Raw genomic sequence first — 57,671 nt, 5'->3', positions numbered from 1 at the left:
TATATTCTAACTAATTGGGATTTAGAAATGGACAATGACGATAGCTGTTTGTTCGTTATTTAGTCCATACAGCAGTGCATCCTAGAGTTACAAATTTACATAATTTTTTAAAAAGTTACAAATATTTTCATGTTTATTTAACAAGATCTATATTGTATGTGTGTGAAATATTTTACGCCAAATTATAAAAGGAGGAGAGGTAAATAATGTTGCATATTAACATTGATATTCCTTGTGGAATCAAGGATGAGAATTTAGACGAAATATTAGATATCATCGAACAAATATATGATAGAAAAGGAGAATGAATAAATGTTGCATATTACTATTGATATTCCTTGGGTAATGAAGGAAGAAAAAATAGCTGAAGTAGTTGATATTATCGATCAAATTTATGATGGGAAGGAGAATGATTAAAATGGAAAAAGTATTTAAAAATCAATTAGCGAAAATGATTCATGAAAAGGAATTAGCTCAACTTGAAGAGGAAAGTACTTATAGTTTCTTTAGTGATTTCGTATACAAAAATAATCTAGAAGAGAAGTTTGTTGAGTTTTTAAGAAAAGAGCAAAAGGAATATGAGGAGAATAATATCACTGAACGAGTGGACTACGATCATATTGCTATGGACTTTGTATGAGTAAACTCTTTTTAATTATACCTTTTACTAAAAAAGTTTAGAAATAACCTATAATACTAACTTTGACTCTATAATACTTATTATATGGACATTAAGCTGATATGTCAAATTTAAATTGAAAGGAGGTGAGCAATTGAAAGAATCATATTTAATTAAAATGGAGAATGATCGTGTATTTGCAATTGATAAGCTTGGGGAAGAGGTGTTCAGTAGTGGCTTAGGAAGCTTTGAAAGTGATTGGGATAGTGTGATAGATTACTTGTCTCTGTTGCAACGGAAGCAGCCATGTGAGGTTTTAAGACAGTCTAACGTGCATGAATATTTATATCAAATTAATAAATGAGGGAGATTAAAAAGAAATGTATGTTATCAGATCAATGAAATTAGCGGGTTTTTTAATGCAAAAGGGATTCGTAATATTGAAATTGCAGAATGATAGAAATGGAACAGGGAGAAATGTGTTTTTATTCAACGAGTCAACTGATTTAACTAATGCGATAAAGGAGTATAGGGAAGGAGCGTAATTTAACAAATGGAATATTTAACGAATGATATTGTCCAAAAAGATGAATTGTTTAATTATCCAACTGGAACTAACCAATTTAAAGTGTTGGGTCTAGAAGCTGGTGTAGGTAAAAGTCGATATACTGATTCAATCATAAAGTCATACATAGAAGATAATGCTTTTAATCCTAATTCAAAGAAATTTCTTGTTGTTAAAAAGTTTAATTCAGAAGCTAAACACTCAGCAGATTTTATAAATAATACCAACTGGTTTTGTGGAAATGAAGCAGTTGCTGTTGATCGGGATAATTGGAAAGAATACTGGCAAAGTCACTTAGAAGAATTAAAGAATGTTCAGGCTATTTTTATATCACATGCAAGATACATAAATTTAAGCAGCAATGAACTATCACGAAAACAATTTACCGAAGGGAGAGAAATTTTAATCATTGATGAAAAAATACAATTCCAACCTTTGATTTATCGTGACAGTCTATATTCTAAAGTTAGAGAAATTATTGATATTGATTATAGGAAACTGTTAGACAGTGTTTGTGAACCATTAACTCAATACATAAATGAAATGAACAAAGAAAAGAAATATAGGCAAGTAGCCAAGATTAGGTTTGATTGTAGTCAGCAAGTAGAAGAGTTGATTGAATATCTAAATGGCTTTATAAAAATTAACACATTAACCACAAAAGATCGTAATTTAATTGAAGCATTGTGCAATGGTTTACCGAATTGGTATGAAAATATGAATATCTATAACTACCATAACATAGCAACCAATAATTCAGGACAAGGTTACTGGGGATTAGAAGGTAATAACATTATCTTAGATGCTTCAGCTAATTTAGATGGTGTGTACAAGGTGAATAAATCAAAATTTAAGATTATTAACATGGAAAAGATTATCAATCACAGTCAATCAGAATTTCACATGTATAAGTTTAATACCTCCAAAACTAATGTAAAAAAAGATAAGGATGTTTACCTAAAAGAAATCATTGAAAAGGCTGTGTCTGCTTCAGGTGATGGTCAAAAGACATTGCTTATAGGCTACAGAGATTTAGCTGATGATGTTGCACTCATGCTACATGAACACGTCTCAGAGGATTGTGTGTGGACTGATAAAAAGGATAAGGATAAAGATCTTGACTATAATGATCAATCATTTGCAATTAGCTGGTATGGAAATTTAGTTGGACGGAATGAGTTTAGAGTTTTCGATAATATATGGCTCTTAACTACTCCGAATTTACCTATGAATCATTACCCTATTCATTACATGCAGTATAAAAGTCAATCAATTGGACAACGGAAATTAAATATCAAGAATGGAAGGTTTAAAAATAGCGTATTCAATGATTTACACAGAGGTTATGTCAGGTCAGAGGTATATCAGTCACTTAAACGTATTCAACGTACTGCAAAGCCTTTAGGTACGTTCCACATAGTAGTTAGTGACGAAGAGTTAATACATACTGTTTTACAAGAAATGAATGGTGCTATTTTGCCGCAAGAGAATCTCCATACTCTTAAATTTGTTGAAGAAAAGAAGAAGAAACAAGAAGAAAATAAAATTGTAAGCAAAGGTGAACTTGTATCAGAATACTTATTAATCTGCAATGAAAAAGAAGTCACGAAGTCAGATTTAAAGAAAGAGTTTGCTATCACCAATTGGCATAAACAAGTAGCGATGAATCCTAGTTTTATAAATTTAAAGAATACATATCAAATAAAAGAATCAAGCAATAAACGCTCAATTATCATTATTTAGAAAAAGTGTAACCATCACGAAGAGTAAATAAGGTTTAGTAAACTACACCTTTCTTCTTTAACCAGTTAAATAAGTATTCTGTAAAAGTATAACCTAAATTACATCTTACATTTATATAATAAGGCTGGGTTACACTTATTGCTGTAACAGTTGGTAGAGTAAGGTTACATAAGTTGTCTGACAATTAGTTTCTTTTTGATAATTGGTTAAAAGGTGTAAAGAGTTATAATTTGTTACTTGCTGGCAAGGAACAGAAGGTGATAAACGTCGATAGACTTTATGACCTTACTTTGTCTCAGGGAGCATTACAGTTTGTTTAAAATTAAAAACAAAGGAGATTAACAAATGAAAAATCAAAAACAGATTTATTTATATTCTATAAGCACAGATGCATTTCACAATGAAGAGGAACAAGTCGTACATAATGAATTAATGGATTTACATACTGAAAAGAATCGATTGAAAGAATTAGAAGAAACTTCTATTGAAGAAAAGAGAAATGTCAGCGACAGTATTAATAAGTTGAAGGTAAAATTAAATAAATTGTTAGGCGCACATGAAGGTAATCGAACACTTAGTAGTAAAATGCTTACCAATACCAATAAAATTTCACAGTTCGATTCAAGTTTGACTCGGACTTTAAATATAAAAGAAAAGGAAACAACGACTGATATTATAATGGTGAGAGCATATCACTACACTATCTTTAAAAGTTTAATTGAAAATGGTTTTGTTAATGAAGATGGAGAACATTATCAGTATTTCACCTCAAGTGCTGGGATGATTCGCAATAAAAAATCAATATTTGTTAAAACGAGTGTAGTAGATGGAGTAGAAGGTGACGAAGAAGAAACAGAATTTAAAAAGAAGATTTGGTGTGGATTAGATAAGGATAAAATTAATAATAGAAAATTCGAAAAAAGTGATGGCAATATCGAGTATGGTATTAATATTAATAAATTTAACGCATATTTAGCGCTTTGCATGACAAGTAGTATTCCTTTTGAAGGTTTTGATATTGATAAGGCAATTGTAGTAAAGGATTTTGCCACAACATTGAAGGATATAGAAGTGGATCACATTGACAAGAAAACATTTAAAGTTGATCGCATTAAAGATGGTATTGAAATTGAACATTTAGATGGTGCTGGTATCGTGTTACCTAGTGTAATGGATAAAGCCACTCAATTTAGGATGCCACATTTCAAAGGGTTACTTATTCCTTTTAACTATGTTGATTTTATAAATAGCCATGAAGATGCGAGTCCTATTGTAATGGATATATACAAAAAAGAATGGAATGTAATTAAAGAAGATATTCAATATATATTCACCGAATCACAATTCAAACTTGCCAAATATTATTCTAGTTGGGATGAGTATAAGGAAGCATTCAAAAAAGGTTGCGAGTTTGTGATCTGTAAGGAAGAGGAGACTAATTTCATTGATAAGCCTGTCAACTATCAGACGATCCAAACGCTCACCGATGCGACAACCGATGAAATGAAAATACTAGCAGCGCGAACAAATAAAGATATAGCTAAAGTTGGTCAGGACAAGGATATAATGTTAAGGATTTTAGGAGTAAATAAAGATGAATCGAAAAAAGACAACTTCCAAAAAGCATTAACTATTTATCCAGAATTGTTAAATGATCAATATAGTAAAGAATCAATCAGAAATACCCGTGATAGTATGTTTAAGGATGCTAAAGCTGGTAAATTGTTACTAGATAAAAGCAAAAGAACATTTATTGCACCTGATTTATATGCCTTTTGTGAGTGGCTGTTTATGAATATAGAAAAACCAAAAGGATTATTAAAAAATGGTGAAGTTAGTTGTAAATTATATAATGAGGAAAGTCTTGACGTGCTAAGGAGCCCACATTTATTTAAAGAGCATTGTGTGAGACAAAACAAGCGTAATGATAAAACTAATAAATGGTTTGTCACTAACTGCATTTACACCAGCATACATGATCCTATCAGCAAGCAATTGATGTTCGATGTAGATGGAGATGAGGCTCATATCATAAGTAGTCCAGCTTTTAAATTTATGGCTAAAAGAAACATGAAGGGTATCGTACCTTTGGATTATGAATTGGCTACCGCTAAGAAAGAAACGATTGAACCTATAAATATTTATAACTCTTTGGTGGCAGCTTACTCAAAAAATATAGGGGAGGTAAGTAACTCAATCAGTAAAATCTGGAACTTACCTAAAGATAAGATTGACGAGGAAACGATTAAGCAGCTTTGTTTCGTAAACAATGCAATTATAGACTTCTGCAAGACTCTTTGGATGCCGACCGTTCCACCTGATGTTAAGGTGAAGATCAGGGAATTGACAAACGGTAAGCTGGCTCATTTCTTTAAATATGCAAAAGATAAAAGTGATAAACAAATTAATCCTGTTAAAGATATTAAGTTAATAGAAGAAATGAGCTTGGAAGAAAAGAAAGTATATATGGATAATCTTAGTACAGTAGATAAACTGGAATACATAATAGAAAAGAAAAAAATACATTTCTCAAAAATCGCAGACAATTTTGACTATAGATTTCTTATAAAGAAGAAAAAAGTTATGAAAATTGATCAAAAAGTCATTGATAAGTATGATGAGTTGAATGGTAAGAAGAAACAGAAACTTGATAAGCAGTTAAAACTACAGGGAGACACAACTAACATGACAAACTTGGCTGTATTTGATGAAATAAGATTAGCATTGTTGGAGATTAACAATGATGAAGATGCAGTAGTTGATATGTTGGTAGAACACTTGTACACTAAGAAGCCAAATAGTAAAAAAACAACATTGTGGAAATCATTTGGTGATGTGTTGTTACGCAACTTAGAGTTTAATCTAGCTGATCAAACCGATCAATGTACAAAATGTGAGACTAGATTCAGAAAAGTGAATAAGACCAAGGTTTTGTGTGATGAATGCAAAGTGAAGGAAGATAGAAAAGTAGATAACAAGAGAAAAAAGAAGGAAAGAGAAAAACAAACTTCGGACACAAAATAACAGACTGTCAGATAATGTTGTTATAACGGTGTTATTAAAGAAATCCATAAAAAATAGATAAGTCGCTATAAGGGGAGAAGCAAAAGGTCATAGGGTCAAAAGGACTGAGTAGCTTTTCTTTTTATATTTTTATTAAAATTTGAATATATTTACCCTCAATAATATCATAACATAACCATAAAAGTAAAGCAACTGATAAATGTAAAATAATTAAAAAGTTTGATTTAAGCACCTTTTCGAGGGTTTTTAAATGGAGCTTTTTAGTTCCTATGCATCGTGTTTCATGTTTATTTTTATTCAGTTTTAATTTAAACATTTAATTTTACTAATTGGTTCATTGTCCCGACAGGTTCTCCTGCCTAGTCGGGCTATCTCGGTCAGTATTGACCAAAAGGAAATGGTGCGGTAATCCTGCACTGTTTCCTTTTCTCTTTTAAGCTCTTAAATTGATTAAAAGTTTAAAAGAGGTTTAACCTTCATTGTATTTAATTTAGCATATCAAGTGTTATTTTAAATGCATTTGCGATTTTCTTCTTAAAGTGATCGTCTAACCCATAGGCTGATCACTACTTTTTTTAACTTAAAAAATTAACTTGAAATAAAATAATAAATAAAAAGGATGGTGGGTGATTGTGGAAATATCAGAAAGAGAGTTAATGAAAATAAAACGAGAACGAAAGAAATTAACGCTGACTAAAATTGCGAAAGTAATGGATATATCAGTGTCTTATTTGAGTCAAATTGAGCATGGGTTAGTTAATCCTGCTCCAGCAAGATTGGATGAATATAGAAAAATAATTGAGGATTATAAGGAAGTGGGAAAATTTAATGTTAACCAATAAGGATTTTTTGTTAAATTGAGACGTAAATTCGCAGCATAAAGGGATGTTGACCAATGAAAATAAATGATATTAGAAAGATGTTAGAAGAAGAAGTTGAGCAAGAAAGATTAAAATTAAATGAGTATGTGCAGAATTTGTTTCAGCATTTTTCATCTGGTATAGCAGAGAAGGAAGCTACAGTAGAGTTGATGGTGGAATACTTGCAAATGAAGATTGATGTGCTGTTGGAGCAGAAAGAGATAATTTTAAGAGATGAAGTTATTAGGAGAAATGAGATAAAATAAGGGAGATTAAAAGAAGATGAAATTATATGTAGGAATTGAAGAGGATAATGTAGAAAATGTGTTTGCTGTATGTGCTGATTCTAAGTAAGAGGCTAGAGCTGCTATAATTATTGAATATGCAAGTAAAGAATGTCTTAATCCAGACTTCAGAGAGTATGTGAATGATGACTCAACCAATTTTAGTATAAATGAAAACTTTTGGGACTTTAAAAGTGACTTAGATAACTACGAGTTGCAGCAGAAGTATGATCAAAACATACGAGAATTTTATGGTGAAGAATATTCGGAGTATGCAGATGAATTTATTAAAAGTGCTAATGCTGGAGATCATTATTTTACAGATCATTTTTATCAAATAACATGTGAAAAATTGTGTACATTAGAATCTATAAAGTGGACTGATTTCTACATACAAGAGATAGATGTCTCTATAAAAGCAGAGTATAAGAATGAAAAGGTTATAAGTCATGGTGGTTTTTGGTGTAGCGTTTGCAAAGATTATCTAGAGCGTGATAATGTCTTAGATCCAGAGTTTGGTTGTGGAAGATGCTCAACAGATAACTGGGATAATGCAAGAATCGTTGTTCAAGTGGTAGCTGATGATAATGATTGACTTCACAATGGCAGAGTTTTACTTAGAGGATTATCGTAGTCAATTTGAGATAGTTGATAGAAAAAAAGTTAATGAGTTGGTTGGTCATGAAGACGTGTTAGAAAAATATGAGATTCATTTATTTATTGACGGTTATGCGAACGTATTCGATATGTTAAAGAACAGATATTTAAAACCTTGCATAAACAGTCAAAAGGATAAGTATTATCGTTATAATTTAGTTACTGATAATGGCACGTTAAAATGTTACATGCATCGTTTAATTGGACTTGCTTTTATTGATGGTTATAAAGAAGGTTACATAGTGAATCATCGAAATTTAATTAAGCAAAAAAGTCATATCGATAATCTTGAGTGGATAACAAATAAAGAAAATACACAACACGCACAAAAAAACGGAGCAAAGGTCGGCAAATCTAAAACTCCATTACATTTAAAGCCTATAAAGAAAGACTTATCCAAATTAAATATATCACAATCACACTCAAATGGCAAGGGTAAAAGTGGATTAGATTATCATGATATTACAAAGATATTTGATTTAGCCGAAGCAGGATATAAGCACACAGGAATAGCAGAGATAATGGGAGTCAGTCAGCCAGCAATTAGCCAAATAATTAATGGTAAGCGATGGGTAACGCATCCTAGATCAATTGAATACAACAAGATTAAAGCTGTTAAGAAGACTGTAGAGTGTATTAACCTTACGTCTATTAATGATGCTTTAGATAGTCAATTCGGCTTCAGAGGGAATTGTTTAGTGGATGGTGAGAAGAAAAAGTTTCATGTTATTTTGAGAGCGAAGGATGGCATCGTTGATAAGAATTTAGAGCAGATAATAGATATCATGGAAGAGAAAGTTAAGTTTTTAATGGGATAATAATATAAAATAAAAGGAGAAGATAAAAATGAATTATATGATAGAAAGAGAAAAAACGATTGTTATAATTGAAGATGTTTCTAGTGTTTATGTATCGAATGAATCAATAACATTTTATGATGAAGAGGGTAAATATTTAGGCTATTTTGCATTGAGTGATGTTCAAAGTTTTTATACATATTCTTCAGTTGACCCTGAGTTTCATTCTAAATCATTAGTATTTGCTTAAATACATAGCGACCTCATAGCATTAAACTGGACATATACGGTTCCTGTTATGGGAACGACATTCTCGGTTCGAATCCGAGTGAGGTCATCATATTACTAAAGTACCATTTTGGATACCCCATAGATGAATAAAAAAATTAAATGAACAATGTTAGAAATAAAGGAATATCCTCTGATTATGTCGAATTGAGTAAGAGTGATTGGGGGATTACTTAATGTCTGACAGATATCATTTATACTTAGATGAAAGTGAAACACATACAAATGGTAAAAATAAAATCTTTTGTATTGCTGGAATAATTGTTAAAGAAGATGTTCATAACAATGTTCTAGCAAAAGAAATTAACAGTATGAAAGAACAAATATGGGGGTCTGTTGCAATAAATAATAATAAATATATTCTTCACGAAAAGGATATAAGATTTGCGCAAAATAGAAATAATAAGTTTAAATTAAATGAAATAGATCCTATTTATCATATATTTAAACATAACCGAACATCAAATGTTTTGTACAATGGGTTAGAAAATATAGTTGGAAAGCATGAGGTTACTGTAATTGGTGGTTGTATAGTTGAGAAGGAAATTTATAAACACTATGATGATTATATCCTACCAGATAAGCAATTAATAATTATGCAGGTAATATTAGAAAATTTCTGTCATTTCTTAAGGTCAAGAAAAGCAGAAGGTGTTATCTTTTATGAAGCTGTAGAAGAAAAGGCTAACAATATTATGAGAAGACGGTTTAATCATATTGAACTAATGGGTACAATGTATATAAGTCCTGAAGCAATTCAAAAACATATAATTGATTTGAGGTTTCCAAACAAAAGTGAAAATGTTGCTGGTCTTCAAATAGCTGATTTCATACCGAATAATATTGTTAGAAAAGTAGGAAATAAGAAAAAACATCGATTTAACTTGTATGAACCTATAAGAGTTTCGCGGTATGATGGAAGTATAATGAAAAGAGAAAAATTTGGGGTTAAAGTAATACCTAAATTGGAAAAATAGAAATAAAAATATTCACATAATTTTGTTGACTAAGTATAATATATAATGGTATTATTATAGTTGCGTAAGGGATTGAGGGCGATACCTACGGGTACATGATTAACGTCATGAAAGTTGCTAATATTGAACTTTGTAGCTAAGAATTATCTAACTAACCCATTATGCAACTAATATAATGATACTTAGCAAGACCTCACATTAAATTGTGGGGTCTTTTACATTTCTAATAAATTTACATGAATCAGGTGTAATATCGTGTGGTACAATTAGGCCTGAGGTGATTAACTATGGATTTTAAAATTATTAGTATTTTGATATCAGCGTCAGTTGCATTGTTTATTGCAGTTCTAAATCATTTTGTTGTTACACCTGTTAAAGAGAGTAGAAATAGAAAAAGAGAACAACTTAAAACGTTATATGCTCCAATGTATAGTCTCATTTGTATAAGAATAAGTTTAGTCAAGGAATTTTCTTTGTCAAGTAAAAAACTGTTACTAGGGAGTGTTGATAAAGAATATCAAAGTCGGGAATATATGGAGACGTTTTTCCTTAACCATTCTGGGTATAGTTCTAATGAATTAATTGATGCATGGGTAAATTATGCTGCTCAATTTGCTGATTACGAAAAAGAAAATACTGAAAATTTTGTTGTAACTTTAGTGAAGGAATACAATTTGTTAAAGAAAAAACTAGGTTTACCATATGATAAAGACGAACTTAAAACGGGTATTCCGGAATGTATAAAAGAATATAGAGAATTTCTTTAACATCCAATCAGGGTGTCTTTTTGTATATAGTAATTTTAAAAGATAGTGACAAGTATTCTTATGGTAAAATTATCATTGAGGTGATAGTTTTGGAAGATATCGGTCAATTTCTTATAGATATTGGTTTAAAAATATTGCCATTTTCTTTTTTTGCATATATACCTTTTAGATGGCTAACGTATTTGTGGAAAAGAAGAGGTTATAAACTAGTAAAAGGTATATGGTATTTTACTTTAGGTATGGGTTATGTAACGAACTTATACGATGTTAATTATGTGGTAATGTTTATCTGTTTTATTGAAGCGTGGGATTTACTGTTAGAACATTTTGAACAAAAACAAACCAACTAAAGACAATGATTTAGTAGACATCCGTTTTGGGGTGTCTTTTTATTTGGATAAATTTCCATTGAAATAACCTTCCTGATCATGCGTTAATAGTGAGTAGGAGGGGTTTAAGATGGAGAATAAACAGCTATATTTCTATGATCGTTGGTATGATGTTCATGAAGGAGAATATGGAGAGTCACACCTCATAGATATTTCTAATAATGAGATAAAGGTGCACATAACATTCACCAATAAAAATCAAGATAAGGTTGAAAAAGCACTAGTAGAGTTTTGGTCGAGGGAGATTTATTGATTTTCACCTTTTCTGAATTTTTATAGGGTACAAGGGGGGTATAATTATGACTAACACCAAGAAAAAAATTAATGTAATACATACCATCTCTGAAGAAAAAGTGGATAGGATAGCTTTTTTAACTGAAATAGCGGAACGAGAAATGTTAAAACCATTTATTGAAGAATATCAAAGACTGTCATCTGAGCGACAGGAATAGATAATGTTGAAATATTATATGTGAAAATTTAGTCACCTTTTTAGGTGGCTTTTTGTATGGAAAAAATTAAGAGGAGGATGAAAAATGAAAATTATATGGTATCTGAAGCAATTAATACCGCTAACTTATCGAACGAAATATACAGAGGATGGAGTAAAGTATTTCACAGTTTGGAAAATGTGGTTAGGGAAGTGTTATGAAGTTGATTCATATGAGGTCAAAAATAGCAATCATGAGACAATTGACGCGATGATTGCTTGCATTATTAAAAAAACAGGTAAGACAAAAGAAGTAGTAAAGAACATGTCTGTCGATGATTTTTTCGAGTTCTATAGAAGCCTGGAAAATCCACGTAAACAAGCCGATTTAGAAGCAATTAGAAACAGTCGCTTTTATGTTAAGGAGAGTGATTGATATTTTATTAGCATTTCAAATCATATTGGGAATATTAATATTTATCTGTGGTACATCTGTATCAAGCGTGGAAAATAAGGAACATAGAATACATAATTTATCTTTAACAATTGCAAGTATTGCAGCTATGACCGTGACGTTTCTATGAGTTTATGCTTAGCGACTTTAACAACGTCTGGACTTCTGGTGAGCGTAGATGGTAGAGGAGTAACTCAAGATAAGAATAATAACGTTCATGTTGTAACAGATACAGCGAAAAAAATATATAAAATTGATAATGAAACAATTATTTTTATAAGTGGATTCATGGAATCTAATATGTTGGTATTGGATGAAATTATCAAAAGTGGTGATTCGTCACTAGCTAATATTTCAAAAGTATGTAAAGAAAAATACAAGCAGCTAAAGCAACATGACTTTGTTGTTAAATGGGAACATGAAATCAATAACATAGATCAAGAGTTAATTGAAGGATCAATTCCTATCTGCTTAAACGTGTTCCAGTTCAAAAACAATACATATACAGTTACTAAATTTTTACCTCAAAATAATTTCAAGCCAGAAACCAAAACATTAAATATGGGTCAAATACTTTTTAATGGTATCTATTGTAATGAAGCGGTAGAGATCCTGAAAAATAAGAAGAGTCTTGTTAAATCTTTGAAAAGCGAGATAGATAGATTCAATTTTACATATGGTGAGTTGGGAAAAAAACATAAAGAGGTTGGTGGAGAGATTTACCACTATTTAATTAAAAATGGAACAGTAGAGGAGATAAAAAACATTGAATCAATCAGGTGATACAGTTGTTCTAGATGAAAGTGGCATTATGCAGACCGATACAATTCAAGAAGCTGATAATGTTGACGGTAACAACCCACTTAAATTAAAGTTTTATATCGATGATAAAACAATACGAGTAGATAAAATTAATCTGAATTTTAGTTTGGAAAAGTTTAGAGCATATTCAAAAGGTACGGAATCAGGTGGAGGTAGCACACAAACATCATCCAGTGGCGGTGGAACAAATACGTCCACAAATAGCGGTGGTGGAACATCTAAGAGTACAAACAGCGGTGGTGGTTCAACTAATACTAGTAGCACCATAAGCCTGACTTCAATTAGTGAAGACGTGGAACCAATTGGAGAGTTAACTGTGCCTGTTTCGAACAATTCAATCACCTTGCATGGTAGTACATTTCGCCATCATCACGCCGTAGATATTGGTTCTCATGGACACTCAGTATCTATACCAGCTCATAGTCATAGTTTTAGCATACCTAATCACAGTCATGATTTTAGTGTTTCAAACCATAGTCATTCCGTTACAGTACCATCACACAGTCATCCAATTACATATGGGATATACACTAGTACAACAGCTACAGGTGTAAAAATAATGGTGAATGGTAGTTTGGTAGATTCATCGGCTTATACGAGTGATCAATCAAATATAGATTTAACGCAGCATGTAAATAATACAGGGTGGAATACGATTGAATTAACATCGACAAGATTAGGCAGGATTAATGCAAGCTTATTTGTAAAATCATTTGCTGGAACATAAAAATAAAAGGTAGGGTGAAAAAAATAATGGATAATATTATCGAGATTAATGGAAAAGAATATACAGAAGATGAGTTGCGAGAAGAGGTTGAACATTTTGTAGTGGTAGTTAAAAAAGCGTGGGATACAATTGTAACATTCTTTGAAAATGCAATAGAGACGATATGGGAAATGGCTATGGAATATGTGGAATATTTAGTGAACCATACACCTGTGGGATATAAGCGATATTTTAAAATGGACAAACTAAAATATTATGAATCTATCTCTATTGGGAAAAGTAACAATTGGCGAAAAGCGCATGGATTAAGTTTGAAGAGAAAGCTGATAGATAACTAATAAACATTTTGGAGGTGGATATTAAATGAAATATAAATTAAAACTTAATGATGTTGAGCATATTATTGCTGGGGTTGATGAAATGAAAAATATGGTTTGCAGGAATACTGAATTAACAATTTTTGAAGTTGATGATATGTATTACGATGAATTCATTAGTATTTATGAACGTATTATAAAGTATATTGTATCAGAACTTCAAAAATAAAGAAAAATATATGTGTGAAATTATAATGGAGTAAATATATTACTCTATCTTTTTTGGAATGTGCATCGTGCTGAGAATAAGTGCAAGTCTTATACGTTCCATGATATTAATATAAAATTTTACATCTTCTATGATAGAATAGTATTAATAAAGTTCTATCAGGGGTGAATATATGGAGAAAAAATTACAAGTATTTGTTTCCTCAACATTTACAGATCTACAAGAGGAAAGACAAGCAGCAGTAGAATCAATACTAAATGCAGGTCATATTCCAGCAGGAATGGAATTATTCAAAGCTGGAGATGAATCACAGAAAGAAATAATTAAAAGATGGATACAAGAATCAGATGTTTATATGCTGATATTAGGTGGTAGATATGGTTCAATTGATGAAGAATCGGGTAAAAGTTATACTCAATGGGAATATGAATATGCAGGTGAGTTAGGTAAGCCACGATTTGCAATAGTAATTAATGAGGATACTTTAGAAGAAAAATCTAAAGTTATTGGATCTCAAGTAATGGAAAGAGAATACTATAAAGAGCACCAAGAGTTTAGAGGCGAAGTATTAGGTAAAATTTCTAAATTTTTCTCTGATTTAAAAGATATCAAATTAACTGTATTAGAATCATTAAAAGAGTATGAACGAGATAGTAGTTTATATGGCTGGGTGTCAGGTAAAGATATAGGGAATTATGAAGAAATATTAAAAGAAAACCACGATTTATTACATGAGGTGACCAAGTTAAGAAAAGTTAGTGATAAGTTAGAAGAAAAACTCAAAAAGGAAAATGAAATTAATGGGTTTTCTTACAAAATGATAAGAAAGTATTTAATTGATACACCTATTGATGTACCCGAAAATTTTCCTGTAGATTCGGTTGCTGGGAAATCTGAAGCATTATTGACAATGTTCATGGCTTTTAGGGATGATTTTTCAATTGGTATTACAAATGAAATGGGAATGGACACTGATCGTAAGTTTGCTTTTTTTCGATTAGCACCAAAACTTATGAATTTTAATTTGGTCGAAAAAGTAAAGGTTGCAAATAGAGAATACCAAAGAATTCAATTATCAAAAGATGGATTAAAGTTCTTTTCATTCTACGAGATGGAAAACGGTTAATGATAAATAATTTATTTTAAACCAATTAATTAATTAACACTACTATATGTGGTGTTTTTATTTCGATTAAAATAAGTATATAATGTAAAATTAACGTTAAAGTGTAAAGGAGGTTTACTTGACAGATGTTAGATAATAAAAAACTATTAGCGATTGAACTATTAGCAGACGGACAACTTACAAAGACTGATATTGCTAAAAAAATAGGATCAAGTCGTCAAATTATATACAATTGGTTAGAAAATGAAGAGTTTAGGGCTGAGCTAGACAAGCGGCTACACAATCGTAAAGTTTCAGTGCAAAAGACTATTGATGGTAAATTGGAATTTGTAATGGATAAACTGTATGAATTGGCTAATGATGATAGCAATAAACGTGTTCAGGCTCAAGTATTACAATATCTTGCTGATCGGTCATTAGGTAAAGCGACGAGCAAGGTTGAATTGTCAACCAATATTAATAACAATAGTATTAATGATGATATATTAGAAGTTGAATATGATCAATTGATAGAAGGTAATCAAGAAGATTAATTTTTGTCCAATGTAAGTTATTGCTTATTTTCTTACATTCAAATCATTGAAATAACTATCTTTATTGGGTTTGTCGTGATATACTTAGTTTAACTAAAAAACTTACATTCAATTCCTTGATTTATAAGGGTTGAAGAGGAGGTATATCATGACAACGACTAATCAAATTAAAGACGTGCAACCTATTAGAGACAAGGAATTATTAGATGATATGAAACAATCATTAAAAAGATGGTGTGGACAGCGTGACTATATCCTATTCCTTATAGGTATCAATACAGGCTTACGCATAGGTGATTTGTTAAAGCTAAAGGGTAATGACCTATATAAGAAGAGACGTATTATTATCAAGGAAGGTAAGACTGATAAGCCTAGAACATTAAACCTTAGTAATATATATGATGAGATACAAGACTATATCCAGCAGAATGAAAGTGTATGGATGTTCCCAAGTCGTAAAGGTGATAAGCCTATCACTACTACTCAAGCATACAGACAGTTTAATAAGGCAGCTGACATGTGTGATATAGATGAGGGAATAGGTACACATACAATGCGTAAGACGTTTGGCTATTGGTTCTATAAACAAACTAAAGATGTTGCTAAGCTTCAAACAATTCTTAATCATAGTCATCCTAATATAACTTTAAAATACATTGGTATAACTGATGAAGAGATAGAAAAAGAATTGAATAATTTTGTATTATAGATCATCAATCGATGGTCTATTTTTATTGGATAAATAAGGGGTGGGGGGGGGTACCTTTCTGTTTTGGAATTGGTGAAAAACCCTACAACTAGCTATACAATTTTTATTATAAATTTACAAGTCTGGATAATAGTAATTCCATCTTAGAGTTTAATGAGAATTTTATCTGCTACTTTATTAACATCTAAAATGTATTAATTTGTAAAAAACGCCAATATCATAGTGAAAATTATAAAAGTCCATCCATAAGGATGGAGGAAAATTGCAGTAAGAATTTGTAAGTTAGGGGAGTTCATTTCTTTTTGATTACAGTTATATATAACTCTGTTTAATATAGAAAGATTACTATACTTTGGTTGATCTGTGAGACCGTTTTGCTCTAAGTAATCGTATAAGAAAAACGCTATTATTCCCCATATTGCTAAAAAAGCTAAAATTATCATAGTTTTTAAATGCTCCTCGATTTATGTATTGGTTATATATTAATATTCGACACTAAGTTACTAAATCCTTCAAAAACTTTACAAAAATATTTTATTAATCACGTAATTGCAAATGAATTTTAAAAACAAAATTTACAAGTTTGGAGGTGAACACTATAACAGACATTATTAATACTAAAGAAAATGTTAAATTGTTAAAACAATATTTATATAAAGATGCAATCAATCGCAACATGTCACATAATCAAGCAGTCGAATTTGTAGATAGGTTGGTAAAGGAACATAAGAATAACTTATTTGGTAAGAATTCATTAGCCTATTCACTAGGTAAGCGGTCAATTGTCTTCTATTGTTTATTTTACTTACAGGATTTCTTTATTCCAAAAGAAAATAACCAAGCTAGACCATTGGCATCTGTCCATTATCAAGTATGGCAAGAGTTAGAAGATATCTTTATACATAATAAGATTGATAAAATTGAATTTATACTTCCCAGAGGTTGTGCTAAAACAACTATCATCGATATGGCTTTAAGTTGCTGGCTGCATTGTTATCAAATAAGTTATTTTTCTATTATTTTAGCAAATAGGGAACTCGATGCTACAAATTTTGTTGATCAAACTAAGAAAGCATTAAGAAATCCTTATATTGTAAATACATTTGGTGAATTAATCAATCCTCGAAAAAGAACAGTGAATAAGTTGGAATTAGAATTAGATAACGATACAAAAATAGCAGCATATAGTTCTGGATCATCTGTTCGTGGTGCTTCTTATATTTCTCCAAAAGGGATATTCCGACCTATGGTTTATTTAGCCGATGATTACATTTCCGAAGCGGATATATTAACCGATGATAGTAAACAAAAGAAATATCAAAAGTGGTTAAAGGAAGTTGAGGAAGGTGGAGACTCAGCAGTCATACGTGATGGTAAATTAATTAAACCTGCTACAAAGTTTCTAGTTTTAGGCACCCCATTAGCTACTGGTGACTTCATAGATCAAATTAGAAATAATCCTGAATACAAATTGTTTCATAAGTCTGTAGTGGACTTTGATATAGATGAGTATTTTGATAATAATACATATTGGCAAGAGTTTAAAGCGATTTACTTTGATGATAAGAGAGAAGATGCTTTAGCTGATGCAAAACAATACTATTTAGATAATCAATCTCATATGGAATTTAAAACAATATGGAATAGGTACGACTGCTTTAATTTAGGTATCAAGTATTTTGGTAAACGTTTAGCATTCATGCAGGAATTAATGTGCAATGTTGAGAATATTGGTGATAAGTGGTTTAAGTCTAATGTCGTTAAGCCTAAAGAAGAAATAGAAGATCATTTATTCACTAAAACGATGCTCGCTATTGATACGGCTGGTGTTAAAAATAAAGACAAGAAGCGATCAGATAGTTTTTCATTTGTTGTTGGATCTCTTTCGGATAACAACTTTAAATATGTACGTAGCGCTCAATTAAGAAAATTCAATGAGTTTAATGAATATATCAATCATGTTATCGATTTGTTAAAAGGGCATGATGATATTACTCACGTCTATATTGAGAAAAATACATATAACGGTTTAGATGTAGATTCAATTGAAACAGAAATACAAAAGGATGCAACTTTATCTAATCGTAAGATTACTTTCATTAACGAGATGCAAAGGAAGAATAAAGATGACAAGATTTCTACTATTGTATCTGATGTAAATAATGGACGTATTATATTTTGTGATGAAAGAGTAGAAAAGCCGTTTCTTGAACAAGTTATGGATTTCTCAGGACAACAATTCAGTTTACATGATGATGCAGCAGACGTATTAAGTGAATTTGCTAATCGAATTGATGAAATAGAAATAATAAAAAATATTAAGACCGTCCCTAGAGGATGGCTTTTTTAATGGGGTGAAAGTTTGGTAAAAGATGAACTTATATTAAAATTATTAAAAGAATTAGATAAGCAAAGACCAAAGTATACTAAGTTGCTCAATTACTATGAGGGTAAGCATAAAATTTTATATGACAAGGCTAAAGTTGATGAAACAAGAGCAGATGAACGTGCTTTCTTTAATTATTGCAGGAAAACGGTACAAAACTATACTGGTTATTTATTAGGCAAAGCAATTAATTATACTTCTAGAAGTAACGATAAAGAATTCCTTAATACGATTGAATTATATTTTAGCCACTGGGAGAAAAGTCATAATATAAGCTTGAAACAGCAAACTGAAATATTCGGTCACGCTTTTGAAGTTTCATTTGTTAATACAGATGGACAGTTTCAAAGTACATATTTTAATCCTCTTGAAATGATCGCTCTACATGATGGATCAATTGATCGTAATATTAGTGTTGGTGTAAGGAAGTACAAAGTTGAATACGATGATACCGAATATGTTGATGTATGGGATAGCGATGAATATTGTAGATATACTTTAAATGGGCAAGTATTAAAGTTAATCGAACAGAAAACACACTTCTTTTCTAATTGTCCAGTAACTGAGGTTGCTAATAATGACAGTAAGAAGAGCGCATTTGAAGATATTATCCCAATTGTAGACATCTATAATAGAATACAATCGACAGCAGCAAATGAAATTGAGGATCATAGACAAGCCTATCTTGTTATTGAAAATGCTGATTTAACACAAGAAGCAGCACAAAAAATGAAAGAGAATGGTATCATTTTAACTCCTGCTGGTGCAAAAGTTTATTGGGCAACTAAAACTGGGAACGGTTCATTCGTTAAGGATATGTTAAAGGATTGGCAAGATGAGATATACATACAAACTAATCAAGTAAATTTAAATGAAAACTTTTCTAGTAACACAAGTGGTGTAAGTATTCGTTTGAAGTTACAAGAATTAGAGAATATTAGTGCCATTAAAGAATCTATATTTGAAAAAACATTAAAGAAACGCCTTAAATTGTTCTGTGAATGGCTAGATAAAGCTAAGAATAAGCAGTACGATTGGCGCGATATTCAAGTGTCATTTACGAGAAATGTGCCAGTCGATGAGGCATCTATTGTTACTATGGTTAAAGAATTACAGGGAATCCTGCCTAATGAAGAATTAATTTCATGGTTGCCTAGGGTTACAAATCCACCTGTATCTATTGAGAGATTAAAAGAGGAAAAAGACTCCTATGGTTTAGACAATACTGGCCAAGGATTATTAGATGATGAATAAAGAGCAGAAAGAGTTTCTTAAACTTATAGAAGATACATTTAATGTCTCTGAAAAAGATCACAAAGGAATTCTTAAAAAGTACCGTCAATCTAGGAATAATGTCAAACAATTCATAGCTAATTTATACATGGATTATGGTGTTGATGGCTCAATTGATTATGCAGAATTACAAAAGTATAATCGCATGAATAAGTTAGAAGAAATGTTGAAAGAACAGGGTAGGGAAATTGTAAAGGAAGAAAGAAAAATACTCCCTGCTGTTTTAGCAACTGCATATGCAGCAACTTACTATAAATCGGCTTATCAAATAGAACAAACTATACAGGTAGGTATTAATTTTAAACTATTAAAACCTGAGTTTGTAAAAGAGGCGGTAAACTTTGATTGGTCTGGTGTGCCATTTAGTCAGCGTATTTGGGATAACCAAGATAAACTAGTTAAGTCGTTGCGTACTGAAATCGTGAGAGGTATTCGTGACGGGGAATCTATAGATAAGGTAAGTAGGCGAATTAATAAGCAGTTTAATGCAAAGGCTTATGAATCACAAAGATTAGCAAGAACAGAGACCGCTAGGGTAATTCAACAAGCACAGGATAAGATTTACAAGGATAGTGGAGTACTAGAACAAGTTCAATATTTGGCTACTTTAGAGGAGAACACTTGTGAAGAATGTGAGGATTTAGATCAAGAGGTTTATGGGATCGATGAAAATAAACCTTCCATACCAAGACACCCAAATTGTCGTTGTACATATATTCCATACTTTGGAAACTATCAAAATGAAAAGCGTAAGGACAATGAGACAAAAGAAATCATAGCCAATGTTAGTTATTCAAAATGGGCAAAAGATAAAGGAATTAACTAAGTCACTGTTTTAGTGGCTTTTTTATTTGTCCTAAATATGACGGTAAACTATTTAAACACAAAATATAAGCACATTATGGCTCGTACATGATGGACTTTGGAGGTAGAGTAAATGAATTTAGAAGAAATTAAGCAATATCTAGAAAGTAACAAAGAAAACGAGGAAGTTAAAGCATACATTGAGGGGTTATCTAGTGTGACACCTGATGGAGTAACTAACTATCTTGAAACTGAAGAAGGTAAAAAACTTCTACAACCTAAATTAGACTCTTATTTTAACAAAGGCTTAGAAACGTTTAAGCAAAAATCTATGCCTAAGTTAATTGATGAGGAAATTAAGACTCGTTTTCCAGAAAAAGATGAGAAGGATATTGAATTGGAAAAGATTCGTTCTGAGTTACAAACGATTCGATCAGAAAAGCAACGTGAATCTTTGACAAACAAGGCTATTAAACTAGCTAATGAACAGAAACTTCCAATTGATTTAGTAGACTATTTCATCGGTGAAGATGAGGACAAAACTACTCAAAATTTAACTAAGTTAAAAGAGGTATTTGATACACATCTTCAATCGGCAGTAGATGAGAAATTAAAAGCTGGTGGTACTAATCTCCAAGGTGGTACTCAACCAAAAACATTTACAAGAGAGCAAATTAGTAGTATGTCACATCAAGAAGTTTCAGAAAATTGGGAAGCTGTCCAAGAGTCGTTAAAAAGCAGTAAATAGGTAACAAAAAACTAAAATATGAAAAGGTTAAGGTGATTATTAATGTCAGTAAACACATTTATTAAAACGGTTTGGGAAGCACGTCTATTAGCGAATTATTCTAAAGCATCAATTGCGGAAGTTATTACAACTCCTCCAACGACAATTGAAGGTAAGACAATGAAATTTAATAAAGCTGGTGCAGTTGATGTGAAAGACTACACAGGTACAGTAGTTTGGGATGAAATTGACACAACAGATGTTGATTTAAATATGGATCAACAAAAATACTTTGCTTTCACATTGAATGATGTAGATGCAGTTCAAGCAGCAGGTGATCTAGTTGATGCTCATGTTACGAATGCTTCTAGTGGCGTCCAAGTGGAAACGGATTCGTATGTATTGGGACTATATACTGATGCGCATGCTGATAACACAATCGGTACCGATGCAGCACCAGAAACAATAAGTAAGACTAACGTATATGATTATATCGTTGACTTAGGGACTAAGTTAAATAAAAAGAAAGCACCTAAAACTGATCGATATGTAACTATCAACTCAGATGTATTAGGATTACTTTCTAAAGATGATCGTTTTACCCGTCAGCCTATTGTTCTTGAAAATGGTATTGTTGAAGGACAGAAGATTAATGGCTTACAAGTTGTTGTCTCGGAGGAATTAAGTGAAGTAGACGGCAAGTTACATATTGTTGCTAACCACAAAGGTGCTATTGGTTTTGGAAAGCAGATTGATCAAATGGAAGCCTTACGCTTAGAGTCAAAAATGGCTGATGGTGTTCGTGGATTAACTGTATTCGGCGGTAGCGTAATTCGCCCTGAAGGTGTAGCAGTATTAGTCGCTACAATTGGACAATAAAACTATTTAAAAGGGGTAGGGTATTATCTCTACCCCTTCTTTTTCAGAATGAGGTGAATTATAATTGTATGGAAAAATAGTATCTTCTAACGGTTTCATAACAATGCCAGAGAATGAAGATGAAATAGAAATAAAGCTAGATAAAACAGTTCATTTCTTCTCTTTCATTTCTGATCTTACATGTTTAATTTATTTAAATGGCGATTCAGATGGAATTGTGGTGTTTGGCAACATTGAATCACCTATAACATTAAAAGATATCCCAGTTTGGAAATTAAAGGTGAAAAGAGATCAGATAGGTGGAGAAATGCACTTTAATTATTATGGTATGTATTAAAAGGAGTGATTGAATGTTATATAAAAATATTGAGACAGGTATTGTTTGGGAAATTAAAAGCGATGCGCATATTACTAGGTGTGAGAAGGATTCAAATTATGAAAAAGTTGAAGTAAAAAAAGAAACGCCTAAGAAAACAAATCCAACTAAAACGTCTCCTAAAAAGGCTACTACTTCAACAGAAAAGTAGGTGAAACAAATGGCAGAATTAGAAAATATAAAAGCTTTGCTTGGAATCGATGAATCAGATACCAGTAAAGATGGTGTAATCAATTTGTATATCTCGAGAGCTACAAATTATACGAAAAATTATTTGAAAGTTGAGGAAATACCACCTGCGTTAACAGATGTAATTGAAGATATTGCAATTTTTAAATACAAGCAAAAAGGTATTGAAAATATCAAATCTGAGGGTAAAGGTTCATTATCTGAAACATATATGGAATCCATTTCCGATGATATTATTAATCAATTAAACTCACATCGAAAGGTTAGAGTTTTATGAGATTAACTAAAATGATGTATGTAATTGATGAGAGTGAAACTGAAATAATCGATTGGACTCCATTAGGTCAGCCTATCTATGGTGATATGGTAATTCTTTATCATCCTATTCCATGCGAAATAGAACCGTTTTCAGCTGGTTTAGCGGAGTATCGGTATGGAGTATTTGCTGATATAACACATAGAGCATTTACTGAACCAAGTGATTATTTAACACTACTTGAATCAGTTAGATATGATGGTGAAGATAATTATAAAATCACTCAGGTTATGAGATATGATAAGCACTTTGAAGTTTTAATTAAAAAGGGTTGATTATAGATGGCAAAGTCCAAATTTAAACAAGCAAAAAAAGAAATGAGAAAAAGACGTGAGACAGTCGCTAAAACTGTAGCACTATTTGCTGAAGCTGAATCTAAGATAAGAACTCCTGTTAAAACTGGTAATCTAAGAAGAGGCATTACACATGAAATTCAACATGAGGACGATAGATCAATAGCAGTCGTTGGTTCAAACGTTGAGTATGATGCGGTAATAGAACTTGGTAGTGAGGTTCAAAATATCCAAGCACAGCCACACCATCGACCAGCAATTACTGAAAATATAGGCAGACTCAATAAAATGATTAATGATGGGCTGAATTTAAAATGATGATCGTAACAGTTTTAAACTATTTGAAGGCAGATGAAGAACTGGTTGAGATGTTAAATCATAATCCAGAGCATCATAAAATTACTGCATACAGTTCATTTGATAAAAATGCTTATTCATACATTGTTGTTAAATTAGTACCTGTCAATTTGGACACTATGATAGGTCAATATGAATGTGAAGTAAGGATTGTAACTGATGATGATTTGCTAGTAGAACCATTAACAACGAAAGTTAATAACCTTCTACATTTCGGCAATAAAGCAGGATTCCAATTAAAAAATGAAACGTTATTCTACTCCACATTTACAGGGAGTAGTTTTTTGTTTGATCAAGAAAAGCATGTATTTGAGCAAGTATTAATATTTAATATGAAATTTAAACGAAAAGGATGATTGTAAATGGCAGATGCTCAAGAGATTTTGTTTGGTACAGGTGATTTATTTGTAGTACCAGAAGAAGTTGATTTAGAAGTTGATACACAAGAAGTAATTGATGCGGCATTAGTAAAAGTGGGGGAATCAAGTGGTGAAGCTACTCTTGCTGTCGAATACGAATTTGCTGATGTTCGAGGCGGTACGGCAAATCAAATAATGAAAAGTGTAATGACTTCTGAGACTATTTCATTTTCGGCAGGAATTGTTACCTATGATTTAGATAAAATTGGTGAATTTGTTGCAGGAGAATATTCTGAAGATGAAACGGAGCGTAAACTTAAATTAGGTGGTGGCTTTAAGGTTCCTGTTAAGCGATTACGTTTTGTTCATACAAAAGATGATGGTAAGAAAATCATGATGGATATGCATAAAGCACAAAACCGTGCAGGCTTAGAATGGATATTTAACGTAGAGGAACAAACTAATTTCGAATATGAATTTACGCTAATGAAAGATCCAAATGTAGATAATATTGTAACGATTACAGAAGAAATTTAAATTTATACATAAGTAGAGGTGTCTCAATGGAGATGCCTTTTTTTATTAACAAAATATGAAGGAGTGATATATAAATGGTGCAAATTGATTTATCAAAAGTAGTAAAAGAGCCATTAGAATTAAAATTTTCGGAAGGTGATACGTTTGTTATTCCTACTGAACCGAATTTAGAAATGACATATCAGATGGCAGACTTTGAAGGCAAGATGAATGATGCAAAAACAAGTAGAGATAAATTAGATTTATTTGTTGAAGCAACATTATTAATTTTAAAACAAGATAAAAGCAAAAAAATAGATGATAAATTCGTGAAAGAAAACCTTTCACTAAAACAAATGGAACAGGTATTTCAAATTTATCAAAATCAAATTATGGAAAACCATGATAACCCAAACTAAAAAAGCCGTATTACCCATCCAAAGGTACTAAAAAGAATCAAAAAAATGGGGGTATGGCTTCTGCATTTGAGTTATTGAGTGATGTTACTTACTTGTCCAGAAAAATGCACATAAGTCCTAATGACATTTGGGAATTACCACATAGTCATTTTTTAGCATACGTAAGACATAATTGGATATTCGACCTACAAGAGACGGAAGAAGGAAGAGAATATCTTGAAAAAGCCGAACGTTACCAGAATCCACGTACGAAAGCAGATATAAGTGCTATTCGTTCATTTGGTGGATATTCGGGCGAAAAGGCAGGTGAAAAATAAATGCCAAGTTTTAATTTAGGTACATACGGTGCTGAGATTGTATTAGATGATTCTCAGTTTAACAAAGGTTTAAATAATGCTGAAAAAAATATAGGTAAAACTGAAAAGACAACACAATCATTTGGTAAAAAAGCAGGAAAAGTTGCATTAGGTGCGGTTGCTGGATTATCTACTGCATTAATAAGTGCAGGTGCAGCAGGGATCGGTATGGCTAATAAGTTTGCTGAAACAGCGGATAAAGTTGATAAAACCTCACAAAAAATGGGGATTTCAACAGATGCATATCAGGAACTTGAATTTGCACTTGGTCAAGTTGGTGTATCTGGACAAACTATGGAGAAATCTGTAGGCAGGTTAAACCAACGTTTAGGAGATACAAAGGATAATGAAAAATATCGTACTGCAATTCAAAATTTAGGTATCGCTACTGAGGATGCTAGTGGTAAGACACGAAATGCTGATGATGTGTTCATGGAGTCCGTTCAAGCTTTACACGAAATGGAAGACAGTACACAACAAGCAGCAATGGCTCAAGAAATATTCGGTACTAAAACTGCACGAGAGTTAATGCCAGCTATTACGGCAGGCGGAGATGCGATTGCAGGATTGCGTGGTGAAGCACATGAATTAGGCGCGGTTATTAGTGAAGATGGTATAAGTTCAGGTGTACTTTGGACTGATACTATGGATAAAATGAAAAATATGATGTCTGGTGTATTCAATACATTAGCACAACAGTTGTTACCTACTTTTCAAGGATTGTTAGATTGGATAATGGCTCATATGCCACAAATTCAAGCGACGATGCAAACTGTTTTTGATGTTATTGGAACTATCTTTGGGACTTTCATAAGTGTGATCGGTACTGTTATTACGTGGTTGAAAACATGGTTCCAAAATAATCAAGAAACCATTGACAATATTAAATTAGGTTTTCAGAACTTTGTGGAAATTATAACTGATTTAATTCAAGGATTTGTTGATTTGGCTATTGCTATATGGAAAAAATATGGTGATACTATTTTGAGTTTCTTGACTACAACTTTTGAAAATATTAAAAAGGTTGTTAGTGGAGCTTTAGACATCGTTAAAGGTATTATTAAAACTGTAACAGGTTTCATTACTGGTGATTGGGATAAAGCTTGGGAAGGTATCAAAGATATATTTAGTGGCATTTGGAAAATTATTGGTGGCATTGTAGGTCAAGCAATAAATATAGTTAAAACCTATATTAAGTTAGGCATGGATAATGTTTCTGGTAAGGTTTCTAATGTTTTAGATGGTATTAAAGGGTTCTTTTCTTCAGCTTGGGACAAGGTTACAAGTGGTACAAATAAATTTAAAGATACATTTTTGTCTATATGGGATAAAATTAAAACAGGTATCAAAAATGTAGTAAGTCCTATTATCGGTTTTATAAATGGCATAATTGGTGGAATAGAATCAATGGTGAATGCTGTTTCTAAAGCGATTAATAAATTACCTAGTTTTGATATTCCAGACTGGGTTCCTAATTTTGGTGGTGGTACTTTTGGTATACCTCATATGCCATCAATTTCTATTCCTAAAATCCCTTCATTAGCTACTGGTGGAGTTGCTAGTCAACCTACATTGGCTCAAATTGGTGATGCAGGAGTGGGTAATCCTGAGATAGTTGCTCCTAAGAAAATGTTAACTGATATATTTTCAGATGTATTAAAAAGAAATCAATCAAATAAAAAAGAAACTAACCAAAACAATGTAATCAACGTCAATGTTGAAATGCATGGAGTAAATAATCAGAAAGATTTTTATGCAGAATTAAACCAAGGTATGCAAAGTTTGGGTGTACAGTTTAAACGTTAACACATTTGACCTCAATCATATAAAAGAACGATTTGCAATATTTGTTTCAATTACATAAAAATATCTATCATAAAACTAAAAGCCTCTACTCACTGTAAAAAGTGGTTAGGGGCTTTTTTTTACTTTACATTCCATTTAGCAATAAGATCAGTTGTGTAGCCACTTTCTGATTTATGATAACTCACTTCACTAATTGTTATATCTCTATCATACATATACATATAACTTCCACTTCTTTTTTCGCCTTCGTAAAGATAGCCAGCGTCATCAAAATTCATTGAATATCCAAGCTTATTAAATTCCTCTTCAAGTTCACTTTCTTCAAGTTTGAATTTTAATGAACCAGGTTTTTCTAAAGGTTCTTCAGATTTATTATGAACTTCAAAGTAAGCTTGCACACCTCCCGATACATACTCTAACTTTTGTATAGTTACCTCAATTTCCTCATTCGAAAATGTTTCACCCAATGCTAGAGTGGAGACTTCTCCATTTGTTTCGTTATTTTCAGCAACCTCTTTTGAATCATCTGTTTCCTCTGCAACCATCGACTCTAATTCTACAATTCTCTGTTCTTTTGATTCTAAGGTTTTAGTTTGTTCTTCAATTGTTTTTTCTAATTCGTTAATTATTTCCGTTTGATCAGTTGAAGACTCTACAGTTTCATCATTGGAGCAAGCAACTAAAAATAATAACAAAAATAGACATACTAATTTTTTCAAATAACCCCTCCTATAAAAATTTCTTCTTATCCAACAATTTTATCGCATTTTAATAGTAATTGTACCAACCTTCTCATGTCAGGTGATCCTTGTTCTGTGAATGTTCCTATTCCCTCTATATGTACGGTATTTGGCCTAGAATTATCTTCCTTCGCGATGTATTTGTTTTCCACTACAGTATCATCTCCTTAAATTTGCTTGTACATTGTTAACAATACTATAACACGAAAGATCTTATACAAAAGGTATCGTATGTTTAACCTTTGTACTCGTAAAAGTCACTATATTTAACCCCTAATAATTACGTAAGTTGAAAAAGTTGTGGGATAGTTGGATATGTTCTCGCATTGCACCAATTGCTCAAGGGGTTTTAAGAAATTCCCATATACTCAATAATATATTTTTTATCATATTCTGATTGTTTTATATAAGATCCAATTAAACTTATAATTTTCATTTTATTACCAATTATATTAATTCGACATTATGCTACAAAACCTTCATTATTATATTGTTAAAACCCACGATTTGATGTTTTTCTTTTATTCCTTGGATTAGATTTAATATGACTTTGTATGCTATTCACGCTTTTCTTAATAGCCTTATTGTCGTCTATGACAAATTCTAACGAATTTTTTAATGAATTTTGAAACGATTCTTCCTTATATTGTTGTAGATCAGTTTTTTGATTAAAGTATGTACTATAAAACAAACTTAGTGTAGCAAGTACTACCCCAATTATTGAAAAGCTATCCATTGTAAGAGATACTCCACTTTGGAAATGATAGAATAAGAACAAGCATAATAAAATTAAACTTGATATTGTACCTGTTAAAGAGAAGGTTATATTGATTTTCTTTAATAAAGGTACTCTCATGTATTTTTTAATTGATTTAAACTTATCGAAATAAAAAAAGTCAAACTTAAAGAGTCCAACATAAATCAATGCTATGATGTAAGTAATAACATATGTATGATACAAAGTTAAAACCCATACAATTTTGTGTTCTATATCAATATTGAAATAAACGCCAAAAAATGAAAATGGTATTAATAGCATGAACATTAAGAAAACTGCATATAAAAAGAAGTGTGCTAGTTCTGATAATCTTATATAGAACTTTGATAATTGTATTTTTTTAATGTAAATCTTCATACAAACCTCCTCCTAATCTTCTATTTAAATAGATACATATCCAGATTCTTTTTCAAACTTTTTTCTATTGACAACACCTACCCCATTCTAAATATGAATATTTTAATGTATTTTTGATTTAAAGTTTCTTTATTATCACATCTATTATTTATATACGTAATCTATAGTAATATAGTTTCATATATTTACTATTAACTTGTCAGTAATATCTAGTCAATTGTGCTCAATCATGATAGAGTTATAGAGGATATTCAGAATAGTTGGGGGTAATCAAGTCATGCATAATGATAATAAAATAGCGAAAGCAATATTTATACTTGGTATTATTGAAATGGTAGCAGGAATTATTTTAGGTATTTTTTTAGGTAACGAAGAAGTTAGTGGAGTTTATGGTTCTTATAACGAATTCTCATGGTCATTATTTGTAGTTTGTGCAATAAGTGGATTAATAAGTGGGTTATTGTTTATAGGTTTTAGCGAAATCATAAATTTATTAGACAAAAATGGTAGTGTATTAAAAACATTAGATAAAAGAGTTAGGCATATAGAAGATGAAGTGAAGGAAAAAGCTCTATGAAATGGATAAAACTAATATTTTTATTGTTCTTAGTAATCCTTTTAACTTCCTGTGGCAAAGCATCTCAAAACGAAGAAGAGAGATTTGTGGATGCTATTGAAAATAATGATACTCTTAATGAGTACCTTTCTGACTTTTCTATTGTTGATGGAGACTTAGATAAAGAGATGGGTGCGTATCTGTATAGCGTGTCTGGTATTGCTAGTGATAATTTTTTGAATCTATCTGATAATCAGAAATACTATATTCTACGATTAGTTTCAGAAGAAATTGAAGCTAATATCTCTAGCAACTCCAAAAGTAATAACGGACATTTAGATTGTGGTGGTAAAACACCATGTCGATTTGATGAAGTGCAGATTAATTACTTTGGTGATAATACAGATAACACCATTTTCTATTCATTAGATTTCACTGATTTTTTAACAAATACAGATGAAATGGAAATTTTCACAATATATAATGAGGAAGATAAAAGTAGTACAATTGAAACAGTGCGAGATTATAATGGTGAAAACTTAAATGTCAAAAGCAAGTCAACTGAAGTTAATCTAAATAATTTAGATGACTTTATGAAAAAAGAAAATATAAAATTAAGCTGGAAAGATATAATAGAAGATAAAGAGAATAATCTGGGAAAAACTTTTGCGATAGTAGGGACACTTCAAGTATATAATTATTTTGATGAAAACTTTTTAGAAGAAGAATATCTCGTTGCAAAACTTATACCAGAGTCTAGTGAAAAAGGGGAGTATTGGTATATGTATTTTGAAAAAGAGGAATATGAAAATATAATTCAGGACTTTGGATCGAGAAGCTTATTTGTAAAAATAAAGGCTGAGATACCCCAAAAAACTTATGAAGGCGGTCAAGAGGTGAATCAAGCACAAGTCGTAGAGATAGAATACTGAAAAACAAGTGAATTTCCACAATATAGGCGCATTTGTTTGTTAAGATTTTAGAAACACTATATAATAGAAGAAACTAGAAATAACTGTTCAAAGTAACGAGTAATTATTGTGCCAACTTTTTGCCACGTTAGCACAATATACTATGATGACTTATGATTTATATAATATTAAAAACCTTGTTATATCAATGTTTTGATTAGATATGACTTGCTATTATAATGCTACTTAATTAGCTTTGAAATGGAAGGCTCAATTGGTTAATAGTAATAGCTAGAGAGTCCGTTAATTCGGGCTCTTTTTTCTTTTAAAATTTTCAGATATAATGAATAAGGATATGTATTCTTAATTGATTATAAATAGTGTTGAAATAGGAAAAAGATTATATTAAATAGAACGGTTGTGAACGAATGTTTTTTCTTATTTGCATTCTAATTGGTTTCGTAGCTACCTTTGTTGGTAGTATTGTAGGACTTGGTGGTGGTGTAATACTAGTACCAATTTTACTAATATTAAATAAATTTCTCTTAAGCTTTGAATGGGCAAGTCCACAGCATATTGTAGGTATATCACTAATAGTTATGATTTTCACGGCTTTTTCATCAAGTTATACATATTATAAAAAAGAAAGAATTGATTTTAGAAGTGGGTTTCTTTTCGTTATGGGTAGTGTTCCAGGTGGAATTATTGGATCTTGGACCAATCAATTCTTTGATTCGGAGAGATTTTCAATATATTTAGGAATAATTATGCTATGTATGTTTGGCTTATTCTTCTTTAGGAAAACAACAGAACCAGTGACAACAAATAAACGTTGGCAAATAAATCGAACGATAAAAGTCTATCAGAAAACATATACATATCAATTTTCAATTTTTGCCGGTTTTCTGCTGCTTTTATAGTGGGTACGCTTTCTGGTATGTTTGGAATTGGTGGGGGATCATTAATGGTTCCAATTATGGTATTAATCTTCCGTTTTCCCGCTCATACGGCAACAGCAACATCCATGTTTATGATACTTTTTACAAGCATTTCAAGTTCTGTTGCACATATAATGTTAGGAAATATCATGTGGGAATATGTTTGGTTGTTTATAGCTGGTGCGTGGTTTGGTGGTATACTTGGTGCAAAAGTAAATCAACAAATGAAGAGCGGTACAGTTGAATTCCTGTTAAGGGCCTTATTATTAATTATAAGTATCCGATTGATTTGGCAAGGGATAGAATAGAGGGGTTATAGATGAGTGAAGATATTTTTTTCTACTATACAAGCGATTTACATAGCCATTTCGAAAATTGGCCTAAAATAACACGTTTTCTAAACAATAAAAGAGCCGAAAGAATTCGTGAAAAACAATCCTATTGGTTATTTGATAATGGAGATCATATGGATCGATTTCATCCCATATCGGAAGCTCTACTTGGGCAAGGAAATGTTGCGTTATTAAATCAAGCAAAGTATGATTTTGCAACGCTAGGTAATAATGAAGGCATTACATTGGAGCATGCTGATTTATTTCAACTATATGATGATGCCGAATTTTCTGTTGTTTGTGCAAATTTGTCTAGTTTGGATGGTGCAAATCCTAACTGGCTTAAGGCGACTGATCAATTTGAAACACTTTCCGGAGTAAAAGTAGGTGTTATTGGACTAACAGCTCCATTTCATGCCTTTTATAATCCGCTCGGTTGGCAAGTAGAGGATCCGTTTGAGGTATTAGAAAGGGAGTTAATTAAATTAAAAGATGAAACGGATATTATTATACTTTTATCTCATTTAGGCATTAATGAAGATGAGTGGATTGCTGACCATTATCCAACTGTGGATGTGATAATTGGTGGGCATACACACCACTTATTTCGAGATGGATACACTCGTAATAAATCGATCTTAACCGCAGCTGGAAAGTATGGTCACTATGTAGGAGAGATTATCCTGACATGGGACCATCAATTGCAACAGGTGATTAATAAACAAGCGTATGCGACTCAAATTGACCATTTAGAAGAAGATAGCGATACACAAAAACTTGTTGATCAGCAGACAACAATTGCAAATAAACGCTTAGAACAGCCGATCACCACGCTAACAAAACCATTAGCCGTAAATTGGGATCAAGAAACCACTTTAATTAAGGATTTGACAAAAACATTGTTAGATTGGACAAAAGCTGATATCGCAATGTTAAATACTGGTTTATTATTAGAGTCACTACCTGAGGGACGTGTTACTTATGCTGATATTCATCGCATTTGCCCTCATCCAATTAATCCTTGCGTTGTAACATTAAAAGGACAACAACTAATCGAAGTAATCCGTGTAAACTTAACTAAAGCCTACAAGGAATTAGAGGTTCAGGGATTTGGATTTCGTGGAAAAGTAATAGGTAAGATGATTTATGCAGGGTTAGAGATAAAAACAGGGATGGATGAGGATGGCGAAGAAAGACTAAACGAAGTAAGCTTTGGGAATAGTCCCATTGACCCGAAGAAAACGTATACGCTTGCTACAGCAGATATGTTTACTTTTGGGCATCTTTCACCAGAAATAGCGCGTTCAAAGTCAAAAAAATTCTTTATGCCTGAGTTCATCCGTGATTTACTTGTTAAGACGCTAAGGGATAATAATTAATATAAAATTTTTATCATATTATGTAGATAATTGTTGGAAAGTCTGATAGTATTTGATTAAATAACGAAAGACTTCGTAATGAGTAAGGAGATCGTAATGAGACTAGTCGCGACAAGATCAATTCAAGAGGGTAGTGAACTCGCTAAGCCTATTTATAATGGTAAAAGTAAAATCCTAATTCAAAAGAATGTAAAGCTAACATTCTCTATGATTCAACGTTTAAAGCAATTAGGTATTACATATGTATATATCAAGGATGCCCTTACTGAAGATATCATGATCAACTCGCCGATTCCGGATGAATTACGATTGGAAGCGATCCAAACTGTGAAAGAATCATTTGCAGGTTATCGAAATCAGGGATTTGGTAAGAATGCATTTCTTCTTGAAAAAACAAATGTAAAAATGGACAACTTGGTTAACACAATGGTCAATCAAATACAGAGAAATGACGAAGTATTATCTATTATGTCAGACATATTTATTAGCGACGATTATGTATTTTCACATTCCGTTAATGTGACCATTTATTCGTTGGCACTTGCTAATGAATTGAAACTGAATAATAAAAAAATTAAAAGCCTAGGTCTTGGAGCTATGCTTCATGATGTTGGTAAAGTATTTATTCCAGAAGGCGTTTTAAATAAGACTGGAAAGTTAACGGAAGAAGAATTTGCTATTATTCAAGCACATCCAGAAATGGGGTTTGAATTCTTACGCCAATCTTCTTCAGTGCCGTTATTGGTTGCTCATTGCGCTTTTCAACACCATGAACGATTAGACGGATCGGGATATCCCCGAGGATTAAAAGGCAATGAAATTCATCAGTTCGGGAAAATTCTTGGTGTAGCAGATGTTTTTGATGCTGTAACGAGTAATAGAGTGTATCGCGATGCAATGTTGCCTCAGGAAGGCTTAGAGATATTATATGCTGGTAGTGGTACGCTATTTGATCAAGAAATGGTTCGAACTTTTCGGAAAACAATAGCTATTTACCCCAATGGAGTTACAGTACAATTAAGTGACAACCGGACAGCAATTGTCGTTAAACAAAATACACCTTTACAAGAACGACCGATAGTTCGGGTACTAAAAGAAAATAACATAGAAGTAACACCATACGATCTTGATTTATCAGTTGCATTGGATGTTATGATTATTGAATATAATATTTAAATGCATTTTGAATACTATCCTCCCATTGAACAGCATATTGTTTTCTAGGGGGGATTTTTGTGCGAAGAAAAACTAACCATAAAAGATTACACATATCATCTTCTAGTAGACATCTTCTTTTTATTACTACGATATTATTTGTTATCGCAACGTTGGCCAGTATTGTAATTGTTAATAGGGGCATTAAACCCGTTTTATTAGAAATTGCTGAAACACGTAATGAGAATTACGCGAATATGGCAATGGGGATCGCTGTAAATAAAAAGTTAAATGAAGATTTAGAAGTTGAAAACCTTATTGACTTTCAATATGACGATAGTGGTCAAGTCGTAAGTTATCAAATAAATGCAGCTATGGAAAATAGAGTACAAAGGAATATCCAGTATAGGGTGGAGAATTTTATACACCAGCTTGAAAGAGGTATTGTGCCTGATACAAGTGCACCTTTAGATGTAGACATTGAGTCAGAGGAACAAACAACAATTGAAGCAATACAAGATAAATCAAATTTAATAGAGATTCCACTTGGGCAGGTATTAGGCTTGCCGTTACTAGCTAATTTAGGCCCCAAAATACCTGTTAATTTAGAGTTAATTGGTTACGTGAACACAGAAGTTGAAACAAAAGTTAGTGACGTGCAAATTAATAGCGTACATATTGAACCGGTTGTACATATTGAAGTCGAAATTCGTACCATAATTCCATTTGGAACAAAGACCGCTAGAATTGAGCAAGAAATTCCAATAGGTAGTGGTGGATATAATGGAGACGTTCCACAATATTACAGTCCAAACAAAGATGATAATACTAATTTATCTGTTCCAATTGACCCCTTGCAATAAAGTTTGTTGCTTGGTAAACTATTGTAGATAAGAATTGAAAAAAGTAACCTATCCTTTTAAAAAAATAGAAGGGCAACAAAGCGCTAAAGAAATTTGTTGCCTATAATCAGTAATAGTTAATGTTGCTATTGCTGATTTTTTATGTTTTCTATATCAAGACTAGGTTTTACTTCTTTTAATCAAATACAATGGGAGGTTAACAAATGGAAGGAGAAATTTATTCCTTAATTCCAGCAGTGTTAATGTTAGTACTAGTGTTAGTTACTAGAAAAGTTTTGTTATCATTAGGTGCAGGAATTATTGTGGGAGCACTAATGCTTCAAAACTTTAATATAGTTGAAACAATCAAAGAAGTGGGCATCGCTTTTCGAAACATTTTCTATCAGGCAGAAAGTGGTTTTGAAGTAGGGAACTTATATTTATTATCATTCTTACTACTATTAGGAATCATTACAGCCTTTATGACCGCATCTGGTGGTAGTAAAGCGTTTGGCGACTGGGCAATTCAGAAGGTTAAATCACGTCGAGGTGCACAATTGCTTCCTTCATTTTTAGGTATTTTAATATTTATTGATGACTATTTTAATAGCCTAGCTGTTGGTCAAGTTGCGCGTCCTGTAACGGACCGTCATAAAGTATCACGTGCTAAATTAGCATATTTTATTGATTCTACTTCTGCACCTATAACTGTCATTACACCAATTTCAAGTTGGGGTGCCTATATTATTGGAACAATAGGTGGAATCTTTATAGCAAATGATGTAACAACATATCAACCTTTAGAGGCATTTGTGAAAATGGTCCCGATGAATATGTATGCTTTTGCTGCAATCTTACTCGTCTTTTTAGTAGCACTATTTAATATCAATGTAGGGTCTATGAAGAAGCATGAAACGAGAGCTATTAAAACTGGCGAATTATTTGATGAAGCCAAAGGGAATATTGCTGGGGATCTTAAATCGGATATACGTGCACATGAAAGTGGTAAGATTATGCATTTGATTATACCTATCGGATTACTAGTAATTGGTACGATCATTGCAATGCTAATGACTGGATATTTAGAGATACAGGGACAAGTTACTCTTCTTAGACTATTTGAGTATACGAATGTTAACTTATCACTTTTTATTGGTGGTTTATTAGCAGTAATTTTTGCATCCATTCTTTATGGCTTTCAAAAACATCCAAAAACAACTTTCTTTTCTATTTATAAAGAGGGAATACGTTCAATGCTCCCAGCAATATATATCTTAATTTTAGCGTGGATGATCGGCACAATTATTGACCGCCTAAATACTGGAGCTTATTTAGCTGAACTTGTGGAAAAAGCTGCTATAAGTCCAAATTATCTAGCATTACTACTATTTATAGTGGCAGGATTTATGGCTTTAGCAACAGGTACATCTTGGGGGACATTCGGAATTATGCTTCCAATCGCCGCACAGATTGCTGTGGTAACTGATGTGGATCTAATACTGCCAGCAATGGCTGCTGTACTAGCTGGTTCTGTTTTTGGAGATCATTGTTCACCAATTTCTGATACATCGATTTTGTCATCGACTGGAGCAGGTTCAAATCATATTGACCACGTCTTAACACAACTACCTTATGCTTTTATTAGTGCATTTGCGGCTGGTATTGGCTATCTTGTTTTAGGTTTAACAGGTCTAGTAAGTATTGGATTAGTAGCTACATTAGCAACTATTTTAGTCATTGCTTTTTTAGTTGTTATTTCAAACAATAAGAAAACAGCATAATCTGTTAAAAGATGTAGGACGGATCATTTCATTGAAATGATCCGTTTTTTCTATTTTTTTAATAATTACTTAACCTTTGCAGTGTAAAACAGGCCCTTAAACCTTTGTATAACAAGGAAGTCTAGCAATCCAAAAAAAATTGACTTCACGCTTCTAGGGTAATCATCAATGCGTTTGATCTAACTCACTTGAGGTAAACTGCGACATAACATACCGCTTTGGAAATATACTTCGCTTTCCGTGGGCACGGCTTCAGCTAACTTAGTAAAGCAAATAGCGCTTTACTAAGTGGATCTTCAGCCCGCGCTGTTCCCACAGGAGTCTACGTATATTTCCAAAGCTAGTTCAGAATCTACATGATGATTGAGTATGGAATAATGACACTTTAGCTAGACAAGCTTATCAATTGTTTATATTCTACATTACAATTACTGTTTTTCTTCAAACTTGATTCATTCCCTAGATAACCTAATTCTTCATAGTGAATATTGTTGTTTATTTCTCCTAACTAGCGTATCAAATGAAATTGGCGACACTCCTGCAGGAACAGCGCGGGCTGAAGATCCACTTGGAAGCGTTCTTTGCTTCCAAGTTAGCTGAAGCCGTGCCTGCGGAAAGGGAGTCAATTTCACTTGAGTAGCGGGTCAGGAGATTCTGTTATGTCACAGTTGATGACAATTCCGACGCAAGTAATGTTATGCCGGAGTATATGTTTATTCGGTAATAAAAAAAGGATGCAGCCTTTTTTAGAGGCTGTAATGTAGTTTATCACGTATAGCCAAACTTAAAAGAGTCGACGATTAGCCCTTTTTTTTTTTTGATGAGGAAGTTTAGATAATTAAATTCAATAAATGTTCATAAATCTTCCTTTGACAGAAGCAAGCAGTCTCGTTATAATCAGTAAATATCAGAAAAAAATAAAAATTTGAAACATTCCATTTTAAAACGTACATATTTAAAAAGTATGTATTATTTTAGTGCAATTTTATAATTTTCTATTGTTAATGGGGATGTGTTCATTTTGAGAGGAGAGTTTTTATGGAAAATCGGTCTCAGTGGGGAACTCGTATAGGCTTCCTACTTGCGGCAATGGGATCAGCAATTGGTTTAGGAAACATTTGGAGATTCCCTGCAACAGCATATGAAAATGGAGGAGGAGCCTTTTTTATACCATATTTATTCGCCTTATTAACAGCAGGTATTCCATTGTTAATTATGGAGTACACAATAGGCCATAAATATCGTAGTTCATCTCCACGTTCATTTAAACGAATCAGTAAAGGAATGGAATGGATAGGTTGGTGGCAAATTGCTATTTCATTCATTATCTCAACGTATTATCCAATTATTGTTGCGTGGGCAATCATGTATGCTTATTTTTCAATTGGACAAAGTTGGGGAGATGATCCTACAGGCTTTTTCGTAGGAGATTTTTTACAAGTAGCAGAGGCAGGTACTTTTGGTTCAATGGTACCAGCGGTTCTATTTCCATTAATTGCGGTTTGGGCAATTGTTTTTCTCATTCTTGGTAAGGGTGTTAAAAAGGGAATTGAAGTTGCAAATAAAATTTTCATTCCGTTATTAGCTGTTACTTTCATCATCATAGTTATTCGCGCTATTACATTACCAGGCGCTTTGGATGGTCTTGAAGCATTTTTCGCTCCAGATTGGTCAATGATTACCAATGGATCAGTATGGGTGGCGGCATATGGACAGATATTCTTCAGTTTATCAATTGCATTTGCAATTATGATCACATACGCTTCTTATTTACCGAAAAAAGCAGATATTACAAATAATGCATTTATTACTGGTTTTGCTAACTCATCATTTGAATTGTTAGCTGGTATTGGTGTTTTTGCGGCATTAGGTTTTATGGCAAATGAGACAGGTCAATTGGTTTCTGACGTTGCTACAGGTGGCGTTGGTCTTGCTTTTATGGTCTTTCCAGAAATCATTAGTCAAATGCCAGCATCCGGATTTTTCGGTATTTTATTCTTTGGTTCTTTAGTATTAGCGGGATTATCATCGCTCGTTTCTATTTCGGAGACATATATTGCAGGTGTCCAAGAAAAATTTAATATCTCACGTGGTTTAGCAGTAACAATTGGTGGGGGACTTGCAGCAATTATATCGTTATTCTACGCTAATCAAGGTGGTTTAAATCTTCTTGATACAGTGGATTACTTTATTAATAATTATGGAGTAGCGTTAGCTGGATTATTTGAAGTTGTTGCAATTGCTTGGTTTGCGCGTTCTCTGAAAGATTTACAAGCATATGCAAATGATGTATCAGATATAAGACTTAGAGCTTGGTGGAGATTTTGTCTAAGTGTCATTACGCCAATTGTACTTGGTTATATGATGTTACAAAACTTACAAACAGATATCAAAGAAGCTTATGGCGGATATCCAATCGAATTTTTATTTAACTTTGGTTGGGTAGTTGCGATTGGTGCCATGTTCTTTGGTGCATTAATGACAACCAAAAAGTGGCCGAAAGAATAGTAAAATAATGAAAGGAAAGGAGTGAAAGACTCATGTCTGGAGCTGCTATTACAATGTTTGTTATAGGTGTAGTCATTATTTGGGGAGGTTTAGCAGCAAGTATTATGCATGCTGTTAGGGCTTCGAAATAAAAAAGAAGTAAATCCTCACACAGTTGTGAGGATTTACTTTATTTTTTTGCTTCCTTTTCCCATCTACTTAAGTATGGATAGGGATCAAAAGACCATTCACTATAGCCATTATCTTTGTACATACCATAATGAAGATGAGGGGGGAACTTACCAGATGTTCCTGGTGGACCATACCCTGTTGCGCCAACAGATGCAATCACATCTCCTGGTTTTACTACATCTCCAACTTTTAAATCGTCTTGAAAACCATTTAAATGAGCATAGTAATGGTAGTTATTATAAATGTCACGAATACCTACACGCCATCCACCGAATTTATTCCAACCCATTATTTCAACAACACCGTACCTTGTTGCTTTGACTGGTGTTCCGTAATTTGCAAAGATATCTGTTCCTTCATGTATGCGTCTACCACCAAATCCACGTGCATCTCCCCATGTATTCCGATAACTGTAATTGTATTGAAGTGGAATAGGAAAATCGCTGTCATTGAGACTAATCGTTTCAAATGTTTTATAAACAGAAGCTATTTGCATAATGGATTGAACAGTTAATGCCCGTTGATAATAATTCCATAATGCAATCTTAATATCTTGCTTTGTATTTCCTTCTTTTGCGAGCATACTTGCCATTGAATAAATTACGTCTTCGTCATTTGATCGGTCTGCTTGATTATCTCCATTTCCATCTTTACCAATACCCTCAAATAGATTAATTAGACTAGGATTTGTATCTTTGCTTGGATTTGCAATGCCAAACCAGCTTTCTTCAGAAAACTTGATTTTAATGCGCTTTTTCGGATCCGTTTCTTTCTCAATATTTTTTTCATATTGATTGATTGCTGCAAGGTAATACCAAGGGATCTGAGTAAGTGCTTCAGTCTTTTTAAATAATGCCATTTTTTCGTTATCCTCTTCTTGATCAGTTGCATCCGTTGCCAATGTATGCGGGATCGAAAAAGATAGTAGTAGAAAAGTGGCAACTAATACGCGTTTAAACATGTCATTCAACTCCTGTAAATAGATGGATACAAGTAACTATAGTTTGTACGACCTTTTGTAAAAGATGAGATGAAAAACTAACCAATTATCAATTTATTAGTAAAAGTTTGTTTTTTAGTGAGGAGCGTCTAGTGTTTAGAAGTAAGAATATGATAAACTATAAACAAGCTATTAACAGGTTTACTGAATATTGTTAGAGGATTGATGACAAAGGGAGAATGAATAAATATGATTGAAGTAGCAGGACAACAATATGAAGTTATAGAAGATGTAAAAGAAGGTTTTCAGCAAGAGGCTTTCGAAGAACGTTACAGTGAAATTCTAACGAAATACGACTTTATAGTTGGTGATTGGGGTTATGAACAACTTCGATTAAAAGGATTTTATGATGATCAAAACCCAAAAGCTGCCTTTGATACAAAAATAAGTACGATTGATGATTACTTATACGAATATTGTAATTTTGGTTGTGCTTATTTTATTGCAAAACGCATTGTTCAGTAAATCCAACTGAATAATGTGTTTTTTATTTTACAAATATAACCAAATTATTATTTTGTTACTTTAATAAATGGTGTTTTCTTGGTATAATATAACTTAAAATCTTAAGGAGTGATTGTTTAATGAAAATCAAGCAATTAGAAGATAAATTTGGACGACCTCTGCAAGATTTGAGGATTTCAGTAACAGATCGTTGCAATTTTCGTTGCAGCTACTGTATGCCAAGAGAAATATTTGGAAAAGATTATGTCTTTATGCAAAAAGATCAACTTTTAAATTTTGAAGAAATAGAACGATTAGCACGCGTTTTTGTTCAATTAGGCGTTAAAAAAATACGATTAACTGGTGGAGAACCTCTATTGAGACGTGATCTACCGGAATTAATAAAAAAGTTAAATGCTATTGATGGGTTAGATGATATTGGTTTAACTACAAACGCCGTACTTTTAGGGAAGATGGCAAAAGATCTAAAAGATGCAGGATTAAAACGTGTAAATGTTAGTTTAGATGCTTTAAATGATGAGGTTTTTCATTCTATTAATGATACAGCTGTCCCTACTAAAGTAGTATTAAAAGGCATTGATAAGGCACTGGAAGCTGGTTTAGGTGTGAAAGTGAACATGGTTGTTAAAAAAGGAATGAACGACCAAGAAATTGTACCGATGGCAAAGTACTTTAAAGATAAGGGAATTACTTTACGCTATATTGAATTTATGGATGTAGGTCAATCAAATGGTTGGGATTTTAGTCAAGTAATTACTAAGAAAGAATTACATGATGAATTATCGAAATATTTCGAATTAACACCTGTTGATCCTGACTATTTAGGTGAGGTAGCTAAACGCTATAAATATGCTGGTACAGACAGTGAAGTCGGATTCATTACATCTGTTTCAGAATCTTTCTGCTCCACATGTACAAGGGCACGACTTTCTGCTGATGGAAAATTTTTCACCTGTTTATTTGCTGTTGAAGGTTTAGATTTAAAAGAGATTATTCGCTCTAATGTAACAGATCAAGATCTAACAGAAGCGATTGTTCCTACATGGGAAAAAAGAACAGATCGCTATTCAGATGAACGAACAGAAGAAACAGTTAAGAATCGCAAAAAAATTGAAATGTCCTATATAGGTGGTTGATAACGTGGATGATAGATACTCCAGGCAAGTCCTATTTCGGCCTATTGGTATGGAAGGTCAAGAAAAAATAAATAATAAACACATTTTATTAGTTGGTTGTGGTGCCCTAGGTTCTGCAAATGCAGAAGCTTTAGTACGTGCTGGAATAGGACATTTAACTATTATTGATCGTGACTATGTCGAATTTAGTAATTTGCAGCGCCAACAGTTATTTACAGAAGAAGATGCACGCTCCAGCTTGCCAAAAGTAATAGCTGCCAAAAATAAATTAACGCAAATCAATTCAACAGTTCATATTGACAGCCATGTGATGGATGCGACTAGCAATACATTACGCCCCTTATTGGATAATGTTGATATTGTTATTGATGCGACAGATAACTTCGATACCCGATTTATCTTAAATGATTTACTACAGCAGTTACGAATACCATGGATATTTGGAGCATGCGTTGGTAGTACGGGGATGAGCTTTACTGTTATTCCTGGAGAAACACCATGTTTAAACTGTTTATTACCTGCGATTCCACTTGTGGGTGCGACATGTGATGCGGTTGGCATAATTGGTCCTACTGTTCAAATGGTTGTTGCACATCAAACAACGGAAGTCTTGAAATTACTCGTCGAGGATAGAGAAACACTTCGATCTAATTTGGTTACATTTGATTTATGGCACAATCAATTCCAAACAATTAAAATGGATCGAGCTAAAGATCCAGATTGTCCTACTTGTGGGAGTAATCCAAGTTATCCCTATTTACAATATGACAAGCAAACAAAAACCGAAATATTATGTGGTCGTGACACCGTTCTAATTCGAAACAATCGGGAAATATCACTAGAAGATTTAGCGAAACATCTAGAAAAGGTTGGAGATGTTAGTCAAAATGGTTTTCTATTGGTTTTACACTATCAATCGTATCGTCTTGTCTTCTTTAAAGATGGTAGAACATTTATTCATGGTACAAATTCAATTGAGTTAGCAAAAAAGATTTATTACCAGTTAGTTGGTTAAAGGGGCGATTAAATTGGAAAGCAGAAACCCGATAAAAGTATCTATTGCTTTAAATCGAATTATGTCTTTTATGAAAAAACAAGGAATTATGAAACAGGTTCCAATTGAACAAAGTTATCAGCGTTTTGTAGCAGAAGATATTGTAGCTGATCATGATGTACCACCATTTAATCGTTCCCCATATGATGGCTATGCTATCAATGCTTCAGATACGGCAGATGCATCGACAGGAAATTCTATTGAAATGAAAGTCATTGGTGAAATAGGCGCTGGTACTGTTTTTACTCAATCAGTTGAATCAGGGCAAGCAGTTAGAATTATGACGGGTGCAGCCATTCCAATAGGCTGTGATGCAATAATTATGTTAGAACATGTTACAACGAATCAAACAAAAGATCGCGTCATTATAAGTCAAAAGGTAAATAAAGATGAGAACGTCTCTTTTCAAGGAGAAGATACAAAAAAGGGAGAAACACTTGTAAGAAAAGGTACCTATATTACGCCGGGCGTTGTTGCCTTATTAGCTACTTTTGGTTATAAGACTGTCCCGGTAATTATCAAGCCCAAAGTTGGTATTATTGCAACAGGCAGTGAATTACTAGAGATAGATCAGGAAATGGAGCCAGGTAAGATTCGTAACAGTAATACTACTATGTTAGAAGCGCAAATAAAAAGAGCTGGTGGCGAGCCAATCAATCTAGGACAGTTTAGTGATGATTTAGCGCTTTGTTTTAAACAAGTAAAAGAGGGGCTTGGAAAAGTAGATTTCTTACTCACAACTGGTGGAGTATCGGTTGGTGATTATGATTATCTACCTGAAATATATCAGATGCTTGAAGCAGAAGTATTATTTAATAAAGTAAGTATGCGTCCTGGCAGTGTTACAACAGTTGCTGCAGTTGATGGCAAATTATTATTTGGCCTTTCGGGTAATCCATCCTCTTGTTTTGTTGGATTTGAAGTCTTTACCAAACCAGTAATTCGTCGTTTTTTACATGCTGACAATGTATATCCAAAGGTTGTTACTGTTCATTTAGGAATAGATTTTGCAAATCCAAATAAATTTGATCGATTTGTTCGTAGTAAATTAATGTATAAAAAAGGTTCTATTTCTGTGGTTCCTTCAGGTCTAGATAAATCAAATGCAGTAACGTCATTAGCAATGGCTGACGCACTTACGGTGTTACCTGGTAATGAAGTAGGCTATAAAGCAGGTGAACTAGTTAAGGCCTTACTATTAGATGATCAAGAAGGTACAGTTGACTTTTTAAAGGATGATGAAGGAGATGATTACCAATGACATCAGAATTGTACGTGGTAACGGATCAGGCTATTCAATTAGACGACGTTGTTAATAAGGTAGAAAGAAGAGAAGCTGGGGCAATTACTACATTTATTGGAACGGTAAGAGAGTGGACAAAAGGAAAACAAACACTCTATCTTGAGTATCAAGCATATATACCGATGGCTATTAAAAAGATGGAAGAAATCGCTAACGAAGCATTAGAAAAGTGGCCAGACAGTAAAATAGCTGTAACACATCGAATTGGAAGATTAGAAATATCTGACGTTGCAATTGTGATTGCTGTATCTTCACCCCATCGTGAAGCGGCTTATAGGGCTAATCAATATGTGATTGAGCGAATGAAGCAGGTTGTACCTATTTGGAAGAAAGAACACTGGGAAGACGGTGAAACGTGGATTGGTGATCAATCAGGTAAGGTTTCCTATCCAGAAGGAGCTCCAACTAAAAAGGATGTGTTTAATGGATGAAAGTTTTGTTGTTTTCTCATTTACAGGAGTCATTAGGAACAGCAGAAGTAGAATTAGATTGGAAACCCCAGTCTGTTGAGGCATTCAAGCTTAAATTTAAAGAGGTGTATAATGTAACAGGGTTAGATCAGGTTATGATTGCAATAAATGAATCGTATGCAATGGATACAGATATTATTGAACCAGGAGATGTTGTTGCGTTAATCCCACCAGTAAGTGGTGGATAATTTATATGGTCAATAAAAGAGACTTAATACGAGTATCAGAAGCAATTAAAAAAATGATGGGATATAGCTATCATGGTAAGAAGGAATATGTCGCAATTGAAGATAGCTACCGACGTTATTTAGCAGAAGATATAATTGCAGATCATGATGTTCCACGATTTGATCGTTCTCCTTTTGATGGTTTTGCTATCCGCTCCTGTGATACGAAAGAAGCATCTAGAGATAATCCAGTCACATTATCTGTTGTTGGAGAAATTGGTGCTGGCAGTATTTTTAAGCAACATGTGCAACATAATCAAGCGGTAAGGATTATGACAGGTGCGCAGATTCCAACTGGATGCGATGCTGTGATTATGCTCGAACTAGTTAAGGAACAACGAACGGAAGCTATAATTAGGATCAAACGAAAGATAAAACCAAATGAAAACATTTCATTTCAAGCGGAAGATACCGGAAAAGGGACAGTTATTGCAAAAAAAGGAACAGTAATAAACCCTGGTATGGTTGCTTTATTAGCTACATTTGGCTATAAGAATGTTCCAGTAAGTGTGCAACCAAAAGTTGGTGTTATTGCAACAGGTAGTGAATTATTAACAGTTGATGAACCGCTCGTGCCTGGGAAAATACGTAATAGTAATTCGTATATGATTCAAGCACAATTAAAGCGGGTTGGAGCAAAGGCTGCTTATTTTGGAAAGTTTAGTGATGATATTGAAGTATGTTTTAAACAGATGAAAGAGGCATTGAACCAATTTGACTTTTTGATTACAACGGGTGGCGTATCTGTCGGAGATTACGATTATTTACCAGCTATTTATCGTAAATTAGAAGCAACTGTTTTATTTAACAAAGTTGGAATGCGGCCAGGAAGTGTTACCACAGTGGCTGAAGTAGAAGGGAAATTACTTTTTGGTTTATCTGGAAACCCATCAGCATGTTTTGTTGGATTTGAACTGTTTGTTCGACCAATTATCCGCACTTTTTTATCAGACCCAAAGCCATTTCCAAAGACAGTGAAAGCAGTTCTAGGCGCAGATTTCTTAAAACCAAACCCATTTGATCGATACGTGCGTGCTAGCACAACATATCAAGATACACAATTAGTTGCTACCCCAGTCGGTTTGGATAAATCTAATGTTGTTTCGTCTCTTGGAAGTGCGACTGTTTTGATTGTTCTTCCAGGTGGAACAAAGGGATATCAAGCAGGAGAAAAAGTCTGGATATTATTATTAGATGATCCTGATGGAGACACTTCCTATCAAAATCCACGTTAATATAGAAGGGGGCGTAAAATTGCCGTTTTACTTACAGGTAGTTGGTTATAAAAATAGTGGAAAAACAACGATGATGCTGCGGTTAATTGATTACTTTTGTGAAAAAGGTAAACAGGTTGCTACTTTAAAACATCATGGTCATGGTGGCATGCCTGTCGGATGGGAAAAGACAGATAGCGTTCGACAACAACATGCTGGCGCAATGCTTTCTGGTGTTCAAGGTGAGAATGTCTTTCAAATTGTAGGTGATGAGGCTTGGAGTTTAGAGAAAATGCTTACCTTTTATGCACCCCTTCCAATAGATATTGTTCTTATTGAAGGTTATAAAAAGGAGAAGAAAGATAAAATAGTAATGATTTCTAAAAAGGAAGAGATTGCTTTACTTGACCAGCTAACACATATAAAGGCAGTAATAACCATACTGCCAATACAAGAAAAAAAATATCCCTTCCCAATTTATCATCCAGATGATTGGTTACTATTAGCCAGAAAGTTAAATGAGGAATGGTTCAGCTAGTCGATATTTCAAATTTCAATTGGACAATATTCACAACCAATTGTTTCTCGTAGGAATGCAATATTGTGTATGGTAATTTTGGAATTAACATCAATTGAGAGCACGTTTTTTTGACTAAGCTCACTTAACATACGATTAACACTTTCTTTAGTTGTGGCGCAAAAATCTCCTAGCTCTTGGTTTGTTATAACAATATTGATTAAAATTCCATTATTTTTTTCTACCCCATAACTATTAGAAAATCGAATTAGTGTAGAATAGAGCGCACCCTTTTTCCCATTTAATAATAGATCCCGGAATTTAGATTGGAATTTCCGCATGTGAGCATTTTCCCAACGCATGAATTCAAGAGTTAGTATACTATTAGACAATAATTCTTTCTCAAGTAGATCCTTCTTAATGGCAATTACCTCCCCATCGGTGAATACGTTACAACTTAATAAAAACCTCGGGTCATCTGCCAATGAAGTTAAAGCACCATTTATAAGTATTAAAACTTGAGGTGAATAAGATGGATGAAAAAATTATGGGTGTTTTGTTAGCTGGCGGACAATCAAAACGATTTGGTTCACCCAAAATGTTTGCCGAAAGAAATGGTATTGCTTTTTTTAAACATAGTTTACAAGCTTTAGCCCCATTTGTTTCGAAAACGTGTATTGTATCACTATCTTCCGAGTGCAAAGCGTTTCTCCATTTAGATCAGAACGTTAAGATAATAACAGATTTAGAAGCATTCCAATCCCAAGGCCCTTTGGCGGGCATATTATCAGGGATGGTGTCTGAACCAGCTGACTGGTATTTGGTTGTTCCAACTGACACACCGTTTATAGAAAAATCGATAATTAAACAGCTATTGGACAAAAGAGAAAATGATAAGCAGGCCATCATTCCTAACGTAAACGGATATTTGCAACCGCTTATTGGCTTGTACCATCATTCCACTCAAAAAGTCATATTACACTTATTAGAAAATGATCAGCGTTCTGTTTTTAACCTTCTTAACCAAATTACTGTAAAAGAATGCAAATTTGATGATGATCGCCCCTTTCTAAATATTAATCATCGCAGTGATTATCACAACTATATTAAGAACGAAGAAAACACGTAATTATGCATATGGTATTACGTGTTTTCTTTGTATTTCTTATTTCGGCCACTATCCGCAATTTTAATCCCTCGTTTTGTTAGTCCTATTAGCTCTTCCAATGATTTTATTGAAAAATTATATTTAACACTAGTTTTTGAAAGACCTTCTACATCAATTGTTGGTCGACCAAATCTGTTTGATGTTCAATGAAAACAGGCATTGGAACAGAATCAAGTTGTGCTGTTCCAATGCCTGTAATTACATTTGTTAGGCCATATTCAGAAGTTATTCAGGCAATACCGACATTCCCTGTTGCTCTGCTATAACCGTAAACTGCATGAATCGTTGCTTGTTCATGAATTAATTGAATTTGTTTTATATTTTAATTTTTCAGATAATAATTCGTAGTGATTTAAATCACTTTTAGCTTACGATTAACATGTTATATTGAAAATGATAATCATTATCAATATAATGCAATTAAACTAACAAGATATTAAAAAATCGATCAAATTGGAGGAGTGTTACTTATGTCAAAGAAAGAAGTTGGTCATACGTTTTTAGCTCGTCTAGGGAAAAAAAGATTACGTCCAGGCGGGAAGAATGCAACAGAGTGGTTAATTAAAGAATCGAATTTATCATCTGACAGCAATGTCCTTGAAGTTGCTTGTAATATGGGGACAACGATGATTGATATTGTTAAAAGGTATAACTGTCATGTTATTGGTATTGATCTGGATAAAGCAGCTTTAGACAAGGCTACTTTAAATATTGCGAAACATGGTTTGGAGCGGCAGATTAGTGTTTTACAAGGTAATGCAATGAAACTACCATTTCCTGATAACCATTTTGACGTTGTTATTAATGAAGCGATGTTAACAATGCTTCAAAACAATGCGAAGGAAAAAGCGATTGCGGAATACTATCGTGTTTTAAAACCTGGTGGATGTTTACTTACACATGACGTTATGTTAACGAAACAAGATGATGCCGTAGTGGAGCAATTACGTAAAGTGATAAATGTTAATGTTCAGCCACTCACAAAAAAAGAGTGGAAGGAGACATTTGAAAAGCATTTTAACGCTACGAATAATATCTCTGGACCAATGACACTTCTTTCACCGAAAGGAATGATTAGGGATGAAGGTTTTGCTGGTACGTTTAAAATTTTTCGAAATGCAATAAGAAAAGAAAATAGACCAATCTTCTTTCAAATGTTTCATACATTTAAAACTAAAAAAGACACATTACATTTCATTGCTGTTTGTAGTAGAAAACACTAATTTTTCAAAACACCCTTTATTAGAAAGAGGTGTTTTTTTCTGTGTAATTTTAAAACTTGATATAGGTCAATTTATTTAATCCAAATCTTCATCGTTTGCTGCTGAATGTGCTAATCTACTGGAAGCAGCAGCTGCGATTGCACCGACAATGTCATCTAAAAAGGTATGACATTCTCCGCGTGATTTATCATTTAGTTTTTCAAGTATTCCTGGTTTTTGCTTATCAATATAACCGTAATTTGTAAATCCAATTGAGCCATAGACATTTACAATTGAAAGAGCTATAACTTCATCTATACCATACAAGCTTTCGTCGACTTCAATTGTTTCTTGCAAAGGAGAAACTAGTTTTTTCTGCTCTGCTAAAACATCAAGTTGAATACCAGTTAAGATTGCATTTTGAACTTCACGTTTACCTAATACTTTCTCTACATTATGCTCACACACTTCCAAAGATAAGTCATCATGATAACTATTTTGTAAGTAATATACAAGGTCGGCTATGTCTTTAATTGTGACCCCTCTTTCTATCAGCCATTCTCTAGCTTTTGTTTCTAGTGTTGTTTTATTTTTTTCATCTTTCATGAAATCCCATCCATTCTCTAAAAGTATCTCTATATACTATACCCATCAGATATTTCCTTAAACTAAGAAGCTGATTTAGTTCAACCCTACCTTTCCTTTACATAGACTAAGGTAACTAATTATATATATGCATGAAGGAGAGGATTTATTGATATGTCAATAATAAACCATTACCTAGCTAATTTTCATGGTGAAGAGATAAGAATTGATAATTATTATGGTTATCAGACAGCGGATCACACATACTTTATTGTGCCAACGACTCAACCAGAAGTGGTACATTTGGAACAAGGTTGGTGTGCAGATTATTTGATTAATAAAGGTTATCTTCGAATAGCGAAGCCGATTCAAAATCTACAAGAGCAATTAATTACTGTTGAAAACGGTAAAAACTATATTGTTCTAAAAGCAAAGAAAACACAAAGAAATAACGAATTAGATGCAGCACAGCTTGCAGAATTTCACCAAACAGGAGGATTATATCCTTATACCCCAAACTATATTTCAACCTATGGTATATGGCAATCATTATGGGCAGAAAGGTTAGGCACGTTTGAAGCCTATTATGAGAAGCAAATAGAAGTTCGGCCTGTCTCAAGGTATCTCCGTTTATTTATCGATACGTTTCCCTATTTGATTGGTTTAACAGAAAATGCAATACAGTATGTACAAGAAACCAATCAAGAACACCGATTTGATAGGGTGGATCAAGGGTGTATCACATTTCAAAGGTATAACAATCAACTTGAACGAGATGTCATTTTCTCTGATCAATTCGTTTACGATCATCCTACAAGAGACTTAGCAGAATACGTACGGCCTTATTTATTAAATAACGAGAAGCAAACAAAAGCGAACGATCCAGTATATCTATTTTTAACGGAATACGAAAAACGTCAACCTTTATCTGTTTTTAGTTGGCGATTACTATTTGCTCGGCTTTTATGTCCAATTCACTTATTTGACTTCATTGAGGCATCAATGGACGTAACAGATAAGGAAGAAACTTTTTATGCATATCAGGATTTACTTGAAAAACAAAGCAACTATGAGAGACAATTAAAAGGCTTCTTTTTCCGTCTCGGGATTGATCCGAATTCCAATCAAATTCCTTTCTTAGAGTGGTAAGACTGTTTTTTCAGAAACTTTAGGCAATTGCATCTTGAATAAGTACATGGAGAGCGGTATAATGTCCACTATAGATATACACATGTGCTTTTTAAAAACACAGGGGGAGGCGTTTAATTTGAAAAAGATACAAGTAGGTTTATGTGGATTAGGCACAGTTGGAACGGGTGTTGTAAAAGTATTAGAGGATCATCAAGAACAGATCAAGCATAAGGTAGGTTGTGAAATTGAAATTTCAAAAATCCTAGTTAGTAATCTTGAAAAAACGAGAGATGTTGTCATTAAACAAGATTGGCTAACAATTGATCCTGCTGACCTTGTTGATAACCCTGAGATTGATGTTATCATTGAAGTAATGGGTGGAATTGAAGATACGAACCAATTGTTAGAACGTGCAATTCGAAACAAAAAACATATTGTAACAGCTAATAAAGACCTTATGGCTGTACATGGTCAGAAGTTGTTAAGATTAGCAAAAGAAAATAAATGTGATATTTTATATGATGCAAGTGTTGCTGGTGGTATTCCAATTTTGCGTTCATTATCTGATGGACTAGCATCTGATCATATTCAGAAAATCATGGGAATCGTGAACGGTACAACTAATTATATTATGACAAAAATGACCGATGAAGGACTGCCATTTGATGAGGTCCTAGAAGAAGCTCAAGCTCTAGGTTTTGCAGAAGCGGACCCAACATCTGATGTGGATGGACTTGACGCTGCACGTAAGATGACGCTGTTAGCTAATATTGCTTTTCGAATGGAGCTTAACTTAGAAGACGTTCGTATGGTTGGTATTCGCGGTATTACACAGGAAGATATAAATTTTGCTGAAAGCTTAGATTACACAATTAAGCTGATTGGTATTGCTTCGATGCAAGATGGTAAGGCAGAGGTAACAGTAGAACCGACATTACTACCTAAAGACCATCCATTAGCTTTAGTGAAAAATGAGTATAACGCGGTGTATGTATATGGAGAAGCTGTCGGTGAGACAATGTTTTACGGACCAGGAGCAGGAAGTTTACCAACTGCAACTGCTGTGGTATCTGATTTAATGGAAGTAGTTAAGAATATTCGTCTTGGCATTAGTGGAAACACGTACATTGATCCTCAATTTGATCATCATTTAAAGAGTGATAGCGAAAAATTCTCGCGTCATTTTATTCGATTAGAAGTTGAAGACCAAGCAGGTGCGTTCCAGGAAATCACAAATGTTTTCTCTGATGAAAAAGTTAGTTTTGCAAAAATACTACAATTACCAGGTGATCGTGAGAAAATAGCTGAGATAGTCATGGTCACACATAAAATTAGTAGAGAGCAACTATTAAAAAGCTTAGCTAATTTAAAAGGATTAGATGTTGTGAAACGTTTAATTAGTCATTATCGTGTAGATGGGGAGGAATAAAGAAATGGCATGGGAAGGTTTATTAAAAGAATATAAAAAGTATTTACCAGTGAATGATCAAACACCACTTATTAGTTTACATGAAGGTAATACACCTTTAATAAAATTAGAAAACTTATCAAAAAAGTATGATATTGAAGGATATGCTAAAGTAGAAGGAATTAATCCAACTGGTTCTTTTAAGGATCGCGGTATGGTGATGGCGATGGCTAAGGCAATTGAAGATGGAGCAGAAGCTGTTATATGCGCATCGACTGGTAATACTTCCGCATCAGCGGCTGCCTATGCAGCAAGAGCAGGTTTACGTTGTATTATTGTTATACCAGAGGGGAAAATTGCACAAGGTAAATTAGCTCAAGCAGTTATGTATGGAGCAGAAATTTATTCTATTGAAGGTAACTTTGATGATGCCTTGCGTATTGTTAGAAAACTAGGCGAACAAGACGGTATTACATTAGTGAACTCTGTTAATCCTTATCGAATTGAAGGTCAAAAGACTGGTGCATTTGAAGTTTGTGATGTGTTAGGACACGCACCTGATTACCTATTTATTCCTGTTGGTAATGCTGGTAATATCACGGCATATTGGAAAGGTTTTAAAGAGTACAATGAAGAGAAACAAACTGGTTTACCGAAAATGATGGGTTATCAAGCAAGTGGTGCTGCACCAATTGTCCATGATCGTGTATTTGAAAATCCAGAAACAGTAGGTACTGCCATTCGAATTGGTAACCCAGCAAGCTGGGACAAGGCCCTAAAAGCGCGTGATGAATCAGCAGGTACTATTGACGAAATTACGGATGAACAAATGATTGCAGCCTATCAATGGATGGCTGGAAATGAAGGTATCTTTGCTGAGCCAGCATCGAATGCTTCTGTAGCTGGATTATTTAAAGCACTAGAAGAAGGAAAAGTACCTAAAGGTTCAAAAGTTGTTTGTGTCATGACAGGGAATGGATTAAAAGATCCTAACACTGCTATTGACTATAATGATATCAAACCACGTGTACTTCCAAATGAAGAAGAAACGGTAATGAAAGTAATCTTAGGTAGTGTATCGGTATGAGTTGGCTAATCAAAGTGCCAGCAACAACTGCAAATATAGGTGCTGGCTTTGATTCGATTGGTGTTGCTTTACAATTATATTTATCTTTAAAAGTTGATCAAGCGGATAAATGGGAGTTTGTTCCATTTTCAGATGGAATGGAGGATCTACCACTTGATGAAGAAAATTTAATTTATCAAATTGCATTACAAACTGCAAATCAATTTGGACATGCTCAATTACCAACTTCTCGGGTTGAAATGACAAGTGATATCCCTTTAGCACGCGGACTTGGAAGTAGTGCAACAGCTATTGTGGGAGGAATTGAGCTAGCGAATTGTTTACTTCAATTAAACCTTTCAATGGAAGATAAGTTAGAACTTGCAACGGCAATTGAAGGTCATCCTGATAATGTCGCACCATCCTTATTAGGTGGCTGTGTCATTGGACATTATGATAAGAATTTGGATTGGATTAACGTTCCAATTCATGATTTAGTATTTTTAGCAATCATCCCTTCTTTTCAATTAAAAACAAAAGAAGCGCGAGCAGTTTTACCCGAAGAATTTGCTTATAAGGAAAGTGTTCAAGCTAGTAGTGTTGCAAATGTCAGTGTTGCTGCTATTTGTCAAGGAAATTGGAGACTCCTTGGGAAGATGATGGAAAAGGATCATTTTCATCAGCCTTATCGAAAGAAGCTAATACCACATTATGATCAGCTTGTTAATTTATTAAAAGAGGATGTATATGGCACATTTTTAAGTGGTGCTGGTCCTACAATGATCGCATTAACAACTAAAGAGGTAATCGATCGAAAATTAATAGAGTGGCAAGCATCTATGCCTGAATTGAACTGGCTACCTTTAGCAGTTGAAAATAAAGGTGTTCTAACAATACAGCAATGATAATAGATCCCGATTTCAGTATCCAAACTGAAATCGGGATTTTTTTAATGAACAGCTCTTTTCGTAAACATTGTTGCTTTTCCATATACGGACTTGAGAGAAACTACGACATAGTGAAACTTCCTTACACGCTATGTCAGCAAATGAATTCCCTTTCCCTGGGCACAGTCTCAGCTAACTCGGATAAGCAAAGGTCGCTTTCCGAGTGGATCTTCAACTTGTGGGATTGCGATTACTCATCCCACCCTAAAACATTTGTTGTTCCCACAGGAGTGTCATCCATTTGCTTCCTTCGCTGGTTAGCGTATCTTTTCGACGTACTTATATATTATAATTGTTAGTTTTTCTAACTGTCGTTTCAATTACATATAACAAAGCAATCTATACTCTTATTATTACAGTGTTTCAAAACTAGCGTATCAAGTGAAATTGGCGACACTCCTGCAGGAACAGCGCGGGCTGAAGATCCACTTGGAAGCGTTCTTTGCTTCCAAGTTAGCTGAAGCCGTGCCTGCGGAAAGGGAGTCAATTTCACTTGAGTAGCGGTTCAGGAGATTCTGTTATGTCACAGTTGATGATAATTCCGACGCAAGGAACGTTATGTTTGAGTTCATAAAATTTATTCATAAAGTACAATCTTTTAGCAAACAGTCTAATAAATTATTAAAATTCATAAAAAATCATTGTATTAAGAAAAGATTACAAATCGATTAATTATATGAAAGCGAAATCAATATTAGAATTCCGAAAATCGCTTTATTCTTGTAGATTAATGTCGATATTAGAGGAAATAGGGGGGTTGCAGATTGAAAAGAAAAAGTAGTATACAGATGAAGATTCTGATTTTTGTTCCAGTTGTATTAATAGCAATTATCATATTATCATTATTTAGCTATTCGTTTGCAAAAACAGAATTACAATCGGAAATTTCAGAAAAGATGTCTTATTTATCAGAAGAGGTTGTTAACGATATTGATGGACAACTAATTAGTCATCAACGTTTAGGAGAATCTTTAAGTGAAATAGTAGGAACTAGTGGTACGAATATAACGGAAGAAGAGTATGCAAGCTTATTTGAAAGATTACTCGCGTTAAATCCGGATACATTTGGAATGGGTGTTTGGTATGAACCGTTTCAATATGATGAAGACCAAGAGTATTTTGGTCCTTATGGATACAAAGACGGAGACGATGTAATCTTTACCGATGAATATGAAACGCCCGAGTATGATTATCCTAATCAAGGATGGTATACGGCAGGTGCAGATGCTGGTGAAATAGTTTGGACAGCACCTTATTTTGACGAAGCACTTAATACGACATTAATTACGACTAGTATTCCATTTTACAATCAATCGGAAGAACTGGAAGGCGTAATCTCAAGCGATATTGATATAGGTAATCTCCAAGAGATGGTTAAAACAATTGACACAGGTGAAACAGGATGGGCGTTCTTAACAGGTTCAGATCAGCAATTTCTTGTTCATCCTAATGAAGAGAATAGTCTAGATAGGACGCTAGCAGAAGATGAGACATTGCAATCTTTACATGGTGCTATTGAACAACAAGAGTCAGGTGTTGATATCGTAACCTTAGAAGATGGGGATGCACATGTTTATTATCAACATATACCAAGAACAGATTGGACACTAGGTTTAGTTATTCCGGATAATGAAGCATATGCCTCTTTAGATGGATTATTAACCCAGATTGTCATTGTGTCAATAGTTATAATAATTTTATTTGTAATTCTTGCTTTAATTCTTGCCAGAAGACTCACAAAACCAATTAAATTTCTTAATGAAGAGGTTAGTAAAGTTGCCACAGGGGATTTCTCATCGACTATGGAAGCGAGCACGAATGATGAAATTGGCGAATTAACTACAAATTTTAATGGTATGGTCAAAAATATCAAAGAATTAGTAACTTCCGTAAGGTCTTCGGTTTATACGGTTTCAGAATCAACAGGACAATTAAGTGCGGTCTCTGAAGAAACAACGGCGTCTAGTGAAGAAATAAGTCGTGCAATGAATAGTGCTGCTAATGGCGCTACAGAGGCCTCAAGTTATGCGGAAAAGACGAATACACAAACCGCAGCCTTATCAGATCAATTGTCTAGTTTAGTAAATCAAACAAACCAATTAAAAGAGAATTCTAGCGAGGTTCAAAAACTTAATCTTCACGGTGTGGATCAGATAGAGATTCTAAAGGATACATCAGATCAATCTAATGTTGTTATTTTGTCAGTAGAAAAGGTAATTCAGAACCTTTCTGAAAAGATGAATCGAATTGATGAAATTGTTAACACGATTAGTGCTATCTCAGAACAAACTAATTTGTTAGCTCTAAATGCATCCATTGAAGCTGCAAGAGCAGGAGAACATGGTAAAGGTTTTGCTGTTGTCGCAGAAGAGGTAAGAAAACTAGCGGATGAAACGTCTTCCGCAACAGAAAATATCAGTAGTACAATTAAAAGTCTTCAACTGGAGTCAAAAGATGCAGTTAAACAAATTTCGTCATCAAGAGAAATGTCAGAAGCACAAAACAAAGCAGCTGAGGACTCCTCTCAAGCATTTAAAGCAATCTCAAATGAAAATGATCGAATGGTTGAATCAATTCAAAAAATTTCAAATGATATTGAAAATATTAATACGTATAAAGATAGTGTTGTAGAAGCTATTAGTTATATAACAAGTATTCTTGAGAATAGTGCGGCAGCAGCTGAGGAGGTTGACGCCTCGTCAGAAGAACAGTTGACGGCTCTAAGAACAATAACAACTTCAGCAGAAAGTCTTCAAGAAACTGGTGAAGAGTTAGAAAAACTAATTGAGAAATTCAGAACATAAAAAAAGAAGAGGCTGGGACAAAACTCAGATAAACAATAAAAAGTTGCATCTTCCAACGGTAGTTGGAAGATGCAACTTTTTTATAAAATCGAAAATTTTAGTAAGTAAAAAAGGATACCTTCTGATAAAATTA

The 57,671-nt window shown here is 33.2% G+C and carries 69 protein-coding genes and 1 pseudogene (1 of these 70 running past the window's edge); 64 read left to right on the top strand and 6 right to left on the bottom strand.

What is annotated here, in order from left to right; translation table 11 throughout:
- The 39 genes from D2K62_RS11020 to D2K62_RS10840 form a co-directional block, all read left to right on the top strand.
- Positions 1 to 63, top strand: the 3' end of a protein-coding gene (locus tag D2K62_RS11020) for a hypothetical protein (RefSeq protein ID WP_157967886.1). 363 nt of this gene lie to the left of the window's left edge; 63 of the gene's 426 nt are visible here — the last part of the coding sequence; its start codon lies beyond the left edge, outside the window; the stop codon is at positions 61 to 63.
- A 355-nt stretch (positions 64 to 418) separates the two neighbouring features.
- Positions 419 to 640 (top strand): hypothetical protein, encoded by a 222-nt coding sequence (locus D2K62_RS11015; RefSeq protein WP_117161466.1) that lies wholly within the window; start codon positions 419 to 421, stop codon positions 638 to 640.
- Positions 641 to 773: 133 nt separating this feature from the next.
- A complete protein-coding gene (locus tag D2K62_RS11010; protein ID WP_117161465.1) occupies positions 774 to 983 on the top strand; it encodes a hypothetical protein in 210 nt (69 codons plus the stop codon).
- A 16-nt stretch (positions 984 to 999) separates the two neighbouring features.
- A complete protein-coding gene (locus D2K62_RS19470) occupies positions 1,000 to 1,164 on the top strand; it encodes a DUF5659 domain-containing protein (protein ID WP_369974647.1) in 165 nt (54 codons plus the stop codon).
- Between the two features lie 8 nt (positions 1,165 to 1,172).
- Positions 1,173 to 2,927 (top strand): hypothetical protein, encoded by a 1,755-nt coding sequence (locus D2K62_RS11005; RefSeq protein ID WP_117161464.1) that lies wholly within the window; start codon positions 1,173 to 1,175, stop codon positions 2,925 to 2,927.
- Between the two features lie 345 nt (positions 2,928 to 3,272).
- A complete protein-coding gene (locus D2K62_RS11000) occupies positions 3,273 to 5,951 on the top strand; it encodes a hypothetical protein (RefSeq protein ID WP_117161463.1) in 2,679 nt (892 codons plus the stop codon).
- Between the two features lie 632 nt (positions 5,952 to 6,583).
- Positions 6,584 to 6,793 (top strand): helix-turn-helix domain-containing protein, encoded by a 210-nt coding sequence (locus D2K62_RS10995; protein WP_117161462.1) that lies wholly within the window; start codon positions 6,584 to 6,586, stop codon positions 6,791 to 6,793.
- A 53-nt stretch (positions 6,794 to 6,846) separates the two neighbouring features.
- Entirely contained in the window at positions 6,847 to 7,077 is a 231-nt protein-coding gene (locus D2K62_RS10990; RefSeq protein ID WP_117161461.1) for a hypothetical protein, read from the top strand.
- Positions 7,078 to 7,234: 157 nt separating this feature from the next.
- Positions 7,235 to 7,690, top strand: coding sequence for a hypothetical protein (locus D2K62_RS10985; protein WP_117161460.1), 456 nt, complete (start codon positions 7,235 to 7,237; stop codon positions 7,688 to 7,690).
- A complete protein-coding gene (locus D2K62_RS10980; protein WP_117161459.1) occupies positions 7,677 to 8,570 on the top strand; it encodes an HNH endonuclease in 894 nt (297 codons plus the stop codon). Before D2K62_RS10985 ends, D2K62_RS10980 begins: the two co-directional genes overlap by 14 nt.
- A gap of 28 nt (positions 8,571 to 8,598) precedes the next feature.
- Complete coding sequence (locus D2K62_RS10975; protein WP_117161458.1) at positions 8,599 to 8,799, top strand: hypothetical protein; 201 nt, start codon at positions 8,599 to 8,601, stop codon at positions 8,797 to 8,799.
- 214 nt (positions 8,800 to 9,013) lie between these two features.
- Positions 9,014 to 9,814, top strand: coding sequence for a DUF3800 domain-containing protein (locus D2K62_RS10970; protein ID WP_117161457.1), 801 nt, complete (start codon positions 9,014 to 9,016; stop codon positions 9,812 to 9,814).
- A 287-nt stretch (positions 9,815 to 10,101) separates the two neighbouring features.
- Complete coding sequence (locus D2K62_RS10965) at positions 10,102 to 10,581, top strand: hypothetical protein (RefSeq protein WP_117161456.1); 480 nt, start codon at positions 10,102 to 10,104, stop codon at positions 10,579 to 10,581.
- Between the two features lie 20 nt (positions 10,582 to 10,601).
- Positions 10,602 to 10,931: a hypothetical protein gene (locus tag D2K62_RS10960; RefSeq protein ID WP_117161455.1), complete on the top strand. Its 330-nt coding sequence runs from the start codon at positions 10,602 to 10,604 to the stop codon at positions 10,929 to 10,931.
- Positions 10,932 to 11,040: 109 nt separating this feature from the next.
- Positions 11,041 to 11,223, top strand: coding sequence for a hypothetical protein (locus tag D2K62_RS10955; protein ID WP_117161454.1), 183 nt, complete (start codon positions 11,041 to 11,043; stop codon positions 11,221 to 11,223).
- 46 nt (positions 11,224 to 11,269) lie between these two features.
- A complete protein-coding gene (locus D2K62_RS18780; RefSeq protein WP_157967885.1) occupies positions 11,270 to 11,422 on the top strand; it encodes a hypothetical protein in 153 nt (50 codons plus the stop codon).
- Positions 11,423 to 11,506: 84 nt separating this feature from the next.
- Complete coding sequence (locus tag D2K62_RS10950; protein WP_117161453.1) at positions 11,507 to 11,836, top strand: hypothetical protein; 330 nt, start codon at positions 11,507 to 11,509, stop codon at positions 11,834 to 11,836.
- 144 nt (positions 11,837 to 11,980) lie between these two features.
- The gene (locus tag D2K62_RS10945; RefSeq protein ID WP_117161452.1) at positions 11,981 to 12,637 is read left to right on the top strand and encodes a hypothetical protein; all 657 of its coding nucleotides are present in this window, start codon (positions 11,981 to 11,983) and stop codon (positions 12,635 to 12,637) included.
- The gene (locus D2K62_RS10940; protein WP_117161451.1) at positions 12,621 to 13,403 is read left to right on the top strand and encodes a hypothetical protein; all 783 of its coding nucleotides are present in this window, start codon (positions 12,621 to 12,623) and stop codon (positions 13,401 to 13,403) included. The genes D2K62_RS10945 and D2K62_RS10940 overlap by 17 nt, the downstream gene beginning before the upstream one ends.
- Before the next feature lie 26 nt (positions 13,404 to 13,429).
- Positions 13,430 to 13,741 (top strand): hypothetical protein, encoded by a 312-nt coding sequence (locus D2K62_RS10935; RefSeq protein ID WP_117161450.1) that lies wholly within the window; start codon positions 13,430 to 13,432, stop codon positions 13,739 to 13,741.
- Between the two features lie 25 nt (positions 13,742 to 13,766).
- On the top strand, positions 13,767 to 13,949 hold the full coding sequence (locus D2K62_RS10930) for a hypothetical protein (protein ID WP_117161449.1): 183 nt from the start codon (positions 13,767 to 13,769) through the stop codon (positions 13,947 to 13,949).
- Positions 13,950 to 14,121: 172 nt separating this feature from the next.
- The gene (locus D2K62_RS10925) at positions 14,122 to 15,075 is read left to right on the top strand and encodes a DUF4062 domain-containing protein (protein ID WP_117161448.1); all 954 of its coding nucleotides are present in this window, start codon (positions 14,122 to 14,124) and stop codon (positions 15,073 to 15,075) included.
- Positions 15,076 to 15,200: 125 nt separating this feature from the next.
- Positions 15,201 to 15,608: a phBC6A51 family helix-turn-helix protein gene (locus tag D2K62_RS10920; protein WP_117161447.1), complete on the top strand. Its 408-nt coding sequence runs from the start codon at positions 15,201 to 15,203 to the stop codon at positions 15,606 to 15,608.
- 148 nt (positions 15,609 to 15,756) lie between these two features.
- Positions 15,757 to 16,317: a site-specific integrase gene (locus D2K62_RS10915; protein WP_117161446.1), complete on the top strand. Its 561-nt coding sequence runs from the start codon at positions 15,757 to 15,759 to the stop codon at positions 16,315 to 16,317.
- Positions 16,318 to 16,906: 589 nt separating this feature from the next.
- Positions 16,907 to 18,667, top strand: coding sequence for a hypothetical protein (locus D2K62_RS10905; RefSeq protein WP_198671301.1), 1,761 nt, complete (start codon positions 16,907 to 16,909; stop codon positions 18,665 to 18,667).
- 12 nt (positions 18,668 to 18,679) lie between these two features.
- A complete protein-coding gene (locus tag D2K62_RS10900) occupies positions 18,680 to 19,957 on the top strand; it encodes a phage portal protein (protein WP_117161444.1) in 1,278 nt (425 codons plus the stop codon).
- The gene (locus D2K62_RS10895; protein WP_157967884.1) at positions 19,950 to 20,822 is read left to right on the top strand and encodes a minor capsid protein; all 873 of its coding nucleotides are present in this window, start codon (positions 19,950 to 19,952) and stop codon (positions 20,820 to 20,822) included. Before D2K62_RS10900 ends, D2K62_RS10895 begins: the two co-directional genes overlap by 8 nt.
- Positions 20,823 to 20,933: 111 nt before the next feature.
- Positions 20,934 to 21,548, top strand: coding sequence for a DUF4355 domain-containing protein (locus D2K62_RS10890; RefSeq protein ID WP_117161442.1), 615 nt, complete (start codon positions 20,934 to 20,936; stop codon positions 21,546 to 21,548).
- Between the two features lie 42 nt (positions 21,549 to 21,590).
- On the top strand, positions 21,591 to 22,406 hold the full coding sequence (locus D2K62_RS10885) for a hypothetical protein (protein WP_117161441.1): 816 nt from the start codon (positions 21,591 to 21,593) through the stop codon (positions 22,404 to 22,406).
- 64 nt (positions 22,407 to 22,470) lie between these two features.
- On the top strand, positions 22,471 to 22,743 hold the full coding sequence (locus tag D2K62_RS10880) for a hypothetical protein (protein WP_117161440.1): 273 nt from the start codon (positions 22,471 to 22,473) through the stop codon (positions 22,741 to 22,743).
- A 13-nt stretch (positions 22,744 to 22,756) separates the two neighbouring features.
- Positions 22,757 to 22,933, top strand: a complete 177-nt coding sequence (locus tag D2K62_RS18775; protein WP_157967883.1) for a hypothetical protein — start codon at positions 22,757 to 22,759, stop codon at positions 22,931 to 22,933.
- A gap of 9 nt (positions 22,934 to 22,942) precedes the next feature.
- Positions 22,943 to 23,248, top strand: a complete 306-nt coding sequence (locus D2K62_RS10875) for a phage head-tail connector protein (protein WP_117161439.1) — start codon at positions 22,943 to 22,945, stop codon at positions 23,246 to 23,248.
- Positions 23,245 to 23,562, top strand: a complete 318-nt coding sequence (locus D2K62_RS10870) for a hypothetical protein (protein WP_117161438.1) — start codon at positions 23,245 to 23,247, stop codon at positions 23,560 to 23,562. Before D2K62_RS10875 ends, D2K62_RS10870 begins: the two co-directional genes overlap by 4 nt.
- Before the next feature lie 6 nt (positions 23,563 to 23,568).
- Entirely contained in the window at positions 23,569 to 23,898 is a 330-nt protein-coding gene (locus D2K62_RS10865) for an HK97 gp10 family phage protein (RefSeq protein WP_117161437.1), read from the top strand.
- Complete coding sequence (locus D2K62_RS10860) at positions 23,895 to 24,293, top strand: hypothetical protein (RefSeq protein ID WP_117161436.1); 399 nt, start codon at positions 23,895 to 23,897, stop codon at positions 24,291 to 24,293. The genes D2K62_RS10865 and D2K62_RS10860 overlap by 4 nt, the downstream gene beginning before the upstream one ends.
- 6 nt (positions 24,294 to 24,299) lie before the next feature.
- Entirely contained in the window at positions 24,300 to 24,833 is a 534-nt protein-coding gene (locus D2K62_RS10855; RefSeq protein WP_117161435.1) for a hypothetical protein, read from the top strand.
- 74 nt (positions 24,834 to 24,907) lie between these two features.
- Positions 24,908 to 25,231: a hypothetical protein gene (locus D2K62_RS10850; RefSeq protein WP_117161434.1), complete on the top strand. Its 324-nt coding sequence runs from the start codon at positions 24,908 to 24,910 to the stop codon at positions 25,229 to 25,231.
- A 53-nt stretch (positions 25,232 to 25,284) separates the two neighbouring features.
- On the top strand, positions 25,285 to 25,548 hold the full coding sequence (locus tag D2K62_RS10845; protein WP_117161433.1) for a hypothetical protein: 264 nt from the start codon (positions 25,285 to 25,287) through the stop codon (positions 25,546 to 25,548).
- Positions 25,549 to 27,393 (top strand): phage tail protein, encoded by a 1,845-nt coding sequence (locus D2K62_RS10840; protein WP_117161432.1) that lies wholly within the window; start codon positions 25,549 to 25,551, stop codon positions 27,391 to 27,393. It begins immediately after the preceding gene.
- A gap of 119 nt (positions 27,394 to 27,512) precedes the next feature.
- Here D2K62_RS10840 and D2K62_RS10835 read toward each other — a convergent pair whose 3' ends face one another.
- From D2K62_RS10835 to D2K62_RS10830, 3 genes are all read right to left on the bottom strand, one after another.
- Entirely contained in the window at positions 27,513 to 28,112 is a 600-nt protein-coding gene (locus D2K62_RS10835; protein WP_117161431.1) for a hypothetical protein, read from the bottom strand.
- Positions 28,113 to 28,138: 26 nt separating this feature from the next.
- On the bottom strand, positions 28,139 to 28,285 hold the full coding sequence (locus D2K62_RS18770) for a hypothetical protein (RefSeq protein ID WP_157967882.1): 147 nt from the start codon (positions 28,283 to 28,285) through the stop codon (positions 28,139 to 28,141).
- 341 nt (positions 28,286 to 28,626) lie between these two features.
- On the bottom strand, positions 28,627 to 29,268 hold the full coding sequence (locus tag D2K62_RS10830; protein WP_117161430.1) for a hypothetical protein: 642 nt from the start codon (positions 29,266 to 29,268) through the stop codon (positions 28,627 to 28,629).
- 277 nt (positions 29,269 to 29,545) lie between these two features.
- Between D2K62_RS10830 and D2K62_RS10825 the strand changes: the two genes are divergently transcribed.
- From D2K62_RS10825 to D2K62_RS10785, 10 genes are all read left to right on the top strand, one after another.
- Entirely contained in the window at positions 29,546 to 29,845 is a 300-nt protein-coding gene (locus D2K62_RS10825; RefSeq protein ID WP_117161429.1) for a hypothetical protein, read from the top strand.
- Entirely contained in the window at positions 29,842 to 30,756 is a 915-nt protein-coding gene (locus D2K62_RS10820; RefSeq protein WP_117161428.1) for a hypothetical protein, read from the top strand. The genes D2K62_RS10825 and D2K62_RS10820 overlap by 4 nt, the downstream gene beginning before the upstream one ends.
- Positions 30,757 to 31,163: 407 nt before the next feature.
- Positions 31,164 to 31,655, top strand: a complete 492-nt coding sequence (locus D2K62_RS19165; RefSeq protein WP_232824112.1) for a sulfite exporter TauE/SafE family protein — start codon at positions 31,164 to 31,166, stop codon at positions 31,653 to 31,655.
- A 44-nt stretch (positions 31,656 to 31,699) separates the two neighbouring features.
- Entirely contained in the window at positions 31,700 to 31,981 is a 282-nt protein-coding gene (locus D2K62_RS19160; RefSeq protein WP_232824110.1) for a sulfite exporter TauE/SafE family protein, read from the top strand.
- 11 nt (positions 31,982 to 31,992) lie between these two features.
- Positions 31,993 to 33,384, top strand: coding sequence for a bifunctional metallophosphatase/5'-nucleotidase (locus tag D2K62_RS10810; RefSeq protein ID WP_112181752.1), 1,392 nt, complete (start codon positions 31,993 to 31,995; stop codon positions 33,382 to 33,384).
- Positions 33,385 to 33,480: 96 nt separating this feature from the next.
- On the top strand, positions 33,481 to 34,560 hold the full coding sequence (locus D2K62_RS10805) for an HD-GYP domain-containing protein (protein ID WP_117148917.1): 1,080 nt from the start codon (positions 33,481 to 33,483) through the stop codon (positions 34,558 to 34,560).
- Between the two features lie 59 nt (positions 34,561 to 34,619).
- On the top strand, positions 34,620 to 35,402 hold the full coding sequence (yunB, locus tag D2K62_RS10800) for a sporulation protein YunB (RefSeq protein WP_232824108.1): 783 nt from the start codon (positions 34,620 to 34,622) through the stop codon (positions 35,400 to 35,402).
- A gap of 203 nt (positions 35,403 to 35,605) precedes the next feature.
- Positions 35,606 to 37,162 (top strand): Na+/H+ antiporter NhaC family protein, encoded by a 1,557-nt coding sequence (locus tag D2K62_RS10795; protein ID WP_112181750.1) that lies wholly within the window; start codon positions 35,606 to 35,608, stop codon positions 37,160 to 37,162.
- A 1,038-nt stretch (positions 37,163 to 38,200) separates the two neighbouring features.
- Positions 38,201 to 39,670: a sodium-dependent transporter gene (locus tag D2K62_RS10790; protein WP_117161427.1), complete on the top strand. Its 1,470-nt coding sequence runs from the start codon at positions 38,201 to 38,203 to the stop codon at positions 39,668 to 39,670.
- Between the two features lie 32 nt (positions 39,671 to 39,702).
- Positions 39,703 to 39,801 (top strand): methionine/alanine import family NSS transporter small subunit, encoded by a 99-nt coding sequence (locus tag D2K62_RS10785; RefSeq protein ID WP_112181748.1) that lies wholly within the window; start codon positions 39,703 to 39,705, stop codon positions 39,799 to 39,801.
- Between the two features lie 38 nt (positions 39,802 to 39,839).
- On the opposite strand, the gene D2K62_RS10780 is transcribed toward D2K62_RS10785, so the two are convergent.
- Positions 39,840 to 40,802 carry a M23 family metallopeptidase gene (locus tag D2K62_RS10780; RefSeq protein ID WP_117148916.1) on the bottom strand — a complete coding sequence of 321 codons (963 nt, stop codon included), beginning with the start codon at positions 40,800 to 40,802 and terminating at the stop codon, positions 39,840 to 39,842.
- Positions 40,803 to 41,030: 228 nt separating this feature from the next.
- On the opposite strand from D2K62_RS10780, the gene D2K62_RS10775 reads away from it, so the two are divergent.
- The 8 genes from D2K62_RS10775 (at position 41,031) to mobB (ending at position 47,248) form a co-directional block, all read left to right on the top strand.
- Positions 41,031 to 41,306 carry a YutD family protein gene (locus D2K62_RS10775; protein WP_112181745.1) on the top strand — a complete coding sequence of 92 codons (276 nt, stop codon included), beginning with the start codon at positions 41,031 to 41,033 and terminating at the stop codon, positions 41,304 to 41,306.
- Positions 41,307 to 41,425: 119 nt separating this feature from the next.
- Complete coding sequence (gene moaA, locus D2K62_RS10770; protein ID WP_117148915.1) at positions 41,426 to 42,442, top strand: GTP 3',8-cyclase MoaA; 1,017 nt, start codon at positions 41,426 to 41,428, stop codon at positions 42,440 to 42,442.
- 4 nt (positions 42,443 to 42,446) lie between these two features.
- On the top strand, positions 42,447 to 43,457 hold the full coding sequence (locus tag D2K62_RS10765; protein WP_117161426.1) for a MoeB/ThiF family adenylyltransferase: 1,011 nt from the start codon (positions 42,447 to 42,449) through the stop codon (positions 43,455 to 43,457).
- Between the two features lie 13 nt (positions 43,458 to 43,470).
- Positions 43,471 to 44,757 carry a molybdopterin molybdotransferase MoeA gene (locus D2K62_RS10760; RefSeq protein WP_112181742.1) on the top strand — a complete coding sequence of 429 codons (1,287 nt, stop codon included), beginning with the start codon at positions 43,471 to 43,473 and terminating at the stop codon, positions 44,755 to 44,757.
- Positions 44,754 to 45,230, top strand: a complete 477-nt coding sequence (locus D2K62_RS10755) for a molybdenum cofactor biosynthesis protein MoaE (RefSeq protein ID WP_112181741.1) — start codon at positions 44,754 to 44,756, stop codon at positions 45,228 to 45,230. Before D2K62_RS10760 ends, D2K62_RS10755 begins: the two co-directional genes overlap by 4 nt.
- Complete coding sequence (locus tag D2K62_RS10750) at positions 45,227 to 45,457, top strand: MoaD/ThiS family protein (RefSeq protein WP_112181740.1); 231 nt, start codon at positions 45,227 to 45,229, stop codon at positions 45,455 to 45,457. Before D2K62_RS10755 ends, D2K62_RS10750 begins: the two co-directional genes overlap by 4 nt.
- Before the next feature lie 5 nt (positions 45,458 to 45,462).
- Entirely contained in the window at positions 45,463 to 46,731 is a 1,269-nt protein-coding gene (locus D2K62_RS10745; protein ID WP_112181739.1) for a molybdopterin molybdotransferase MoeA, read from the top strand.
- Positions 46,732 to 46,750: 19 nt separating this feature from the next.
- A complete protein-coding gene (mobB, locus tag D2K62_RS10740; protein WP_157967324.1) occupies positions 46,751 to 47,248 on the top strand; it encodes a molybdopterin-guanine dinucleotide biosynthesis protein B in 498 nt (165 codons plus the stop codon).
- Between the two features lie 8 nt (positions 47,249 to 47,256).
- Here the strand turns inward: mobB and D2K62_RS10735 are convergent.
- Positions 47,257 to 47,733, bottom strand: a pseudogene (locus D2K62_RS10735) (Crp/Fnr family transcriptional regulator); the annotation flags it as partial.
- A 26-nt stretch (positions 47,734 to 47,759) separates the two neighbouring features.
- Here D2K62_RS10735 and mobA point away from each other — a divergent pair.
- Both mobA and D2K62_RS10725 read left to right on the top strand, forming a co-directional pair.
- Positions 47,760 to 48,356 carry a molybdenum cofactor guanylyltransferase gene (gene mobA, locus D2K62_RS10730; RefSeq protein ID WP_112181736.1) on the top strand — a complete coding sequence of 199 codons (597 nt, stop codon included), beginning with the start codon at positions 47,760 to 47,762 and terminating at the stop codon, positions 48,354 to 48,356.
- Between the two features lie 509 nt (positions 48,357 to 48,865).
- Complete coding sequence (locus D2K62_RS10725) at positions 48,866 to 49,618, top strand: class I SAM-dependent methyltransferase (RefSeq protein ID WP_117161425.1); 753 nt, start codon at positions 48,866 to 48,868, stop codon at positions 49,616 to 49,618.
- A 75-nt stretch (positions 49,619 to 49,693) separates the two neighbouring features.
- Here the strand turns inward: D2K62_RS10725 and D2K62_RS10720 are convergent, their stop codons facing one another.
- On the bottom strand, positions 49,694 to 50,203 hold the full coding sequence (locus D2K62_RS10720) for a phosphatidylglycerophosphatase A family protein (protein ID WP_112181734.1): 510 nt from the start codon (positions 50,201 to 50,203) through the stop codon (positions 49,694 to 49,696).
- Between the two features lie 153 nt (positions 50,204 to 50,356).
- Here D2K62_RS10720 and D2K62_RS10715 point away from each other — a divergent pair, with 153 nt between their 5' ends.
- From D2K62_RS10715 to D2K62_RS10695, 5 genes are all read left to right on the top strand, one after another.
- Positions 50,357 to 51,331, top strand: coding sequence for a protein kinase family protein (locus D2K62_RS10715; protein WP_112181733.1), 975 nt, complete (start codon positions 50,357 to 50,359; stop codon positions 51,329 to 51,331).
- Positions 51,332 to 51,449: 118 nt separating this feature from the next.
- Positions 51,450 to 52,742 carry a homoserine dehydrogenase gene (locus D2K62_RS10710; RefSeq protein WP_198671300.1) on the top strand — a complete coding sequence of 431 codons (1,293 nt, stop codon included), beginning with the start codon at positions 51,450 to 51,452 and terminating at the stop codon, positions 52,740 to 52,742.
- A 4-nt stretch (positions 52,743 to 52,746) separates the two neighbouring features.
- On the top strand, positions 52,747 to 53,808 hold the full coding sequence (gene thrC / locus D2K62_RS10705) for a threonine synthase (protein ID WP_112181732.1): 1,062 nt from the start codon (positions 52,747 to 52,749) through the stop codon (positions 53,806 to 53,808).
- Complete coding sequence (thrB, locus tag D2K62_RS10700) at positions 53,805 to 54,692, top strand: homoserine kinase (protein ID WP_117161424.1); 888 nt, start codon at positions 53,805 to 53,807, stop codon at positions 54,690 to 54,692. The genes thrC and thrB overlap by 4 nt, the downstream gene beginning before the upstream one ends.
- Positions 54,693 to 55,498: 806 nt before the next feature.
- Positions 55,499 to 57,538: a methyl-accepting chemotaxis protein gene (locus tag D2K62_RS10695; RefSeq protein WP_232828005.1), complete on the top strand. Its 2,040-nt coding sequence runs from the start codon at positions 55,499 to 55,501 to the stop codon at positions 57,536 to 57,538.
- Positions 57,539 to 57,671: the final 133 nt, after the last annotated feature.

It is taken from the genome of Paraliobacillus sp. X-1268, from assembly GCF_003426095.1.
Taxonomy (GTDB): domain Bacteria; phylum Bacillota; class Bacilli; order Bacillales; family Amphibacillaceae; genus Paraliobacillus_A; species Paraliobacillus_A zengyii.
This window is presented reverse-complemented; position numbering and strand designations above follow the sequence as displayed.

Coding starts and splice junctions, on each gene's coding strand:
- D2K62_RS10795 (WP_112181750.1), top strand. CDS start 35,606: ATGGAAGGAGAAATTTATTCCTTAATTCCAGCAGTGTTAATGTTAGTA.
- D2K62_RS10930 (WP_117161449.1), top strand. CDS start 13,767: ATGAAATATAAATTAAAACTTAATGATGTTGAGCATATTATTGCTGGG.
- D2K62_RS10945 (WP_117161452.1), top strand. CDS start 11,981: ATGAGTTTATGCTTAGCGACTTTAACAACGTCTGGACTTCTGGTGAGC.
- D2K62_RS11005 (WP_117161464.1), top strand. CDS start 1,173: ATGGAATATTTAACGAATGATATTGTCCAAAAAGATGAATTGTTTAAT.
- D2K62_RS10920 (WP_117161447.1), top strand. CDS start 15,201: ATGTTAGATAATAAAAAACTATTAGCGATTGAACTATTAGCAGACGGA.
- D2K62_RS10950 (WP_117161453.1), top strand. CDS start 11,507: ATGAAAATTATATGGTATCTGAAGCAATTAATACCGCTAACTTATCGA.
- D2K62_RS10890 (WP_117161442.1), top strand. CDS start 20,934: ATGAATTTAGAAGAAATTAAGCAATATCTAGAAAGTAACAAAGAAAAC.
- D2K62_RS10865 (WP_117161437.1), top strand. CDS start 23,569: ATGGCAAAGTCCAAATTTAAACAAGCAAAAAAAGAAATGAGAAAAAGA.
- D2K62_RS10830 (WP_117161430.1), bottom strand. CDS start 29,268: ATGAAGATTTACATTAAAAAAATACAATTATCAAAGTTCTATATAAGA.
- D2K62_RS10780 (WP_117148916.1), bottom strand. CDS start 40,802: ATGTTTAAACGCGTATTAGTTGCCACTTTTCTACTACTATCTTTTTCG.
- D2K62_RS10975 (WP_117161458.1), top strand. CDS start 8,599: ATGAATTATATGATAGAAAGAGAAAAAACGATTGTTATAATTGAAGAT.
- D2K62_RS10875 (WP_117161439.1), top strand. CDS start 22,943: ATGGCAGAATTAGAAAATATAAAAGCTTTGCTTGGAATCGATGAATCA.
- D2K62_RS10805 (WP_117148917.1), top strand. CDS start 33,481: ATGAGACTAGTCGCGACAAGATCAATTCAAGAGGGTAGTGAACTCGCT.
- D2K62_RS10965 (WP_117161456.1), top strand. CDS start 10,102: ATGGATTTTAAAATTATTAGTATTTTGATATCAGCGTCAGTTGCATTG.
- D2K62_RS10915 (WP_117161446.1), top strand. CDS start 15,757: ATGACAACGACTAATCAAATTAAAGACGTGCAACCTATTAGAGACAAG.
- mobA (WP_112181736.1), top strand. CDS start 47,760: ATGGATGAAAAAATTATGGGTGTTTTGTTAGCTGGCGGACAATCAAAA.
- D2K62_RS10840 (WP_117161432.1), top strand. CDS start 25,549: ATGCCAAGTTTTAATTTAGGTACATACGGTGCTGAGATTGTATTAGAT.
- D2K62_RS10845 (WP_117161433.1), top strand. CDS start 25,285: ATGGCTTCTGCATTTGAGTTATTGAGTGATGTTACTTACTTGTCCAGA.
- D2K62_RS10785 (WP_112181748.1), top strand. CDS start 39,703: ATGTCTGGAGCTGCTATTACAATGTTTGTTATAGGTGTAGTCATTATT.
- D2K62_RS10980 (WP_117161459.1), top strand. CDS start 7,677: ATGATAATGATTGACTTCACAATGGCAGAGTTTTACTTAGAGGATTAT.
- thrB (WP_117161424.1), top strand. CDS start 53,805: ATGAGTTGGCTAATCAAAGTGCCAGCAACAACTGCAAATATAGGTGCT.
- D2K62_RS10820 (WP_117161428.1), top strand. CDS start 29,842: ATGAAATGGATAAAACTAATATTTTTATTGTTCTTAGTAATCCTTTTA.
- thrC (WP_112181732.1), top strand. CDS start 52,747: ATGGCATGGGAAGGTTTATTAAAAGAATATAAAAAGTATTTACCAGTG.
- D2K62_RS10775 (WP_112181745.1), top strand. CDS start 41,031: ATGATTGAAGTAGCAGGACAACAATATGAAGTTATAGAAGATGTAAAA.
- D2K62_RS10850 (WP_117161434.1), top strand. CDS start 24,908: ATGGTGCAAATTGATTTATCAAAAGTAGTAAAAGAGCCATTAGAATTA.
- D2K62_RS10810 (WP_112181752.1), top strand. CDS start 31,993: ATGAGTGAAGATATTTTTTTCTACTATACAAGCGATTTACATAGCCAT.
- D2K62_RS10935 (WP_117161450.1), top strand. CDS start 13,430: ATGGATAATATTATCGAGATTAATGGAAAAGAATATACAGAAGATGAG.
- D2K62_RS10745 (WP_112181739.1), top strand. CDS start 45,463: ATGGTCAATAAAAGAGACTTAATACGAGTATCAGAAGCAATTAAAAAA.
- D2K62_RS10825 (WP_117161429.1), top strand. CDS start 29,546: ATGCATAATGATAATAAAATAGCGAAAGCAATATTTATACTTGGTATT.
- D2K62_RS10720 (WP_112181734.1), bottom strand. CDS start 50,203: ATGAAAGATGAAAAAAATAAAACAACACTAGAAACAAAAGCTAGAGAA.
- D2K62_RS11000 (WP_117161463.1), top strand. CDS start 3,273: ATGAAAAATCAAAAACAGATTTATTTATATTCTATAAGCACAGATGCA.
- D2K62_RS10855 (WP_117161435.1), top strand. CDS start 24,300: ATGGCAGATGCTCAAGAGATTTTGTTTGGTACAGGTGATTTATTTGTA.
- D2K62_RS19160 (WP_232824110.1), top strand. CDS start 31,700: ATGGTTCCAATTATGGTATTAATCTTCCGTTTTCCCGCTCATACGGCA.
- D2K62_RS10885 (WP_117161441.1), top strand. CDS start 21,591: ATGTCAGTAAACACATTTATTAAAACGGTTTGGGAAGCACGTCTATTA.
- D2K62_RS10860 (WP_117161436.1), top strand. CDS start 23,895: ATGATGATCGTAACAGTTTTAAACTATTTGAAGGCAGATGAAGAACTG.
- D2K62_RS10790 (WP_117161427.1), top strand. CDS start 38,201: ATGGAAAATCGGTCTCAGTGGGGAACTCGTATAGGCTTCCTACTTGCG.
- D2K62_RS10955 (WP_117161454.1), top strand. CDS start 11,041: ATGGAGAATAAACAGCTATATTTCTATGATCGTTGGTATGATGTTCAT.
- D2K62_RS10725 (WP_117161425.1), top strand. CDS start 48,866: ATGTCAAAGAAAGAAGTTGGTCATACGTTTTTAGCTCGTCTAGGGAAA.
- D2K62_RS10970 (WP_117161457.1), top strand. CDS start 9,014: ATGTCTGACAGATATCATTTATACTTAGATGAAAGTGAAACACATACA.
- moaA (WP_117148915.1), top strand. CDS start 41,426: ATGAAAATCAAGCAATTAGAAGATAAATTTGGACGACCTCTGCAAGAT.
- D2K62_RS10755 (WP_112181741.1), top strand. CDS start 44,754: ATGACATCAGAATTGTACGTGGTAACGGATCAGGCTATTCAATTAGAC.
- D2K62_RS10925 (WP_117161448.1), top strand. CDS start 14,122: ATGGAGAAAAAATTACAAGTATTTGTTTCCTCAACATTTACAGATCTA.
- D2K62_RS10990 (WP_117161461.1), top strand. CDS start 6,847: ATGAAAATAAATGATATTAGAAAGATGTTAGAAGAAGAAGTTGAGCAA.
- D2K62_RS10750 (WP_112181740.1), top strand. CDS start 45,227: ATGAAAGTTTTGTTGTTTTCTCATTTACAGGAGTCATTAGGAACAGCA.
- D2K62_RS19165 (WP_232824112.1), top strand. CDS start 31,164: ATGTTTTTTCTTATTTGCATTCTAATTGGTTTCGTAGCTACCTTTGTT.
- D2K62_RS18780 (WP_157967885.1), top strand. CDS start 11,270: ATGACTAACACCAAGAAAAAAATTAATGTAATACATACCATCTCTGAA.
- D2K62_RS19470 (WP_369974647.1), top strand. CDS start 1,000: ATGTATGTTATCAGATCAATGAAATTAGCGGGTTTTTTAATGCAAAAG.
- D2K62_RS10895 (WP_157967884.1), top strand. CDS start 19,950: ATGAATAAAGAGCAGAAAGAGTTTCTTAAACTTATAGAAGATACATTT.
- D2K62_RS11015 (WP_117161466.1), top strand. CDS start 419: ATGGAAAAAGTATTTAAAAATCAATTAGCGAAAATGATTCATGAAAAG.
- D2K62_RS18775 (WP_157967883.1), top strand. CDS start 22,757: ATGTTATATAAAAATATTGAGACAGGTATTGTTTGGGAAATTAAAAGC.
- D2K62_RS10715 (WP_112181733.1), top strand. CDS start 50,357: ATGTCAATAATAAACCATTACCTAGCTAATTTTCATGGTGAAGAGATA.
- D2K62_RS10870 (WP_117161438.1), top strand. CDS start 23,245: ATGAGATTAACTAAAATGATGTATGTAATTGATGAGAGTGAAACTGAA.